This window comes from Streptomyces sp. NPDC006798, from assembly GCF_040635975.1.
GTDB lineage: Bacteria > Actinomycetota > Actinomycetes > Streptomycetales > Streptomycetaceae > Streptomyces.
Genome location: NZ_JBEYIS010000019.1, coordinates 56,462 through 114,132 on the forward strand (window position 1 = coordinate 56,462; position 57,671 = coordinate 114,132).

Sequence of the window (57,671 nt, forward strand, 5' to 3'; positions counted from 1 at the left end):
TGGGCCGGGCCGTACGGAATCGGATCCGTACCGGAGCCGCCCGAGGCGGGCGGGGCTCGTAAGCCCGCCCGAGACACCCGGCGCGGCGCGGCTCGTACGGGGCCGGGCGCGGGCCGTCAGCCGTCGTTGCGGCCGGTGGACCCCGCCTTCTCCATCGCGTCGCGGAACCGTGCGTAACCGGCGAGTTCGGCCACGTCACCGGTGGTCCGGTTGCGTGAGGCCCAGCCTCCCCATATCGCGGCACCGACGGCAGCGAACAGCGGAATCAGCAACCATGCGAGTGCTGCCATCGCGACCTCCCTACCCCATGGACCAGCGCGGCCGGAGACCGTCGCGGCGACTCCGGCTGAGTGATCAACAGATTAATCATCCACCGCTTCAACGCTCGTACCAGGGGCCCGGTTACGCAAATCGGAGTACGCCGCGCCCTCCGGAGAGCCCGGCACCCCGACGCGCCCGGCGGCCTGATGCTGTTCGCGGTCCGCGGCCCGCCTGTGGCTGGTCGCGCGGTTCCCCGCGCCCCCCAATGCTCTCCCCAGCGCCGGCCTGCAGGGATTCCCGGCCTTGGAGGGCCCGCCTTTGGGAAGAGGCGGTCAGGAGGGCGACCGAGGTGGCGCTGGGGGTCCCCCATTGCCTCAGGCATAGGGGGCGGAACCGCGCGGCAAGCCACCCACCGGCGTGCGGTCGCCCGAGAACACCTGCCCGGCCGGGCGCACGGCATGGGCCTCACCCGGAGGGTCAAGGTGCTCAAGGCCCAGGCCGGGGGCTACGCGCCGACCCATTCCTCCGTGCCGTCCGCGAAGGTCTGGTGCTTCCAGATCGGGACCTCGCGCTTGAGGTCGTCGATGAGGCGGCGGCAGGCCGCGAACGCCTCCGCGCGGTGCGGGCAGGCGACGGCGACGACCACCGCGAGGTCGCCGACCACGAGGTCGCCGACCCGGTGGACGGCGGCGAGGGCGCGGACCGGGTAGTCGGCGGCGATCTTCTCGGCGACCCGGCGCAGCTCGGCCTCGGCCGTGGGGTGGCAGGAGTAGCCGAGTGCCCGTACGTCGGTCCCGGCGTCGTGGTCCCGTACGGTTCCGACGAAGAGGGCCGTACCACCGGCCGAGGGGTCGCCGACCGCCGCGAGGACCTCGTCCACGGAGAGCGGGGCGTCGCGGACGGCGAGGAGCCGCAGCGGATCGTGGCCCGCCCGCTCCCCCGGGTGATCGTGCCTGGTCGTCATGGCCTCATCGTGCCGTACGCCGCCGTTTCCGGGCCACCGGCGGCTGCCGACGGGCCGGGGGTCGCGCCGGGGCGCCCGGGGTGCCCCGGGCCGCCCGGCGCGGGCGTCAGATCCGGCGGCGGGCCTTGCGGGCCCGGCGTACCAGCGCGGCCGTACCGAGCAGGGCGACCGTCGCCGCGGCCCCGCCCGCCGCCGCCGCGTCCTTGCGGCCCAGTCTGCGGCCCGCGACGGTGTGGCGGCCCGCGACCTCGTCCAGGAGCGCCGTCAGGACCTCCTCGTTGGTCCAGGCGGGCCGCCATCCGGCGGCATGGAGCCGGCTGACGCTGACCACCCAGGGGTGCATCGTGTAGGCGAGGTCCCCGGCCGGGGAGGGGGTCACGCCGATCCGGTGCAGCCGGGCCGCCGCGCCGAGGGCGACCGCGGACGGCAGCTCCATCCGGCGGATCCCGCTCAGCTCCTCGACCTCCTCCTGTTCCAGCCAGCCCTCGCAGCCGACGGCCAGCTCGCCGTCGACCTTTTCGAGGGCCGCGTACTCCAGGGCGCTGACCAGGTCCTCGACATGGCAGAACTGCCAGGCGGGCCGGGATCCGGCCACGACGAGCAGCCGGGGCGACTCGAAGTAGCGGGTCAGCGCGGTGTCCGTACCGCCGACGAGGACGGCGGGCCGGACGACGGTCACGTTCAGTCCCGGGTGGGCGCGGGGCGCGCGCCGGGCCAGGTGCTCGATCTCCAGGAGATCGCCGACGCCGGTGGCCTCGGCGGTGGCCCGCAGCTCGGCGTCCTCCGACAGCGGGATGTCGTTGTCGGGCAGGGCGCCGTAGACCATGGCCGAGGTGCAGAGCACGGCCCGGCGGACGCCCGCGGCCGCCGCGGCGGTAAGGACCGTCTGCGTACCTCGTACGTTGTACGCGCTGCGGGCGGTGTCGTCGGATTCGAGATCGAGGTCGAGCGCGAGGTGCACCACGACGTCGGCGCCGCGCAGCTTCTCGGCGATCGCCGGGTCGCGGACGTCGAGAACGTGCCAGGTGGCTTCGGGGATCTCCCCCCGGCGCTCGTCGATGGCGACGACCCGTCCCACCTCGTCGGAGGCGGCCAGTCGCCGGGCCAGCAGTTCTCCGACGCCCGTGGCGGCACCGGTGACCGCGACGACGGGTCCGCGACCTGCGGCCCCCTCGCCCGGGGTCGGGGTTGAGCGGTTTCGCGCTCCGCGAACCTGCGGATCTGGGGAACTCACCAGGCGTCTCCAGCGGTTGTCTTCAGTACGTACGGTATGACGCGTACGGACCAGGTGGCGTCCATCCTGCCGCAGGCCACGAGCCGACGGAGCACCGAGCCCGGATGCGGGCCGGGATGTCTACGCTGGGTGGTGTTGTGAGGGCATTCGCCGTCGGCAGGAGCCGGCGGCCCTACGAGCCGAGGAAACCCGTGAGTGACACCCCATTCGGATTCGGCCTTCCGCCGGAGGAGCCGGAGCCCGGCGACGGCAAGAAGAAGGACCCCGCGGGCGGTGGCAGCGGCGCCGGCGGTTCGTCCCCGCAGAATCCCTTCGGATTCGGCGGCGGGCCCGGTGGCGGGGACAATCCTTTCGCCGCCATGTTCGGGGCCATGGGCCCGCAGGACCTGGGCGCCGCCTTCCAGCAGCTCGGCCAGATGCTGAGCTACGAGGGCGGCCCGGTCAACTGGGACATGGCCAAGCAGATCGCCCGCCAGACCGTCTCCCAGGGCACCGCGGACGGCGTCAAGGACGCCTCCGTGAGCCCGGTGGACCGTACGGCGGTGGAGGAGGCGCTGCGGCTGGCGGATCTCTGGCTGGACGGGGTGACGTCCCTGCCGTCGGGCGCGAACACGGCGGTGGCGTGGAGCCGCGCCGAGTGGGTCGAGGCGACCCTCCCGGCGTGGAAGCAGCTGGTCGACCCGGTCGCCGAGCGGGTGGGCACGGCGATGGGCGGGGTGCTGCCGGAGGAGATGCAGGCCATGGCGGGCCCGCTGATCGGCATGATGCGCTCCATGGGCGGTGCCATGTTCGGTCAGCAGATCGGGCAGGCGATGGGCGTCCTGGCCGGTGAGGTCGTGGGCTCCACGGACATCGGTCTGCCGCTCGGCCCGGCCGGGAAGGCCGCGCTCCTGCCGCTGAACGTGGAGGCGCTCGGCAAGGACCTGGGTGTCCCCAAGGAGGAGGTCCGGCTCTATCTGGCCCTGCGCGAGGCCGCTCACCAGCGGCTTTTCGCCCATGTGCCGTGGCTGCGCTCGCATCTCTTCGGGGCCGTCGAGGGCTATGCCCGGGGTATCACGGTCGACACCTCCAAGCTGGAGGACGTCGTGGGGCGGTTCGACCCCTCGCATCCGGAGCAGCTGCAGGAGGCGCTCCAGCAGGGCATGTTCCAGCCGGAGGACACCCCGCAGCAGAAGGCGGCGCTGGCCCGGCTGGAGACGGCGCTGGCGCTGGTGGAGGGCTGGGTGGACGCGGTGGTGCACGCCGCCGCCTCGTCCCGGCTGACGTCGGCCGACGCGCTGCGCGAGACGCTGCGCAGGCGGCGCGCCTCGGGCGGGCCCGCCGAGCAGACCTTCGCCACCCTGATCGGCCTCCAGCTCCGTCCGCGCAGGCTGCGGGACGCCTCGCGGCTCTGGGCGTCGCTGACGGACGCGCGCGGGATGGACGGCCGGGACGCGCTCTGGGAGCACCCTGACATGCTGCCGACCGCCACCGACCTGGACGACCCGGACGGTTTCGTCCACCGCGAGCAGCTGGACTTCTCGGAGCTGGACAAGATGCTCGGCGAGGCGGCGTCGGGTGACGGCAAGGCCGGCGGCGACGGCGACAACAAGGCCGAGGGTGACGACAAGGGCGAGGGCGACGGGACGGAGGGCCCGGGCCGGTGAGTCTGCACGACGACGCCGTCGCCGTACTGAAGGGTCATGACACCGGGGGCGACGCACAGCAGGAAGAGCTGCGGCTGCGCTATCTGGACCATCTCGCGGCCCGTCCGGACGGGATGTGGAAGGCGTGCGGGGAGGGGCATCTGACCGCCAGCGCGCTGATCGTGGATCCGGGTCGGGAGCGGGTGCTGCTGACCCTCCACCGCAAGCTGGGGATGTGGCTCCAGATGGGCGGCCACTGCGAGCCGGGCGATCCGACGCTGGCGGCGGCCGCGCTCCGGGAGGCGACCGAGGAGTCCGGGATTCCGGGGCTGACCCTGGTGGCCGCCCGGGACGGTGTGCCGGGCCCGGTCCGGCTGGACCGCCATCCGATTCCGGCGCCCTGCCACTGGCATCTGGATGTGCAGTACGCGGCGCTGGCCCCGGCCGGCGCGACGGCCCGGATCAGCGACGAGTCGCTGGATGTGCGCTGGTTCGGCTATGCCGAGGTGGCGGAGGTGGCGGACGATTCGGTGGTCCGGCTGCTGGAGCGGGCCAGGGCCGCGCTGTAGCGGCGCCGTCGCGGGGGCGGCGAGCCGGGGCCCGTACCGTACGGGCCCGGTGCCGAGCGCCCGGCGCCCGTACCAGCGGATGCGGTGGTTCCGTACGGGCCCGGCCGCGGCCGGGCGCCCGTATGCGACGGGGCCGGGACGGCGAAGACGAAAGGGGTGCCCGTCCTCCTGCGCGGAGGACGGGCACCCCTTGTCGCTGTGTCGGTACGCGGGTACCGCCCGGGGTCAGCTCCAGGAGTTGCCGCGGTTGCGGCCGTCCGCGCCGAACTGGCCGCGGACGCCCTCGCCGATCTGGGCGTTCTGCGGCGGCATGACCTCACTCGGCTGAACGAGGACGAAACCCTGGCCGAGGAAGCTCAGCTCCCAGCCCTCGCCGGTGTTGCCGCGCCGGGTCCGGACGCTGGTCGACGTCGTCGGGGCCTGCATCTGCACCCGCAGCCCGGTCGACCAGGCGACGATCGCGTCGGAGTCGACGTTCACATACGAGTCGGGGGTCACCCGGAGCATCAGCGGCTGGCCGGAGGTCATCAGGGCGACCTTGCCCGGTCCGGAGATATTGAGCTGGTACCTCCCGGATCCGGAGATTCCGTACTCGCTGTCGACCGCGAGGACCTCGGTCCGCAGATCGGGGTCGAGGGCGAGGACGTACGAGCTGTCGACGGTCAGACCGCCGCTGTCGACGTCCACGAGATGGATGTGCTGGGCGAGGTTGGCGAGGTAGACGGTGCCCTGGCCGGAGCAGCGCATCAGGTCCAGGCCCTCGCCGGTCCGCTCCTGGCTGCGGCGGCTGCTCGCGCTCTGGTACTCGCCGTCGAAGTCGACGAGTCCCTGATAGGCGACCATCGCGCCCTTACGGGCGAGGACGTCGTCGTTCCCCTTCAGGGTGACCCGCAGGAGCTGCGGGTTCTGAACGGCGTAGCGCTCCTGGGTCTGCTGCTCGCCATAGGTGAAAAGTGGGCTCTGCATGGTGTTCTTCCGCTCCCCTCAGCCCCGGATCCGCAGCCGGTCGGTGTTGTCCTCACTGGGCTGGACGACGACGATGCCCTCCCCGGAGAAGGCCATCTGGTACGCCTCCCCGGTGCCGCGGCCGATCAGGGCCCCGGCCTTCATGCTCCGCTTGGCCTTCACCTTCAGATGCGGTGACCAGGCGACGAGGGCGTCGGGGTCCACATAGGTCTCGTCCTGGCCCCGGCCGCAGTCGACCACGATGGGCGTTCCGCGGGAGGTGAGGGCGACCCAGCCGGTGCCCGCGATCTCCACGTTCCACAGGCCGGTTCCGGCGAGTTTGGCCATGCCCTTGACCTTCTGGACGCCCCACTGGAGGTGGGCGTCGAAGGCGAGGACGTTGGAGCCGTTGACGGAGAGGGAGTCGTTGTCGAGGTAGATCACCACGACATCGGCGCCGTAGTCGGCGAGATACAGCACGCCGTCGCCGTGGCAGCGCATGATCGGCGCGCCTTCGCCGGTCGCCCACTGCGACAGCGCCTGCTGCGCGGAGGGCGGATTGGCCTCGTACTGGACGAAGCCCTCGTAGGCGACCATCGAGCCGGTCCTGGCGAACAGGTCCTGGCCGGTGGCCATGGCCACCTTGAGCATGGTGCGGCCGTGGTTCTCCATCCGGGCCGCGACAGGGGTCGGGGCATAGCCCGCGAGTTGCTGGTTCATGTTCTGGGGCTCCCTCAGACCTCGTAGGGCTGGACGACGACGAAGTTGCCGGGCGCGCCCCGGAACTGGAGGTTCACGGTCTCGCCGCTGTGTCCCGGATACGAGTGGCGGCGCAGCCGGACCTGGGAGGCCACGATGACCTGCGACGCGGCGGACCAGGCGACGATGGCGTTGGTGTCGACGAAGGTGCTCGGAGTGACCGGGAGGACGACCGGGATGCCGTGAGTCTTGACGACGACGGTGCCGGTGCCCTGGAACTGGAGGGTGAAGAGCACCCCGCCGGGGATGCCGTGGCCCTCGATCCGGCGGACCTCGACCTGGAGGGACTCGTCGAAGGCGAGGACGTTCTCGGCGGAGACGCAGATCGCGTCGCCCTGCAGTTCGATGGGGTGCAGATAGGCGTTGTTCTCGGCGAGGAAGACCTGTCCCCGGCCGGTACAGCGCATCAGCTGCATCTCCTGGCCGGTGGCCCGGCCGGTGACCCGGCCCGCGACACCGCTGCTCTTGTGGCTGAAATCAATCTTTCCCTGGTACATGACCATACTGCCGCTGCGGGCGAGTACGGCGGTACCGCCCATGGCCACGTCGACCCGCATCAACTGCTGGTTCTGCGGGGTCCAGCGCTGCCCGGTGGGGGTTTCGCGGTACGACTGGAGAGCCGCGTGGAGTCCGGGGCCGGCGGCGGGCATGCCCTGCGGCACACCGGCGGGTGCGCCGGGGACACCGGGCGCGCCGACACCGGGCTGGCCGTATCCGAACGGCGGCGCGGCGGCGGGCGGCGGGGCCATTCCGGGAACCTGGCCGAAGGGCGGCTGCTGGCCCGGCACCTGACCGAACGGCGGCTGCTGACCGGGCACCTGGCCGAACGGCGGGGCGGCGACGGGCGGCGGTACGGGCATGCCCGGCGGCGGTACGGCCGCGGGCGGGGCCGGGGGGACCGCGACCGGCGGCGCCGGGGGCACCGGGGCCTGGCCGAAGGCGGGCGCGGGCTGCGGCGGATACGGCTGTCCGACCGGCGGCGCCGGCGGGACAGGAGCGACGGGCGGGACGGGTGCGGCCGGTGCTGCGGGCGGCGGGGCGCCGAACGCGGGCGGGGCCGCGGGGGCTACGGGTGCCGGGGCCTGCGCGGCGGCCGGCTGGTCCTCGGCGACCTCGCCGCCGAAGTTCCGCAGCAGCGCGTCGAGCCCGCCGTCGAAGCCCTGGCCGACGGCGGCGAACCGCCAGACGTCCTTCAGATAGAAGTCGCCGAGCATCACCGCGCGCTCGGTGGTGAACTCCGCGCCCGTGAAGGGGTAGCGGGCGACTTCCTCGCCTCCGGCGACGATCCGGACGTAACCGGGGCCGACCTGCGACATCTGGCCGGCGCCGTCGATGGTGGCGGTGAAGCTGAGCTTGGTGATGTGCGCCGGTATGCGGTCGAGCGTGACCCGGAACGACTCGGTGTCCCCGGACTGCGCGCCGAGCAGCTGAATGGACTCTTCCGGGGACTTCGGCTGGTTGAAGAAGACGAAGTACCGGTCGTCCGAGAGTTTCTCGGCCGCGTCCAGCCCGAAACAACTGATGTCGAAGGTCAGACCGGGGGCGGCGATCGATACGCCGACATACAGATCCGTACCCGCGGTGAGATCACTGATCTTGGCCTTGTGGCCGCGTTGGAATTCCCTGGCCATGCGTAACGACCGTCCCCCATCCCGAAAAAAACGACGAATGCGTCGCGCCAGGCTAACCGCTGGCCACCACATCCGGCCAAGGGGCCGAGGCGTGCCGGGACAGTATCGGTACACGGAGATCGCCGCACCGGGGTGCGGGCACCGGGCGGATCAGCGGTCGTCGGAGTCCGGGCCCGCCGCGGGGGCGCTGTCGTCCCCTCGGTCCCCGCGGTCTCCGTCGTCTCTACCGTCCCTGTGGTCTCCGTCGCCCGCGCCGTCTCCGTACGGGGGCCGGGGCAGCCGCTCGGCGGCGACGACGCCCTCCAGATAGCCACGGGCGCGCTCGGTCCTCGGATACGCCTCCAGCAGCCGCCAGAAGCGGGGCCCGTGCCCGGGGACCAGCAGATGGGCGAGTTCGTGGACGAGGACGTAGTCCACCACGTACTCGGGCATGCCCTGGAGGCGGTGGGAGAGCCGGATACTGCCCTCGGCCGGGGTGCAGGAGCCCCAGCGGGTGTTCTGATTCGTCACCCATCGCACCGAGGCGGGGCGGGCCCGGCCGTCGAGATACTGCGCGGAGAGCCGCTCGGCGCGCTCGGCCAGCTCGCCGTCGCCGAGGATCCGCTTGCTCTCCTGCGCGGCCAGTTTGTCCAGCATCACACCGACCCAGCGGCGTTCCTCGGCCTCCGACATCCGGGCCGGGATCAGGACGATCGTCCGGTCGCCCTCGCGGTAGGCGGAGACGGTCCGGCTGCGGCGCGCGCTTCTGCGGACCTCGACCGCACTGGTCGCCGCTCCTCTGGAGGCACGGCCGGTGGCACGGCGCCGCGGGCTTTCCCCGCCCCCGGGCGGGGTCCGGCCGGCGACACGGGAGGAAGGGTCGACGGACACGCCATGACGTTACCCGCTGAATGCCGCAGAAGCACCGGCTCCGCGTCGGTTCTCCGCTGAACTCCGCCGTGCGCCACCACACGAACACAGCATTGAAACGATAATCACCCCGCACGCTCACACCTGTGGATAACTTTCCCCCCTCGCGGACCCGGCCGTGCATTCTGATCCCACCGGCGCGATCGGAAGGCGGGCGGCCCGGAAGCCCGGCCGCCTTCATGATCGAAGCCTTCATGATCGATATCCGCGCCGCGCGAGCCGCGGGAACGGAAACGGGGGAACGGCGATGCGTCCGATGGTGAAACCGGCGTTACGGCGCGCCTGGCGCGCCCGGCAGACGGTCCAGTTCGGGGTGACGCCCGCGCACGCGGTGTCGATCGGCCCGGTCGACACCGCGACCGGGGCCCTGCTGGAACGGCTCGACGGGACGCGCGATCTCGATCTGCTGCGCGCCGACGCACGGACGATGGGGCTGCCGGACGGCCTGGCCGAGACCCTGGTCAGACGGCTGACGACGGCCGGTCTGATCGATGACGCGAGCAGCGGCGGGCCCGCCGCCGAAGCCCTGCGGCGGCGCCGGGACGCGCTCGACCGGCTCCGCCCGGACGCGGCCTCGTTGTCGGTGGTCGCCCCGGAGCCGGGTGGCGGCCTGCGCCGGCTCGCGGCCCGGCGGGGCCTGCGGGTCCGGGTCAGGGGCGCGGGCCGGGTCGGGGCCTCCGTGGCGGCGCTGCTGTCGGCGGCCGGGGTCGGCGGGGTCGAGGTCCTCGACGGCGGGTGTACGGAGCCGGGGGACGTGACGCCCGGCGGGCTGCCCGCGGGCGCGGTCGGGGAGCGCCGTGATCTGTCGGCCCGCCGACTGGTCCGCCGGGCCGCTCCCGGGCGGCCGCCCCGCTCCTCCCCCGGCGGGGGCGGGGACCTGCCGGGGGAGCCGGGGCTGGCGCTGGTGGTGGTCTGCCCCCGGGACGGTCTGGGGGCCTATGTCCCGGATCCGCTCCCGGCGGCCGACTGGATCGCGGGCGGGGTGCCGCATCTGTACGCGGGCGTGGTCGAGGCGACGGGGGTGGTGGGCCCGCTGGTCCTGCCCGGCGGTACGGCCTGCGCGAGCTGTATGGAGCTGTCCCGGACGGACCGCGACCCCGGCTGGCCCCGGCTGCTGGCCCAGTGGCGTTCGGGCGGCCGCCGGGTGCCGGTGCCCGCCTGCGAGCTGTCCCTGGCGTCGACGGTCGCGGGGCTGACGGCGGCGCACGCGCTCTCCTTCCTCGACGGCGAGCTGCCGCTGACCGCCGGAGCCCGCTGGGAGACGTCGCTGCCGCTGCTGGACTGGCGCCGGGAGCCGCTGGCCCCGCATCCGCGGTGCGTCTGCGGCGCGTACCGGAAAAGTGAGGGGGATGACACCCCGGGACCGCCCGGGTCTCACGAGAGAATGACGGAGTGACGCGGCACGGGGGCCGAACCGTCGGGCTCACGCGGCATGGCTGTCGGGATTCGGGAGCCGGGATTAGGAGGGGCGTATGTCTGATCTTCCCCGGAAGGCGGTTACTCGGACCGCCAAGCTGGCCGCGCTGCCATTGGGGTTCGCGGGGCGGGCCACTTGGGGTCTTGGCAAGCGGATCGGGGGCAGACCGGCCGAGATCGTCGCCCGCGAGCTGCAACAGCGGACCGCCGAGCAGCTGTTCAAGGTGCTGGGCGAGTTGAAGGGCGGTGCGATGAAGTTCGGGCAGGCGCTCTCCGTCTTCGAGTCCGCCCTGCCGGAGGAGGTCGCCGGTCCCTATCGCGCCGCGCTCACCAAGTTGCAGGACGCGGCTCCCCCGATGCCGACGAGTACGGTGCACCGGGTGCTCGCGGAGCGGCTGGGCGAGGGGTGGCGTGAGCTGTTCCTGGAGTTCGACGACGCCCCGTCGGCGGCGGCCTCGATCGGCCAGGTCCATCGCGCGGTCTGGGCCGACGGGCGGCCGGTCGCGGTGAAGGTGCAGTATCCGGGGGCGGGGGCGGCGCTGTTGTCGGACCTCACCCAGCTGAGCCGGTTCGCCCGGCTGCTGGGCCCGCTGATACCGGGGATGGATGTGAAGCCGCTGATCGCGGAGTTGCGCGACCGGGTGGCGGAGGAGCTGGACTACGCCCTGGAGGCCGAGGCGCAGCACGCGCACGCGGCGGAGTTCGCGGGCGATCCCGATGTGCTGGTCCCCGATGTGGTGCACCAGTCGGAGCAGGTCCTGGTCACGGAGTGGCTGGAGGGGATACCGCTCGCGGAGGTGATCGCCGGGGGTTCGCCGGAGCAGCGTGACCGGGCGGGCCAGCTGCTGGCCAGGTTTCTGTTCTCGGGTCCGGCCAGGACCGGGCTGCTGCACGCGGATCCGCATCCGGGGAATTTCCGGCTGGTCCCCGGGGAGGACGGGGAGGAGTGGCGGCTCGGGGTGCTGGACTTCGGCACGGTCGACCGCCTCCCGGGCGGGCTGCCGCCGCAGATCGGGGAATCCCTGCGGATGACGCTGGAGGGCGAGGCGGACGCGGTCTACGAGACGCTCCGCGAGGAAGGCTTCGTCAAGGAGGAGATCGATCTCGACCCGGACGCGGTCCTGGAGTATCTGCTGCCGATCATCGAACCGGCCGAGGCGGACGAGTTCACCTTCAGCCGGGGCTGGATGCGGTCCCAGGCGGCGCGAATAGCGGATCTCCGCTCCCCCGCGCATCAGCTGGGCAAGCAGCTCAATCTGCCGCCGTCGTATCTGCTGATCCACCGGGTGACGCTCAGCACGATCGGGGTGCTCTGCCAGCTCAACGCGACCGTACGGCTCCGGGACGAACTGGAGGACTGGGTCCCCGGCTTCCTCGGGGAGTACGACGAGGACACGGAGTACGAAGAGACGGAGCACGAAGAGGAGGCCGCAGAGGACGCAGGGGCCGCAGACGCAGCCGACGAGTCGGGGGAGCCCGTCGGCAGCGCCGGGGCGGTCGAGGACGCCGATGGCGGATCGGTGTCCGGGGACGGCGGCGGTCACACCGGGGAGAAGGCGCCGCCTCCCCGCGCCGCCCGCCGCGCCTCCGACGATCCGTACCCGGACGCCGACCAGGCCCCCACCCGGGCCTGACCGGCCGCGCCGACACCCCGGCACGGCCCGGCCCCGCACGGCCGCGAGCACTATCACGAGCACGGCCACAAGCACGATCTACAAGGGGCGGGAGGGGCGGGGGCGGGGAGGGGAGGGCCCCCGGGGGGAGGCGGAGAACCGGTGGAGGGCGCCTCCCCGTGTTCCGCACTCCGGGGCTACCACCGGCTGGAGTCGAGGCGGCCTTCGATGGCGCGGAGGTTTGCGCGGGCGCAGTCGTCGCAGAAGTAGTGGCGGGTGCCGTTCTCCACGGAGCAGGTCCAGGTGAGAGGGGCCGGTCCCGCGGCGTCCCGGCCGCAGCGGGCACATCCGACGCGCTCGGCGCCCGGGTCGTCCGGGCGGGGAGTCTTCTGCTGGTCCACCCGGTGACGATACCTCCGCCCGGGGCGGTGGCCGGGGCAACGCACCGCGGGGGCCGGTCCGTCAGGACCGGCCCCCGCGGGCTGTTGTCGCCGTTCGACGGGCGACCGGGGATCTCCTCGTGGATCAGGCCGGACGAGTACCGGGCCCGCGAGCCCGGCGAGATCCATGAGAGTCCGTCCGGTTCTAGTTCATGACGGCCATGGCGAGCGCCCGGCGGGCGCGCATCGAGGCGCGCTCCGCCCGGCGCTGCATGCGCCGCGCGGCGACCAGGCGCGTGGCCCGGCGTTCCGCGTCGGCTTCGCGCAGGCGGTCGCGCATTTGCGCGCGCGCCATGGCTTCTGGGATGAGTTGCATCGCGTGGGTCCTGTTCTGGCGGGCGTCGGCCGCGCCGGTGGTGGTGAAGTCTGTGGTAGCCGAGCGCGGAAGCTCGTTCACGGCAGTGGGCATGGGGTCCTGCTTCTGGGGGTCGTGCGCGTAGGGGCGGTCGATGGTTCCGATGGCTTTCATGCCGAGACCGGGTTCTTACGCGGGCGACCACGGGGCCGCTTGCGGGCGACGACCACGCCCTGGACGAACAGCTCGCCGCCCCAGACGCCCCACGGCTCGCGGCGCTCCTTGGCGCCCGCGAGGCATGCCTCCATCAGGGGGCAGGTGCGGCAGAGGGACTTGGCGTACTCGACGTCCGCCGGGGACTCGGCGAAGAAGACCTCCGGGTCGTACGAACGGCAGGGGACGGGTACGCCGAGGTTCTCGATGGCGTCGTCGAGCGCGGTGAGCGCGGTGAGCGGGGCGGGGGAGGTCAAGAGGGAGTCCTTCGCGTGGGCGGGCGGGGAGAGCTGCGGGTGCGGCGGTACGGACGGGGCGTGCGCTTCGAGTTGCACGGTCTGTCTTTCCTCGTCTTGTCGGTCCGGCGGTCGGCCGGTTGGTGGTCCCCCGGCGGTGTCGGGGGGCTGGTACCGGGTGGTGCTGTCCCGAGGTTCCTTCGGACCGTTCTCCCCTGTGCCGGGAAAAACAGAAGGGCCGCGGATCCCGAGTGGGTTCCGCGGCCCTGAAGGCGCCGGCCTGATCAGATCAGGCTGGATCACTCCAGGGTTCATGCCCACGGAAGGCCCACTTGGTGGGGTGCTGCTTCGTCTGCTGGGTGTTTTCGGCACTGGCCGCCGCGGGGGCATAGCCCTTGACGGGGGCTCCCGCTGCTGCTGCCACCAGTGCCTTGGTCGGTCGCTCGACCCGCTCCATGCCCCGGACAGGGAGTCCGGCCCGCAGAGCGACGGCAGGGGTGGCGGCGACGGCGCCGGACAGACCGGTGCCATTGCCCAGACCACTGCCATTGACGAGCAGCGACGCGGAGAAGCCGAGCGAGCAGGCGGAGACGACGGCCGAGCGATCGGTCATCGCAGCGGTAGCGGTGCTGACGAAGTTCGCAGCGGTGCCGGTAAAGCCGGTGTTGTCGGTCTTGATGATGATCACTGGGTTCGCCTCCTCTCGGCGTCTCGGGACCGGCCGGGGCCGGTCGCATGTATTCGGATAAGTACATCACGAGGACAGGGCTTCAGTGAAGCGCCCGTTCTCGTGGTTAAGAACCTATGGGGCTCGTCGGGGCATGCGCAAACTATTTTTCCGACGAGTTTTCCTCACTCCTCCTCGGGACCGCTCTCCACGTCCTGGCCTGCGCAAATGGCGAGGACGTCGGCGCCGAAGCGGTCCAGCTTGCGGCCTCCGACTCCGGAGATCGCGCTCAGCTCCCGCTCGTCGCCGGGGACGGCTTCGGCGATGGCCATCAGGGTCTTGTCGGTGAAGACGCAATAGGCGGGCTGGCCGAGCTCCCGGGCCTGTCCCGAGCGCCAGTCGCGGAGGCGTTCGTAGAGCGCCTCGTCCATGTCGGACGGGCAGTCCTCGCAGCGCATCAGCTTCATCTCACCGGCGTCGGTGAGTGTTTTGCCGCAGACCCGGCAGAGCACGGGTCCGCGCCGCTTGCGGCGGCCGGAGCCGCCCGACTCGACTCCGCCGCCGCCTCCGGCGGTGCGGGTGCCGGGGGCGGTGGAGCCGGGCCGCAGCCCGTTGAGGAAGCGGGTGGGGCGGCGGCCCGCCCGGCCGCCGGGGGAGCGGGAGAGCGCCCAGGAGAGGGAGAGGTGGAGCCGGGCGCGGGTGACACCGACGTAGAGGAGCCGGCGCTCCTCCTCGATCTGCTCGTCGGTCTTGGCGTAGGTGATGGGCATGGTGCCCTCGGTGAGGCCGACGAGGAAGACGGCGTCCCATTCGAGGCCCTTGGCGGCGTGCAGTGACGCGAGGGTGACGCCCTGGACGGTGGGGGCGTGCTGGGCGGCGGCCCGTTCGTCGAGTTCGGTGACGAGGTCGGCGAGGCTCGCGCCGGGCTTGGCGCGGGCGAACTCCTCGGCGAGCCGGACGAGGGCGGCGAGGGATTCCCAGCGGTCCCGGACGGCGCCGGATCCGGCGGGGGGCCGGTCCGTCCAGCCCTTGGTCGAGAGCACGGCCCGGACCTGGGCGGGAAGGTCCTCGGCATCGTCGAGGAGGGCGTCGTTGGATCCGGCCCTGGCGGCGCCGCGGAGCGCGATTCCGGCCTCGCGGACCTCCTGGCGTTCGAAGAACCGCTCGGCGCCGCGGAGCTGATAGGGCACTCCGGCGTCGGCGAGCGCCTGCTCGTAGACCTCGGACTGGGCGTTGACCCGGTAGAGGACGGCGATCTCCCCGGCGGGGACTCCGGCGGCGACGAGATCGCGGATCCGGCGGGCGGTGCCCTCGGCCTCGGCGGGTTCGTCGGGGTACTCGGTGTAGGCGGGCTCGGGGCCGGGGTCGCGCTGGGAGACCAGTTCGAGGCGGTGCTGGGCGGCCCGGCCCCTGGCCTGGCCGAGGAGGCCGTTGGCGAGATGGACCACCTGGGGGGTGGAGCGGTAGTCGCGGACGAGCTTCACGACGGTCGCCGAGGGGTGGCGGGTGCGGAAGTCCAGCAGATGGTCGGGGGTGGCGCCGGTGAAGGAGTAGATCGTCTGGCTGGCGTCGCCGACGACGCAGAGGTTGTCCCGGTCGCCGAGCCAGAGGTCGAGGAGGCGCTGCTGGAGGGGGCTGACGTCCTGGTACTCGTCGACGACGAAGTGCTGGTACTGCCTGCGGATCTGGTCGGCGATGTCCTGGCGGTCCTGGAGGATGCCGACGGTCAGCAGCAGTACGTCCTCGAAGTCAATCACCGCGCGATCGCGCTTGAGCTGTTCGTACAGCGCATAGATCTGGCTGATTTCCGATGGGTCGCGCGGGGCGTCCCTGAGTGACTTGGCGACGACGGCGGGGTAGTCGGCGGGGACGGTCTGGGTGACCTTGGCCCACTCGATTTCGCTGGTCACATCGCGCAGCTCGTTGCGGTCGAGCCGGATCCGGCAGCGGGCGGCGGCCTCGGCGACGAGCTGGATCTTGCGTTCCAGCAGACGGGGCAGATCACCACCGACGACTTTCGGCCAAAAGTACTGGAGCTGGCGCAGGGCGGCGGAGTGGAAGGTCCGGGCCTGGACACCCCCGGCGCCCAGATCGCGGAGTCTGCCCCGCATCTCGCCCGCGGCGCGGTTGGTGAAGGTGACGGCCAGCACACTGGCGGGCTGGAGGATCCCGGCCCGGACGCCGTACGCGATGCGGTGGGTGATCGCGCGCGTCTTGCCCGTGCCGGCGCCCGCCAGCACGCACACCGGGCCGTGCAGGGCGGTCGCCACCTCGCGCTGCTCGGGGTCGAGCCCGGCGAGCACCGCGTCGGCCGACTCGGGGACCTGCGGGAAGAGGGAGGAGTGCGTTGCTGCTGTCACCCCGCCATGCTGCCAGGTCCCGCGGGGCGGGTGCGGCCGTTGTCCACAGCGGGGCGCTGTTCGTCGTACCGGGGCCGCGCCCGGCAGGGCGACGGCGTTCCCGTGACGACCCGGGATACGGGAATGGTGGCCGTGTCACGTACGTTCTAGGCGGTGCGGATCGCACCGGACGGGACCGCACCGAGTGGGGGGCCGATGGCCCCGGCAGGACAGAGGAGTCGTAGGACGATGTCGGGCACTGTGACGATGTACAGCACCACGTGGTGCGGATACTGCCGTCGGCTGAAGAGCCAGATGGATCGCGAGGGCATCGCGTACACCGAGATCAACATCGAGCAGGACCCGGACTCCGCGGCCTTCGTCGAGAAGGTCAACGGCGGCAATCAGACGGTGCCCACGGTGCTGGCGATTTCCCCCGGCGGTACCGAGACGGTGATGACCAACCCGAGTCTCGCCCAGGTGAAGCAGGCGCTCGGCGCCTGACGAGGCGGCCGGGCCCGGGCGGGCCCGTCGTCCCCAGCGGCCGTCCGGCCCGTCGTCGTGGTGACGGGGCCGGGCGGCCGTCGGCGTATGTCTGCGGACTCGGCGTATGTCGGCGGGTGGCCGCGGGCCGCTCAGAGGGAGCTGTGGCCGCCGGGCCTGGGGAGCGGCTTGCCGTACCAGATCTCGATCAGCCGGGCCGCGATGGAGATCCCGTACGGGGGCAGCACCTCGCCCGAGTCGAAGGCGGCGGCCAGTTCGTCGCGGGAGAACCAGCGGGCCTCGTGCAGTTCCTCGCCGTCGACCGTTATCCCGGACGTGGTCGCCCGGGCCGTGAAGCCGAGCATCAGGCTGGACGGGAAGGGCCACGGCTGGCTCGCCACGTACGCCACGTCCCCGACGACGACCCCCGCCTCCTCGAACGCCTCCCGGCGGACGGCCTGCTCCAGCGACTCCCCCGGCTCCACGAACCCCGCCAGGGTCGAGAAGCGGCCCTCGGGCCAGTGGAGCTGGCGGCCGAGGAGCGCCCGGTCCTCCTCGTCGGTGATCAGCATGATCACGGCGGGGTCGGTCCGGGGATAGTGTTCGGCGCCGCACGCCTGGCAGCGGCGGATGTGCCCGGCGGCGGCGATCACGGTCCGCTCCCCGCAGCGCGAGCAGAAGCGGTGCAGCCGCTGCCAGTTCTCCAGGGCGACGGCATGGGCGAGGAGGCCCGCGTCCCGGGCGGAGAGCAGCATTCCGGCCTCCCGCAGACCGGCCGGGCGGGCGGACTGGTCCATCCGGCCGGGCAGGGAGTCCTTCTGGAGGGCGAAGTAGCGGACTCCGTCGGGGTCGGTGCCGAGGAAGTAGCGGTGGGTCTCGGTGACGGGCGCCTCGAAGGCGGGGGTCATCAAGAGTTCGGTCCGCCCGTCGGGGGTGTCGTCGACGAGGGCGCGTCCGCCGGAGACCACGAACACCCGGGTCGTCGGGTGGCTCCAGGCCGCCGCCAGCCATGCCTCGTCCAGCCGGTGGTGGGCCGCGCGGTCGATCCCGCTGGGTGCGGTCAGGCTGATGGGCTGGTCGGCGGTGGACTGGCTCTCGGTGCTCAACGTACTTCCAACTCCCCCGGACGGGTTCCAGTTCGGCGGTGGGCGGTTACTGAACGTTCTCGGTGGTGGCGGGATCGGGTGGGCGGGCGTCGGAGGCGGGGGCCGGTGCCGGTACGGGCCCGGAGGCGCGAGCACGGGCGGGGCGCGGGGTCAGCGTGCCGCGTTCCCCAGGTCCTCCCAGAGGTGGGCGGCCGTCTCGACGCCTTTGAGCAGCAGTTCGATCTCGACCTTCTCGTTGGGCGCGTGCCAGCCGTCGGAGGGTACCGAGATGCCCAGGAAGAGGACGGGTGCCTCCAGGACGTCCTGGAGGTCGGCGGCGGGTCCCGAGCCGCCCTCACGGGTGAAGAGGATCTTCTGCCCGTCGAAGGCTCGGCTCATGGCGCGGACGACGGACTGGAGGGCGGGGTGGTCGAGGGGGGTGAGGCAGGGCCGGGTGGAGGCGGCGAAGGAGAGGTCGTAGCCGATGCCGTCGGGGACGCGGTCGGCGACCCAGCGGGCGACGGCGACCTCGACGGCGTCGGGGTCCTGGCCCGCCACCAGCCGGAAGGTGAGCTTCAGCCGGGCGGTGGCGGGGACGATGGTCTTGCCGCCGGGGCCCTGGTAGCCGCCGCCGATGCCGTTGACCTCGGCGGTCGGGCGGGCCCAGATCCGTTCCAGGGTCGTATATCCGGCCTCGCCGAGGGTGCCGGACGACTTGGCGGTGGCCAGCCAGGACGCCTCGTCGAACGGCAGTTCGGCAAAGAGGGCGCGTTCGGCGTCGCTCACGGGGACCACGCCGTCGTAGAAGCCGGGGATCGCGACGCGTTCGCCGTCGTCGTGGAGGGCGCCGGCGAGCCGGGCGGCGACGGTCGCCGGGTTGGGTACGGCGCCGCCGAAGGAGCCGGAGTGGATGTCCTGCGCCGGTCCGTGGAGGGCGATCTCGCAGTCGACGAGCCCCCGCATCCCGGTACAGACGGTGGGGGTGGTCTCGGACCACATCCCGGTATCGGAGACGATCACGGTATCGGCGGCCAGCCGCTCGGCCCGCTCCTCCACCAGGGCCCGGAAGTGGGGCGAACCGGACTCCTCCTCGCCCTCGATCAGCAGCTTCAGATGGACGGCGGGGGCGGTACGGCCGGTGGCGGCGAGATGGGCCCGGACCCCGAGGGTGTGGAAGAAGACCTGGCCCTTGTCGTCGGCGGCGCCCCTGGCGTACATCCTGCCGTCGGCGATCCGGGGCTCGAACGGCTCGGAATCCCAGCCGTCGGCGAGGGCGGCGGGCTGGACGTCGTGGTGTCCGTAGACGAGGACGACGGGGGCGCCGGGCTCGTCGGACGGCCATTCGGCGAAGACGGCGGGGGCGCCCGCCGTGGGCCAGACCTCGGCGACCGGGAAGCCGGTCTCTCGGAGGGCGCCGACCAGCCAGTCGGCGCTGCGCCGGACGTCCTCCGCGTGCTCCGGCCGGGCCGAGACGGAGGGGATCCGCAGCCATTCCGCGAGCTCCGCGAGGAAGGTTTCGCGGTGCTGCCGGATGTACGTACGGACGGCGCTGTCCGAGGTGTCGCTCATGTGTATGAGCCTAACCGGCGTACGGGTCGCCCTCCGCCGCCGTACCCGCCGCGACGGGGTCCCCGGCGGGACCCGGACGGTCGTCGGGGGTGCCCCGGAGGAGCCGTTCCAGCTCGTCCCGGCCGGGCAGCCGGGACGGGCTGACGATCTCGCCGCTGCGGATGAAGACGAAGGACGCGGTCACGTCCTCGGGGGCGAGTCCGTGCTGTTCGGCCCAGGCCAGCCGGTAGACGGCGAGCTGGAGGGGGTCGGCGGTGGCGGATCTGCCGGTCTTCCAGTCCACGATCTCGAACGCGGCGGGTGCCCCGTCGGCGCCCGGGGTCCGGTAGACGGCGTCGATCCGGCCCCGGATCACCCGTCCGGCGAGAGTGATCCGGAACGGGAACTCCATCCGGTACGGCGTCCGCCGGGCGTACGGCGTACGGGCGAACGCCTCCTTGAGTTCGGCGAGATCCCGCTCATCCGTGATGTCGGATTCGTCACCACCGTCACGGATGTCGCCGCCGTCGGTGCCGTACGGATCGCCGGGGAGTTCGTCCGGGCCGTGCAGGGGCAGCGGCAGCGCCTCGAAGCGGGACTCGACCCAGGCGTGGAAGCGGGTACCGCGCCGGGCGGCGGGCTGCGGCGCGCGCGGCATGGGCCGGGCCAGCTCGCGGGCGAAGCCGTCGGGGTCGGCGGCGAGCCGCAGCAGCTGGGACGCGGTGAGCGAGGCGGGCAGCGGGACGTCCCGGACGGCCGCCCCTCTGCGCCGCAGCTCGCCGGAGAGGGCTTCGAGATCGCGGTCCCAGGAGGCGATGGCGCGCAGTTCCTCGGGGGTCAGCCCGCCGTAGTCGTCACCGTCACCGTCCTCGCCGTCGTGTCCGGGGTGGGGCGGGGGGCCGGACGGCTGGTGCGGGAGTACGGCTCCGGAGGCGCCGCCGCGGGCGGGGGTCTCGTGGTCGTCGGGGGCGGGGGTCTCGTCGTACGGCGGGTCGCCGTCGCCGGTCTCGTAGGGGTCGGTGTCGGGTCCGGGATGGGGCGGGTCCCACTCCTCGTCGGGGGCAGGCTCGTCGTCCAGCCCCTCGGGGAAGAGGTCGTCCGCGTACGCGTCCCCGGCGTACGGCTCGTCCGCGCGCAGATGCCTCGTGTACGGATCCCCGGCATCCGGTTGCCCGGTGTCCGGCTCCCCGGGAACGGGGTCCTCCGGGGGCCGGGCCCGGCGCAGATAGGCCCGTACGGTCTCGGCGGCCCGGCGGCGGCGGCGCAGGGACTCCGGGTCCAGCGGCAGCGGCCAGGCGTGCTCGGGCCCGGTCTCCGCGAGCGCCGGGTTCACGGCGTCGTCGGCGGGGGCGTCCGCCCATGCCTCGATCTCCCCGAATCCGGCCGCGCAGTGGTCGTACAGGGCCTCCAGGAACGCGGAGGGTCCCCGGCGGCGCTTCTGGGTGGGCCCCCACCAGTGCCCGGAGCCCAGCAGCAGGGACCGGGGGCGGGTGAAGGTGACGTATCCGAGCCGCAGCTCTTCCGTGTGCTGGTGCTCCTTCATCCCCTCCTTGAACGCCTTCAGTCCCTTGGCGTCCCAGGCCGTGACGTCGGGGAGGGTGGCGGCGTCTCCGCGCAGGGCGTGCGGCAGGACCTGGGGATGCGAGGTCCATGCCTCGCGCCCCCGCTCGTTCGGGAACTGTCCGGTGACGAGCCCCGGTACGGCGACCACGTCCCACTCCAGTCCCTTGGACTTGTGGGCGGTGAGGACCTTGACCGTGTTCTCGCCGCCGGGGAGGGCGTTGTCGAGGCCCTTCTCGTACTGGGCGGCGGTCCGCAGGAAGCCGAGGAAGGCGAGGAGCCCGGCCTCGCCGTCGAGTCCGGCGAAGGAGGCGGCGATGTCGAGGAAGTTGGCGAGGGTCTCCCGGCGGCGGGCGGCGAGGGCGTGCGGGGACGCCGACAGTTCGACATCGAGCCCGGTGGCGCCGAGGACCCGGTGCAGCACGTCCATCAGGGGGTCGCCCAGGGCGCGGCGCAGCTCCCGCAGCTCGGCGGCGAGATGCGCGAAGCGGACCCGGGCCTCGGCGGAGAACGGCAGCCCGTCGTCCCGGCCGTCCGCCGCCCCTCCGGCACCTCCGGCACTTCCGCCGCCGCCGGGTTCGAGGAAGGTGTCGAGGGCGTCGGCGAGGGAGACCACTTCGGCCGGGTCGGTGCCCTCGACGGCGGCGGCGAGCCGTTCGTCGTCGTCGGCCGGCTCGTCGTCACCGTCGCCCCGCCGGTGGACCAGCAGCCGGGCGCGGCGGCCGAGGAGCGCCAGATCACGGGGGCCGATCCGCCACCGGGGGCCGGTGAGCAGCCGGACCAGGGACGCGTTGGCGCCGGGGTCCTGGAGGACTTCGCAGACGGCGACGAGATCGGCGACCTCGGGCAGGTGCAGCAGCCCGGAGAGCCCGACGACCTCGACGGGGACGTCCCGGGCGACCAGGGCGCCCTGGATCTCGGGGAAGTCGGCGGCGGTCCGGCACAGGACGGCGATCTCACCGGGCGCGGTGCCCGTACGGACGAGATGGGCGACGGAGCCGGCCAGCCAGGCGATCTCCTCGGTGTGCGTCGGCAGGAGGGCGATCCGCACACCGCCGTCGTGCTCGGCGCCGGGCGCGGGCCGTAGCGCCTCGACGCCCGCGTGCCGGGCGCGCAGGGGGGCGGCGAGGCCGTTGGCGAGCCGCAGCAGTCTGCCGCCGCTGCGGCGGTTCTCGCTCAGGGCGTAGCGGGTGGCGGGGGTGCCGTCGCGGTGCGGGAAGTGCTCGGGGAAGTCGTCCAGGTTGGCCACGGAGGCGCCGCGCCAGCCGTAGATGGCCTGGCAGGGGTCGCCGACGGCGGTCACGGCGTGGCCGGTGCCCCGGCCGAAGAGTCCGGAGAGCAGGATCCGCTGGGCGACCGAGGTGTCCTGGTACTCGTCGAGGAGGACGACCTTGAACTCGTCCCGCAGGATCCGTCCCGTCTCGGGCCGGGTGAGGGCCAGCTCGGCGGAGAGGGCGATCTGGTCGCCGAAGTCGAGCAGTTCGCGGGAGCGTTTGGCGGCGCGGTAGCGGGCGGTCAGTTCGAGCAGCTCACGGCGGGCGGCGACGGCTTCGGGGACCTTGCGCAGCTCGGCGTTGCCCAGCCGGACGCCGTCCAGGACGCGCTGGAGTCCGGTGTCGTACGCGGCCAGCCGCTCCGGGTCCACCAGGTGCTCCGACAGCTCGGCGTCGAGGGCGAGCAGATCGCCGACGAGGGTGGGGAAGGAGCGGGTGAGCGCCGGATACGGGCCCGGGGCCTCCCGCAGCACCCGGGCCGCGAGCTGGAAACGGGTGGCGTCGGCGAGGAGCCGGGCGGTCGGCTCCAGACCGATCCGCAGACCGTGGTCGGCGAGGAGCTGCCCGGCGAAGGCGTGGTACGTGGAGATCCTGGGCTCGCCCGGGGGATTGTCCGGGTCGATCACGTCGGGATCGGTGACCCCGGCCCGGACGAGAGCGGTCCTGACCCGGTCGGCCAGCTCGCCCGCGGCCTTGTTCGTGAACGTCAGCCCGAGGACTTCCTCGGGGGCGACCTGCCCCGTCCCGACGAGCCAGACGACCCGGGCGGCCATCACCGTCGTCTTCCCGGACCCCGCCCCGGCGACGACGACCTGCGGGGCGGGCGGCGCGGTGATGCACGCCGTCTGCTCCGGGGTGAAGGGGATCCCGAGCAGCTCCTTGAGCTGCTCGGGGTCGTCGATCCGAGCGGGGTTCATGCTTCGAGGCTACGGCCAGGGACTGACAGCCCCCGGCCGGGAGGGGGGTCTCGCCACGAGTGGCCCGCAGCCCGGCTGCGGCTTGTCGCGCGGTTCCGCCGCCCTGTGCCTCGGCCCTCCGGGTTGCCGCCCCGAACTACCCGGGTCGCGCCCGGCGCCCTGATGTTGTCGGCGGCCTGCGGACCGCCTGTGGCTTGTCTCGCAGTTCCCCGAGCCCCTCAATGCTCTCCCCAGCACCGTCCCGGGAAAGAGGCACCGCCTCTTTACGAGGGCGGCGAGAAAGGCAACCAGGGGCGCGGGGAACTGCGCGAGCAGCCACATTACGGCGCGCACTCGCCGTACAACGGCTACCGTCCACGGGGAGAGGGCTCAGGGGCGCTGGGGCCCCCATTGCCGAAGGCATAGGGGGCGGAACCGCGCGGGCGACCCACCACGGTCCACGGTCCGCGGACCGCGGACCGCGAACAAGAATCAGTCGCCGGGCGCCGCCCGGGTATTCGGGGCCGGCGCCCCGGGGGGGCGGTCAGTCGATGACGTGGCGGCCTTCCGGGCGGGCGCTGCAGGAGGACTGGAAGGCGCAGGTCGCGCACTGGGTTCCCGCCGTGGGGGTGAAGCGTTCATCGAGGACGCGGCCCGCCGCCGTCGCGAGGAGTTCGCCGACCCACTCCCCCGCCAGCGGCTCCTGTGCCTGGACGCGGGGCAGTTCCTCGCCGCCTTCCTTGCGCGGTGCGGGCTGCCGCAGCTGGACGAGTTCGGCGCCGCCGGGCACGGGGCGGTCGCCGTCGAAGGTGTCGTCGAGCGCGCCTTCGCGTACCGCGAGCTGGTAGACCGCGAGCTGGGGGTGGCGGGCGACCTCGTCTCCGGTGGGTGCCTGTTTGCCGGTCTTGAAGTCGACGACGTACGCCCGGCCGTCCGCGTCCTTCTCGACCCGGTCCATGGAGCCCCGGATCCGTACCTCGTACTCCCCCGCTTCCAGGACGACGTCGAAATCGTGCTCGGTGGCGGCGGGGGTGCGGCCGCCGCGGTCCATCACATGCCAGCGGAGGAAGCGCTCCAGGGCGATCCTGGCCTGCCGTTTCTCCTGTTCCGACTTCCAGGGCGCGTCGAAGGCGAGGGCGCCCCAGACGGATTCGAGGCGTTCCATCAGTACGGCGAGGTCGGCGGGGGTGCGGCCGGAGGCGACCTCGTCGGCGAGTACGTGGATGACGTTGCCGAACCCCTGGGCGGTGGTGGCGGGGGCGTCGGCCCTGACCTCCCGGCCGAGGAACCACTGGAGGGCGCAGGCGTTGGCGAGCTGGTCGAGGGCGCTGCCCGAGAGGACGACGGGCCGGGCGGCGTCCCGCAGGGGGGCGGTGCTGTGGGTGGGTTCGTACAGCCCCCACCAGCGGTCGGGGTGCGCTGCGGGTACCAGGGGGCCGCCCTCGTCGTCGTGAAGGGCGGCGAGCCGGGCGAGCCGCCGGGCGGCGGCGTCGCGGAGGGCGGGGGCCGCCGACGGGTCGACGGTGGTGGCGCGGAGTTCGGCGACGAGGGCGGAGACGGCGAGGGGCCGCCGGGGGCGGCCCGCGACGGCGACGGGCTCGACACCGAGTTCGGTGAGGAAGCGGGACGGCTGGTCGCCGTCGTCGGCGGGGGCCTTGACGGCGGTGACGACCAGCCGGTCGCGGGCCCGGGTGGCGGCGACGTAGAAGAGCCGGCGTTCCTCGGCGAGGAGCGCGCCGGGGGTGAGCGGTTCGGCCAGGCCGTCGCGGCCGATGCGGTCGGCTTCGAGCAGGGAGCCCCGGCGGCGCAGGTCGGGCCAGAGTCCCTCCTGTACTCCGGCGACGACGACGAGCCCCCATTCCAGGCCCTTGGCGCGGTGGGCCGTCATCAGCCGGACGGCGTCGGGACGGGTCTCCCGGGTGAAGAGGGTGTCCGCGGCGATGTCCTGGGCCTCGATCTCCTCGATGAAGTTGAGCGCGCCGCGGCCTCCGGTGCGCTCCTCGGCGCGGGCGGCGGTGTCGAAGAGGGCGCAGACGGCGTCGAGGTCGCGGTCGGCGTTACGGCCGGCCGCGCCGCCGCGCAGGGCCGCGTTCTCCAGGCGCTGGGGCCAGTACGTCCCGTTCCACAGCTCCCACAGGGCGTCCTCGGCGGTGCCGCCGCCGTCGAGTACGGCCCGGGTCCTGGCCAGCAGGAGGCCGAGTTCACGGGCGCGGCGGGCATAGCCGGGGTCGTGGACGGCGAGCCGTTCCGGTTCGGCCACGGCCCGGGCGACGAGCAGGTCGGAGGGGGGCGGCAGCCGGTTTCCGGCGGCGCGTTCCTCCTCGCGCAGGGCCCGGCCGAGCCTGCGCAGGTCGGCGGCGTCCATTCCGCCGAGAGGTGAGGTGAGCAGGGTGAGGGCGGTCTCGGTGTCGAGCCATCCGGCCCCGTTATCAGCCTCGTGACCGGACTCGTGACCGGCGGCGGTCCCGGCGGCCCCGTCCTCGGCCGCGCCCTCGGTCGTGTCCTCGGTCGTGTCCTGTTCCGAGCCGGACGGCGACCCGGCATCGGCATCGGATCCGCTGTCGGCCTCCGCCCCGGCCGGGGCGGAGGCGAGCGGGGTCGCGATCGCCCGCAGGGCCGTGAGCAGGGGTGCGACGGCCGGTTCATGGCGCAGGGGCACATCCGCGCCGTCGACCTCCAGCGGCACTCCGGCCGAGGTGAGCGCGCGGCGGACCGTCGGTATGGTCCGGCTGCCCGCCCGGACCAGGACGGCCATGTCGTGCCAGGGGACCCCGTCCTCCAGATGGGCCCGGCGCAGGACGTCGGCGATGTTGTCCAGCTCGGCGGAGGAGGTGGGATAGGTGTACACCTCCACCGCGCCGCCCTCGCGGACGGCGGCCAGCTCGCGATGGGCCCGTACCTTGTCGCCGGGCAGCCGGGTGAGGGGCATCCGGCGGGTCAGCAGCCGGGTGGCCGTCAGCGGCACGTCGCCGCTCCGGCGGGAGGTGGTGAGCACGGCGACGCCCGCCGGGGTGCCGTCGGTGTGCGGGAAGGCGGTGGGGAAGTCGAGGATCCCGTTCACATCCGCGCCCCGGAAGGCGTAGATGGACTGGTCGGGGTCGCCGAACGCGACCAGGGTCCGGCCGCCGCCCGCCAGCGCCCGCAGCAGCCGGACCTGGGACGGGTCGGTGTCCTGGTACTCGTCGACGAAGACCGCGTCGTACGGGAAGTCGTTCGGGAAACCGCGCGCGGGCGTGGTGCGCTCGGCGAGCAGGACGGCCCGGTGGACGAGTTCGGCGTAGTCGAGGACGCCCTGCATGTCGAGGACGTCGAGGTACTCGGCGAGGAAGGACGCGGCGGCCCGCCAGTCGCGGCGGCCGGTGCGCTCGGCGAACCGCTTGAGCGCGGCCGGGTCGAGTCCCAGCTCCCGGCTGCGGGCCAGCACGGCCCGGACCTCGTCGGCGAAGCCCCGGGTGGTGAGGCAGGCCCGTAGTTCGTCGGGCCATTCGTCGCGGGCGAGCCCGTCGGCCTCCAGCCCGATCTGGCCCGCGAGGAGTTCGCGTACGGCCACGTCCTGCTCGGGTCCCGAGAGCAGCCGCAGCGGCTCGGCGAAGAGATCGGCGTCCTGGTGCGCCCGGATCAGGGCGTAACAGAAGGAGTGGAATGTCGTCGCCCGGGGCCCGTGGGCGCCGCCGAGCCGGACGGCCATCCGGTCCCGCAGTTCGACCGCGGCCTTCCGGCTGAAGGTCAGGACGAGGATCCGCTCGGGGTCGGTGCCGGCCGCGATCCGGGCGGCGACGGCCTCGACGAGGGTGGTGGTCTTGCCGGTGCCGGGGCCCGCGAGGACGAGCAGGGGGCCGTTGCCGTGGTCAACCACGGCGCGCTGCGCGGCGTCAAGGAGAGGGGGATCCGTCGTTCCGGGCTCGGTACGCACCAGCCGGTACGCACCCGGGTTCCGGCCTCCGCGCCCCTGAGCAGGGCGTGCTGAAGCCCCGTACCGCGCCGATCGCGGGTACGGCGTACGCCCGGTGGTGGAGGAGGAACTCACGTGGATCGCCGGTCCTGGTGGGTGTGGTGGTGCTGATGGAGCGGGCGGGGCCGGAGCCACGCGCTGAAGACGCTACCCCGGGGTCCGGGGCGGTCGGGTCGGCGGGCCCGGCGGGTGCCGGGGCGGCCGGAGCCGGGGCCGTACGCCCCCGGAGGGCCGACGCCGGCGCCCGTAAGACGGCCGGTACGGTTCCGCCCGCGACCGGGCGCCGGGCACCCGGGCCACAACGGTCCCGGCCCGGATCCGCGGGGCACAGGTGCCGTGCCTGCCGTGCGGTACGGGTCATCACGGCCCCGGTCGCCCGGACGGAGGCGGAAACGCGGACGGAAGGGACAGTCCGGCTGGCGGTCGGCGTCGACCGGCCGGCCCGTACGACTCCGCCCGCCGGGCACCGTACGGCCGATGCGCCGGGGCTGTCCGGGGCCTCCCGGCTCTCCCCGGGTCGCCGTCCGCCGGGCTCCCGGCGGCGGTCACCGTCGATCGCGGGCGCCGCCGCTCTCCCCGCCGGGCAGCCGGTCACCGTCACCATCGCCCGCACCGGCATCGCCTCGGCCGCCGCGGTCGCCGCCCGTACCGCCCGTATCGCCGTCCCATCGGGCCCGGCGCATGTCGATCCGGGGTATGTGCCCCTCGGCGCTCGCGGGCGCGATCCGCAGCGGGGTGCCCTCCGCGCGGTAGTGCCCGAGGGCGTCCGGCTCGTGTCCGGGCAGCACGGTGCCGTCCGCGCGCACCACCCGCCACCAGGGCACCGCGCCCCCGAACAGCGCCATCACCCGGCCGACCTGACGCGGGCCGCCCTCGCCGAGCCACTCGGCGATATCGCCGTACGTCATCACCCGGCCGGGCGGGATCCGCTCGGCGACGTCGAGCACCCGCTCCGCGTAGTCCGGGATCTCCACGACCTCTTCCATCCCGCCATCCTGCCCCACCGCACCGACAAGCCGCGGTGCCTGTGGACAACCCCGTGCGCCGGACGGCACCGGCCGTCAGGATGGACGGACCGCGACAGGGTCCGAGGAGCCGCGGAAGATAGTTACGACACGGGGCGAAAAGGGTGACCATGACCGACTCATCGCGAACTATTGCGCAGGTCACGCCGGTACAGGACACCCTGATGGCCGTCCGCGGGGCCCGGTCGTGCCACCATCGTGCGCGGACGGTGACGGGTGATACGTGACCGGGAGGACACCGGAACGGCGGGGAAGGGAGCGGGGTGTGCGGCCTGGCGCAGCGGCTGACGCCTACGGCACCGGGCCTCGCCCGGAGGGTGCCGGGACACCCGCCCCGACGACCGGAGGCGCCCCGTCCGACGGGGTGCCCGACGACAGCAAGGACGATAAGCCGATCGAGGACATGACAGAGGCAGTCGACGGCGCCGGATCCGCCGCGAGCGGTACCGGCGCCGGCCGTCGGCGTGCCCGCGCGCGATCCGGCGGCGGAAGCGGGTCCGACCCGGGCGGCGGAAGCGGGCCCGGCCGCGTACAGCCCTCCGGCGAGCGCAGCCGGGCCGATTCCCGTCCGGCCTCCGGCGAGGAGAACGGACCGGCCGCCGATACGCGTCCGCGTGCCGGTATGCCCGCGGCCTCCGGTCCTGGTTCGGGTTCGGGTCCTGGTTCGGATTCGGGTGCCGACACCGGCCCCGGCCCGGATTCCGGTTCCGGCCCGGATTCCGGTTCCGGTCCGCCCTCCGGTGCCGGTACCGACGGCCGTCCCGGGACGGGAGCCGGAGGCTCCGGTCGGCGCGGCGGCGGTACGGGCGGCCCCGGTGCGGCGGCCGGATCCCGCGCCTCCGACGGCGGTGACGACCGGGACGGCCACCGCGACACGGACGACGCCGCCGGCGCGCCGGGGCCGGGAGCGACCGCGGGGGACGCTCCCGCCCCGGCCCGCCCGGCGGACCAGCCGGACCCGCGCCCCGAGAACGGGCCGACCACCGACCCCGCCGATCCCACCGACCCCGCCGACGAGCCCGCCACGGACTCCGTCGCCGGGGCCGACCGGGTCTCCGGGGACGAGCCGCTGCTCGCCGCCCGGGTGCACCGCCCGTCGGATCTGATGCGTTTCCTCGGCGGCGTCCTCGCGATCGCCGTCCTCCTCGCCATCGCCGCCTTCGCGCAGGGGACGACGACCGGTCTGGAACACGACATCAGCAAGGGGACCGAGCAGGCCCCCGTACTGCTGGTGAAGCTGGCCGGACTGGTCTCCTCGATCGCCGTCCTCCTGGTCCCCATCGCCTTCGCGATCGAACGGCTGATCAAACGGGACGGGCTGCGGATCGCGGACGGGGTCCTGGCCGCGGTCCTGGCCCACGGGGTCACCCTCGCCACCGACCTCTGGGTCGCCCGGATGGCCCCCGACAGCGTCCAGGAGGCCCTCACCCGGGCCCAGGGCGGCGGTCTGACCGACCCCGTCCACGGCTATCTGGCCCCCGTCATCGCCTATATGACGGCCGTCGGCATGGCCCGCAGACCACGGTGGCGGGTGGTGCTCTGGGTGGTCCTGCTGCTGGACGCCTTCGCGATGCTGGTCGCCGGATACACCACCCCGTTCTCGATCGTGCTCACCGTGCTCCTCGGCTGGTCCGTGGCGTACGGCACTCTCTACGCGGTCGGCTCGCCGAACGTCCGGCCCACCGGCCAGACCCTGCTGGCGGGTCTGCGCCATGTCGGTTTCCGCCCGGTCACCGCGATGCGCACGGAGGACGCGCCCGACGGTCCCGACGGCACGGCCGAGGCGGGCGACCGGGGCCGGCGCTATCTGGTGACCCTGGAAGAGGGGCCACCCCTCGACGTCACCGTCGTCGACCGCGAACAGCAGGCTCACGGCTTCTTCTACCGGCTCTGGCGGCGGCTGACGCTCCGGTCCATCACCACCCGCCGCTCGTCCCTCCAGTCGCTGCGGCAGGCGCTGGAGCAAGAGGCGCTGCTGGCGTACGCGGCGATCGCGGCCGGGGCCAACGCGCCCAAGCTGATCGCCACGTCCGAGCTGGGGCCCGACGCGGTGATGCTGGTCTACGAGCACCTCGGCGGCCGGTCCCTGGACGCCATGGCGGACGACGAGATCACCGACGACGTGGTCCGCGGGGCCTGGCGGCAGGTCAAGGCCCTCCAGTCGCGCCGGATCGCCCACCGCAGGCTGACCGGCGACGCGATCCTGGTGGATCGTTCCGGCAAGGTCATCCTGACCGATCTGCGGGGCGGCGAGATCGCGGCGGGCGATCTGGTGCTGCGGATGGACGTGGCCCAGCTGCTGGTCACCCTGGGTCTGCGGGTGGGCGCCGAGCGGGCCGTCTCGGGGGCCCTGGAGGTCCTCGGGCCGGACGCGGTCGCGGACTGTCTGCCGCTGCTCCAGCCGATCGCCCTCAGCCGCTCCACCCGGGCGACCCTGCGGCGGCTGGCCCGGGAGCGGGGCGAGCGGGAGCGCGAGGCCGTACTGGAGGCGTCGGCGGCGGCCCGGCGGGCCCGCGCGGAGGCCGCGGCGGGCCAGGACACCACCGGCGGGGTCACCACGAAGACCTCCACCGACAAGACCACCGAGGCCGCCGAGACCACCGGGGCCGATCGAGCCGACAGGACCGGCAGAGCCGGAAAGGCCGAGCGGGCGGGGAAGGCGGACAAGGCCGACAAGCGGGCCGTCGAAGAGGCGCTGGAAGAGACGCGGGAGGAGGACCTCCTCACCCAGATCCGCCATCAGGTGCTGCTGATCCGGCCGCAGGCGCCGGTGGAGCCGGTCCGCCTGGAGCGGATCCGCCCCCGCACCCTGGTCAGCCTGATCGCGGGCGCGGTGGCCGCGTACTTCCTGCTCTCCCAGATCGCGGGCAACAACCTGGGCGCCGACTTCAGCAGCGCGCACTGGATGTGGGTGGCGGTCGCGGTCGCCTTCTCCGCCCTGAGCTATCTCGCGGCGGCGATGAGCCTGCTGGGCTTCGTCCCCGAACGGGTGCCGTTCCCCAGAACCGTGCTGGCGCAGGTCGCCGGGTCCTTTGTAAAGATCGTCGCCCCGGCCGCGGTCGGCGGTGTCGCGCTGAACACCCGGTTCCTCCAGCGTTCGGGGGTGCGTCCGGGGCTCGCGGTGGCGAGTGTGGGCGCCGCCCAGCTCTTCGGGCTCGGGGCGCACATCCTGCTGCTGCTGACCTTCGGCTATCTCACCGGTACGGAGAAGACGCCGTCGCTCAGCCCGTCCAGAACGGTCATCGCCGGTCTGCTGACGGTCGCGGTCCTGGTCCTGGTGGTGACGGCCATCCCGTTCCTGCGGAAGTTCGTCTCGACCCGCCTGCGGTCGCTCTTCGCCGGAGTCGTCCCGCGGATGCTCGACGTACTCCAGCGGCCGGTGAAACTGCTCACCGGTATCGGCGGCCAGCTGCTGCTGACCTTCGCCTTCGTGATGTGTCTCGACGCGTCGGTCCGGGCGTTCAACGACGGCAGCCAGCCGTTGAGCTACGCCAGCCTCGCGGTGGTCTTCCTGGCGGGCAACGCCCTGGGGTCGGCGGCGCCGACACCGGGCGGTGTCGGCGCGGTCGAGGGCGCGCTGATCCTCGGTCTGATCGCGGCGGGCGTACCGAAGGACGTGGCGACCGCGGCGGTGCTGCTCTACCGGATCCTGACGCTCTGGCTGCCGGTGCTGCCGGGCTGGCTGGCGTTCAGCCATCTCTCCCGCAAGGGCGCCCTCTAGTCACCGCCGGAGGCGCCCCTGCCTCGGGGCGCCTCTATGGATTCGGCCGAGGACGTGGGTCAGGATGGCGGCATGACGACCTGGTTCCGCGCCTACGACGAGGACGAGGATCTGTGGCTGTACTTCGAAGCCGCTGACGACGGCTGGGCGACACGACAGGTCGAGGTCCGGGGGAAGGACTCGCGACCGGTGACCGCGGCCTCTCTCAAGGAGGTGCTGCACGTGCGTGATCACGCCGGTCCGGAAGAGATGCTCCGCTATGAACGGCAGTACGGCGTTCTCGCCGAGGCTCCCCTGGACGGCTGGCAGGGCTGGCCCGAGGCGGCCGGGATCTCCGAGGACGAGTTCGAGCGGCTGTGGACTCAGGCGAGACGGACTCTGGGCGTTCAGCCTGACCTGGCGGATCGGGGCTCGTAGCAGCGCGCCGGGCCCGCAGGAAACCGGGCCCGTACCCGAGCGAGCCCGGCCGGGCGGCCGTACGGCCCGGGGCCGCGCCCCGCACGGAAGCCGCCCCGGGCCCGGGAGCCACGCCGGGCCGGGGGCGCGCGACCACCCGAGTGGACCACCGCGGGGGCGGTCCGTCCGCCCGGCCCGCACGATGGCGGCATGCCGACCTCTGCCACCACCGTGCGTACCGCGGCCGTCGCCGCCTCCCTCTCCGTCCTCCTGGCCGCGGGCTGTTCGGGCGGCGGGGACAAGGAGGGGGAGCCCGCCGCCGGGACCACCAGTACGGCATCGGCGGATGCCTCCCGCACCCCGGAGCGGGCGAGCGCGTCGCGGACCGCGCCCCCGCCCCCGGGCCGTGAGCTGACCGGCCAGAAGCCTCAGTGGAAGGCGTGTCCGGCGCCGTCGCAGGCGGAGGGCGGCGGGGCGGCGCCCGAGCCCCCGCCCGGCGGCTCCGCCTGGGAGTGCGCCACCGTCAAGGCGCCCCTCGACTACGCCGACCCGGACGGCGAGACCATCGATCTGGCGCTCATCCGGGCGAAGGCGACCGACCCGGCGAAACGTATCGGCTCGTTGATCTTCAACTTCGGCGGACCCGGCGGTTCAGGGGTGACGACCCTGCCCGCCGCCGCGACCGACTACGGCGCCCTCAACACCCGCTACGACCTGGTCAGCTTCGACCCGCGCGGGGTCGGCCGGAGCAAGCCCGTGGAGTGCGAGAGCGATGCCGCGCTGGACAAGTTCTACGCCCTCGACGCCACCCCCGACACGGACGCCGAGGTCACCGCGTACAACGACGGCCTGAAGTCGTACGCCGCCGCCTGCGACCGGCGCTCGGGCGCCGCGCTCCCCCATGTCGGGACCGAGAACGCGGCCCGCGACCTCGATCTGATGCGCCAGGTCCTCGGCGACGACAAGCTCTCCTACTTCGGTATCTCCTACGGCACCGAACTGGGCGGGGTCTACGCCCATCTCTTCCCGGAGAAGGTCGGCCGGGCCGTCTTCGACGCGGTCGTGGACCCGACGAAGAACTCCGAACAGAGCTCACTCGGCCAGGCGAAGGGCTTCCAGCTCGCCCTGGACAACTTCGCGAAGGACTGTGTGGACCGGGGCGACCAGTGCCTGATCGCCGGTACCACGGTCGCCGAGGTCGAGGGGCAGATCACGGAGCTGCTGAAGCGTCTCGACCGGCAGCCCGTCCCGGCCGCCGGTGGCCGGGAACTGACTCAGACCCAGGCACTCAACGGCATCGCCCAGTCGCTGTACTCACAGCAGTTCTGGCCGCTGCTGGAGCAGGGTGTGGACGAGGCGGACGGCGGTGACGGATCGCTGCTGCTCGCCCTCTCCGACGCGATGAACGGCCGGAACGAGAACGGCGAGTACGACAATATGGGCGCGGCTTTCACCGCGATCAGCTGTGTCGACACCGAGGACCGCGCCTCGGTGGCCCAGGTCGAGGCGAAGCTGCCCGCGTTCCGCGCGGCGTCGCCGGTCTTCGGCGACTATCTGGGCTGGGGCATGCTGGGCTGCTCCAACTGGCCCGTCCCCGGCACCTGGGAGCACCCCGACGTCTCCGCCCCCGGCGCCCCGCCGATCGTGGTGATCGGCAACACCGGTGACCCGGCGACACCGTACGAGGGCGCACGGGCGATGGTCGGCGCGCTCGGGCCCGGCGTCGGGGTCGAGATCACCTACGAGGGCCAGGGCCACGGCGCGTACAACGCGACCAGCACTTGTGTGAAGGGCGCGGTCGACGCCTATCTGCTGGAGGGGCGGGTCCCGGCGGCGGGCACGGTCTGCCGCTGACGTGCCGGCGGCCGAAAACCGGTACCGGCACGCTGTCAGTGGCGGTACATAGGATGGAACGACTGTCGAAGGATCGGGGCCCCGGGCCGTGAAGGGCCGGGCCCCACGGGGGATTCCAGCATGCGCTACGGATATTTCGGCCCCGGCGTCCGCCGGGCGGCGGCCCTGGCGGTCGCGCTGGTGCTCGCGGGCACCGCCACGGCCTGTACCGAGAGCGGGGCCGAGGGACCGGCATCGCCGTCGACGCCACCGGCGACGGCCGGCGGGACGAAGGCCCCGTCGGATCCGCCCACCCGCGCGGCGGGGGCCTCGCCCGCGCCGACCGGCGCCCTGCCCGCCGCGCTCACCGGGCAGCGGCTCGACTGGTCGGCGTGCGACGCCCCGGTCAAGGCCGACGGGTCGGCCGCGGAGAAGCCCGGCTCCTCCTGGCGGTGCGCGACGATGAAGGCGCCCCTCGACTACACCCGGCCGGACGGCGAGACGATCGGGATCGCCCTGATCCGGTCGAAGGCGAAGGACGAACGGGGCCGCCTCGGCTCCCTGCTCTTCAACTTCGGCGGCCCGGGCGGCTCCGGCGTCGCCGGGCTGCCGGGCGCCGCCGACGGCTTCACCGAGCTGAACCGCCGCTACGACCTGGTCAGCTTCGATCCGCGCGGGGTCGCCGAGAGCTCCGCCGTGGTCTGCCGGGACCACCGGCAGACCGAGGCCGCCCACCGGGTCGACGCGACCCCCGACACCCCGGCCGAACAGCGCGCGTACATGGCGACGGCCGCGGACTTCGGCGAGGGCTGCGCCCGGCGTTCGGGGAAGGTGCTGCCCCATGTGGGGACGGCCAACGCGGCCCGCGACCTGGATCTGATGCGCCAGGTCCTCGGCGACGACAAGCTGAACTATCTGGGCTTCTCGTACGGCACCGAACTGGGCGGGGTCTACGCCCATCTCTTCCCCGGGAACGTGGGGCGGCTGGCGATGGACGGGGTCGTCGATCCCACGGCGGACTTCGCGGGCGGCCCGCGCAATCAGGCCCTCGGCTTCCAGCGGGCCCTGGAGAACTACTACGAGAGCCGGGACATCGGCGCCGACGCGGGGACGGCCCGGACGGTGAAGCTGCTCAAGGGGCTGGACTCCCGGCCCCTGCCCGCAGGGGGCGACCGGCGGCTGACCGAGACGATGGCGCTCACCGGCATCATCCAGGCGCTCTACACCGAGGAGTACTGGCCGTATCTGACGGACGGCCTGGAGGCGGCCGAGCGGGGCGACGGTTCCGTACTGCTGGCCCTCGCCGATATGTACACGGGCCGGGACCAGAAGGGCCGTTACACCACCCAGGACCACGCACAGCGCGCGATATCGTGCGCCGACGCGGCGGCCCGGCCCACGACCGCGGAGGTGACCTCCCGTCATCTCGCCGAGTTCACCGAGGTCTCCCCCGTCTTCGGCCCCTATCTGGCCTGGGACGTGGCGGGCTGGTGCGCCGACTGGCCGGTGGACGGGGCGTGGGAGAAGCCGAAGGTGTCGGCGAAGGGCGCGGCCCCGATCCTGGTCGTCGGCACCACGGGCGACCCGGCGACCCCGGTCGAGGGCGCCGAGCGGATGGCCAGGGGCCTGGGCGCCGGAGTGGGTGTGCTGGTGACCAGCAAGGGCGAGAACCACGGCTCGTACGGCTTCTCGAAGTGCGCGACCCGGCTGGTGGACGACTATCTGCTGACGGGCAAGGTCCCGGCGAACGGGACGGTCTGCTCCTGACGGGCCGGCCCGTGGTGCCGGGCCGTGGTGCCGGGCCGGGGCCGGATGACGCCGGGGCCCACCGCCGTACGCGCCGGGCCCCGGCGGACGCGTCGGGGACGCGGCGCCGGGGCCCGGAAAGCACTTCGCGCGAGGGCTCGGTCAGTAGACCGGCTTGTGCGGCTCGATCTGGTTGACCCAGCCGATGACACCGCCGCCGACATGGACGGCGTCGGAGAAGCCCGCCGACTTCAGGACGGCCAGCACCTCCGCACTGCGGACACCCGTCTTGCAGTGCAGGACGATCTTCTTGTCCTGGGGCAGGCCCTGGAGGGCCGTACCCATCAGGAACTCGTTCTTGGGGATCAGCTTGGCGCCGGGGATCGAGACGATCTCGTACTCGTTGACTTCCCGGACGTCGATGATCTCGATGTTCTCGTTGTCGTCGATCCACTCCTTGAGCTGCTTGGGAGTGATCGTCGAACCGGCCGCCGCCTCCTGGGCCTCCTCCGAGACGACACCGCAGAACGCCTCGTAGTCGATCAGCTCGGTGACGGTCGGGTTCTCACCGCAGACCGCGCAGTTCGGGTCCTTGCGGATCTTGACCTGGCGGTACTGCATCTCCAGGGCGTCGTAGATCATCAGCCGGCCGACCAGCGGCTCGCCGACGCCCGCGAGAAGCTTGATCGCCTCGGTGACCTGGATCGAGCCGACGGAGGCGCAGAGCACTCCGAGCACACCGCCCTCGGCGCAGCTGGGCACCATGCCCGGCGGCGGGGGCTCGGGGTAGAGGCAGCGGTAGCAGGGGCCGTGCTCGGACCAGAAGACGGACGCCTGCCCGTCGAAGCGGTAGATCGAGCCCCAGACGTACGGCTTGTCGAGCAGCACACAGGCGTCGTTCACCAGATAGCGGGTGGCGAAGTTGTCCGTGCCGTCGACGATGAGGTCGTACTGGCCGAAGATGTCGAGCACGTTGTCGGCTTCCAGCCGCTCCTCGTGCAGGACGACATTGACGTACGGGTTGATCCCGAGGACCGAGTCCTTCGCGGACGCGGCCTTGGACCGGCCGATGTCGGACTGGCTGTGGATGATCTGACGCTGCAGATTCGACTCGTCGACCTCGTCGAACTCGACGATGCCGAGGGTTCCGACACCGGCGGCGGCCAGATACATCAGGGCGGGGGACCCGAGTCCGCCCGCGCCCACACACAGCACCTTGGCGTTCTTGAGCCGCTTCTGCCCGTCCATCCCGACGTCCGGGATGATCAGATGGCGGGAGTACCGGCGGACCTCGTCGACGGTGAGCTCAGCGGCTGGCTCGACCAGGGGTGGCAGCGACACGGGGACTCCGATGCGTCGGTAAGTCAGTACGGTTGTTCTCCCGTAACACTGCCACGCGCCTCCTCATTCCGAGACACCTGGTCCGATCTGCGAGACGAAATCGTCCCAGTAGCCGGGCAGGCTCTCGAATGCCCGGGAATGTCCGACCGGCGGTGCGTGCCCCGCACCGCCCGCCGGACCACCCACCGGACCGTCGGCGGACGTCGGCACCGGGCCGGAGACCGGACGGGTGCCCGGGTCGGAGCCGGGGCCGGACGGCGGTCCGGCCGGGCGGTCCGCCCGCCGGTCGGTGAAGAAGACCGTGCCCGCGCCCTGCCAGCGGGCGATCCTGACGGCCTCCTCCAGATGCGTCCGCGGCACCCCGTGGACGAAGTGCGCGAACCGCCCGGCCGGATGGTCGGCGGTCCACTCCGCCACCTGCGACCAGCGGTAGTCGGCCCAGGAGCCGCAGAAGGTGACGAGCTGGTCGGCGATCTCCGCGTAGCCCGGGTACGGCTGCGTGCCGTGGCCCAGGACCAGCCGGACCGCGCCGGACCGGACCGGGCCCCCGCTACCGGAGCCGGAGCTGAAGCCGGAGCCGGGACCAGTACTACTGGTGCCGGTGCCGATGCCCGTTCCGGTGACGCAGCCGACGGTGCCCGCGACCGCGCGCAGGACCGCCGTCGTCCGCCGGACGGCGGCCAGTCCGGCCCGGTCCGAAGGGCAGCGGTCCAGCAGGAACCCGCCGACCCGGTACCAGAGCGCGTACCGCTCCGCGTCGGCCGCCAGCTCGCCGACCGGACGGGCGCCGTGGGCCAGGTCGAGCCGGCCCAGCACCCGTACGCCCGCGTTGACCAGCCGCCCGGCCGCCGCCAGGCAGTCGGGGTCGGGGCGGTCGCCGGGCCCGTTCGCCACGGTGAGGACGACCCAGTCCAGCGGAGTCCCCGGCCGGGTCAGCGCCGTCCACTCGGCGGCGGCGAGCAGCGGATGGGCGTATCCCGGTACGCCGATCCGCAGCCTGCCCCACTCCCCGGCCGCCGCTTCCCGGGACGTCTCGGGGACCGCCTCGGGGACCGCCCCCGGAAGCCGGGCCCGAACAGCCCCGAGGACCGCCGGTTCCGGATACGCCCCGTCGTGCCCGTACGGCACGGAGGGCCCGTACGGCGAAACGGAGGGCGGGTACGGCGCGACCGTCCCCGGCCCCGCCGAGCAGCGCACTCCCCCGCCGCCGGTCAGATCCGGCATGCCGCCTCCATCCAGATATCGGCGAGCGACTCCTCCAGGTTGATCCGGGGCCGCCAGCCGAGCCGGTCCCGGGCGGTCCTGATGTCGGCCTGCTGCCAGTTGCCGCAGCCGTCGGGGTACGGAACGGGGGCCGCGGCGAGCTGTTCGAGTACGGATTCGGCACGCGGCGCCCCGATCCCGGCGCCGCCGAGCGGGTTGTGGCCCGGAACCCCTCCGTGGCCAACGGCGCCGAGGTGTCCCCCGGGACCGCCGTGCCCGCCCGCCGGGCCGCCGATACCCGGGTGGACGGCGTGACCTCCGTGCCCCGCGAGGCCGCCGTGGCCGAGGCCCCCGGGTCCGGAGCGCCCGGGCGGGGTGTCCAGTTCGTGCAGCGCGCCCGCGTACCCCGCGACCCGGGCGAGGACGGCCGCCGCGTCCCGGAGCCGTACGGCCCTCCCGGTACCGATGTTGACCACGCCCTGCGCGGCGGAGAGCGACGCGGCGTGCACCGCCCGGGCCACGTCCCGTACGTCGACGAAGTCGCGCTGCACCCCGAGCCCGCTGAGCTTCAGCTCCCCGTCCCCGGACTGCATCGCCCGCCGCATGGCCTCGGCGAGCCGGCCGAGCGGCGACCCGGCCGGGGTCCCGGGGCCGACCGGCGAGAACACCCGCAGTACGACGGCGTCGAGTCCGGAGCCGAGGACCAGTTCGGTGGCGGCCAGCTTGCTGACCCCGTAGGGGCCGCCGGGCCGGGGGATCGCGTCCTCGGCCGTGGACGACCCCTGCTGGGAGGGGCCGTACTCGGACGAGCACCCCACCTGCACCAGCCGCGCCCCGCAGCCGCTGCGGCGCAGCGCCTCGCAGACGGTGGCGACGGCGACCGTGTTGTGCCGGGTCAGTTCGCGGGCGCCGCCCCGGGTGGCTCCGGCGCAGTTGATCACCACACCCGGGTGGACGGCGGTCAGGAAGCGGGTGAGCGCGCCGGGGCTGCCGCCCGCGAGGTCGAAACGCACATCGGCGTCGTCGCCCCGGCCGAGGGTCGTCAGATGGACGGCGGGGTCGGCGAGCAGCCGGTCGGCGACGAAGCGGCCGAGGAATCCATTGGCACCGAGCAGCAGCACCCTCATCGCGCGCCCCCTTCCTGACGACGGGTCGGGGCTGGGGATTGGCGGGTCATGTCGTGTTTCTCCTTCGGGTGTCGCCGCCGTCGCGGCGACGTCTGATCCGGCGGAAGCCGGTGGTACGGCACAGAGCGGAGGTACGGGCACCGGGCCGCCCGCCGGGGGTGGGACGGGGACGGGAGCGGACGGTGCGGGGGACGGGGAGTACGGGGTCCGGCGGCCCGCGCTCCGGCTGGGGCACCGGAACGCGGGACGGCGGGCGAGGGGACGGCGGCCGCCGCCGGTCGTCAGGTGTGGGCGGAGGCCCGGGACAGTACGGCGGTGGCCCGGACCAGCAGCCCGCCCGCGACCGTGCCGCACACCAGGACCGCGATTCCGCCGGGCCCCCACGCGGCGGTCACCGCGTCGACCGGTCCGGCCGCGGGCCCGAGACCCGGCAGCCGGGCGGCGAGCAGCAGCAGGGTCGCCAGGGTCTGTCCGGCGCAGGCGGCGGCGAGTCCGGTGACCGCCGTCGCCGGGAAGCCGTGGACGGCCAGCAGCCGGGCCGTGAACAGCAGCAGCCCGAGGGCGACCGCCGCGGCCGGGGTGCCGCCGCCGCCGACGGCGGACTCCGTGGCGAGGGCGACGACCGCCGTCGCGGCGGTGAAGGCCGCGGCCGCGCCGAGGACCAGGGGGCGCGTTCCGGCCGCGAAGTCGTCCAGCCTGCGGCTGTCGCCGAGCCTGCGCCGGATCCGTACGGAGAGCGTCCGGGCGCACCAGGCGGCGGGCGCGACGGCGACGGCCAGCGCGATCAGGGGCGCGGGCATGAGCGGGATCCCGCCCGTGGCGCCGCCCGCCGTGCCGTCGGCGGTGCCGCCTGCCGGTCCGCCCGGGCCGAGGAGTTCGGTGAGCCCTTCCCCGTACGCGGCGAAGCCCAGCAGGACGGCGGTCAGTACGGCACCGAGGGCGGCGCCGGGGCGTGCGGTACGGCTCCGGGCGCCGCTACGGGCTCCGAGCGCCCCGGCGCGCAGGGTGTAGAGCACGGCACAGCCGACGGCGGCCGTGCCGAGCGCGCCGACGGCGGTCCGGGCCCCGCCGTCGAGCAGGGTCCGGCCGACGGCGGTGGCGACGGCCGCGGCGCCGGGCAGCAGCGCGCGGGCGGCGCCCCCGGGCAAACGGTCGGCGGGGGGCGCCGCCGCCGGGGGCTCGGCGCCGTTGCCGGGCACCCGGGCGTAGAGCTCCTCGGCGAGGGAGAAGACGTCCCGGTGCCGGAAGCGCCCGGCGATCCGGTCGGTGATCCCGTGGGCTTCGAGCCCGGCGGCGATCTCCAGTGGGTCGACGGCCCGCTCGCACAGCTCCCGGTGGCGGCGGAGCAGGGCCTTCACCGGATCGCCGGACCCGGGGCGGGGGCGCGCCGCGCCGCCGGAGGCCCGGTCCGACGCCCCGGCGGAAGCCCTGGCCGCCTTGGTGTCCGGGTCCGGCTCCCGGGCGGTTTCGGCCCGGGCGGTCGTGACCGTCGTGGCCGTGGTGGCACCGCCGGACGGGGTGGTGTCCGCCGCCGGGGAAGCCCCGGGCCCGGGGACCGCCGGGCGCCCGGTGCCTTCCGGCGCCGTACCGTCCGGGCCCGTACCGCCGCCGAGCAGGGCATGGGACCGGGCGTCCCAGCCCCCCGGGCTGGCGGGGGGACGCGGTTCGTCGCCGGGGGCACCGGTCGCGGCCGGGAAACCGGCCGCTTCCCCTCCGGGAGCGGTACGCGCCGGCGCGGTGGATCCCGGGCGCTCCGCGCCCGCCACCGGTCCGGCGATCCGAGCCGTGGTCATCCGCGCGCCCCTTCCGCCACCGCCGGGACCCCGGCACGGGCCGGGGCCCCGGCGGCCGTCACGGTCCCCGAAGACCCCTGCGCTCCCCCACGCGTCGCCGGTCCCACCGCACCTGACGCGGTCCGTACCGGTGCGACCGGCGTATGCGACGCCCGCCGAACGGTTCCTTCCGCCGTCCGGCCGCCGGTACGAACGACCCCCGCGATCGCCGAGGCCGCGGCCGGGTGTCCCGCGAACGAGACGACGGGCGCGCCCCGTTCCCAGCGCATCGGCGTGAACGCCTCGGCGGGACAACCGAACGGCAGGGGATCGCCGGAGCTGCCCAGCGTCTCCCGGTGGACCGGCGACCGGGCGATGACCTCCAGATAGAGCGCGTGGAAGGCCGCCGTGTTCCGCTCGGTGGTGAAGAGTTCCAGGGCGCGGGCGCGCGCGGCGGCGCCCAGCCGGGCCGCGCGCTCCGGATCGCCGAGCAGGGCGAGGACGGCGTCGGCGAGGGCGCGCGGCCTGCGCGGCGGTACGACCAGTCCGGTACCGCCGATCACCTCCACGACGGCGCCCGCGTCCGTCGACACGGTGGCCCGGCCGCAGAGCATCGCCTCGACCAGGGTGTGCGGAAAGCCCTCGACGGCGCTGGCGGAGACGACCACCGCACCGGCGGCGCAGACCTCGGCGACCGCCGGACCGCCGGGCCCGCCGGAGGCGTCGAGGCGCTCGAAGGTGACGGGGGCGTCGCCCGCGGGGTGGAGGTCGGCCTCCCCGGCGGGGAAGAGCTGGGCGGCGAGCCAGCGGCAGTGGGCGAGATACGCGGTCTCCTCCTCGCCGCGCGCGGGGGCAGCGCAGAGCCGGAGCCGGGCGCGCGGCTCCCCGGCGCGGATCTCGGCGAAGGCGTGCAGCAGTCCGACCAGGTCCTTTCCGGGTTCCGCGGGACCGGCCCAGATCAGGGTGTACGGATCACCGGGCGCCGGGGAGTCGCCGACGGCGGCGTACCGCTCCGCCGGGACCCCGGGGTGGACGGTCCGCAGCTTCGCCGGATCGGCGCCGCACTTCTGCTGCCAGCGGCGGATATCGGCGTCGCCCGGGGTGATCAGCGCCGCCTGGGCGTAGACCTCTGCCGTGAGAGCCCGCCGGAAGGCGGTGAGCAGGGCGCGGACCGGCGCGCTCAGCGGCGTACCGCCGAATCCGGTCGCGCCGGGTGCGCCCGGTGCGCCGGTGGTACGGCCCCGGGCGCTCCCGCCCGCCGGACCGTCGCCGTACTCCCCGGTACGAGGGGTCCCGGCAGCGGTGGCCCCGGGGCCGCGCGCGCCGGCACCGGCACCGGCCGGGAGCCCGTCGGCCCGTACTCCGCCCGCGGCGGCCAGATAGTGGGCGCGCAGTTCGGCCCCGTACTCCGTGACCAGCAGCGGTACTCCGCAGAAGCGTTTGGCCAACAAGCCGGGCAGTGCCGTGGGCCCGCCGGAGACGGCATGGCACAGATCGACCGCGCCCAGACCGTCGTCGCCGTACCAGTCGAAGGAGAGGGGGCGCAGGGCCCGCTCCAACTCCCCCGCGAAGGTGAGGTAGTCGGGGACGGCCGCGGCGTGCACGCTCCGGTGCGCGCCGGGCGCGCGGCAGCCGGACTCGACGATCCGGACGGCGCGTTCGGAGCGGAGCGCGGTGGCGAGTCCGCCGTGTTCCCGGGCGAGTCCGGCGAGTCCGTACAACCCGTCGGCGAAGCCCGCGGCGGCCTCCCGGGCCCCGGCGGGGGCTCCGGCGCCGATCGCGCGGACGGCCGTCACCAGGTCCGTGAAGTGTTCGGTGAACCGTCTGCGGGCGCGGCGGCCGAATGCCGGGCCGCCGCCGTCTCCGCCGGGCGGCCCGGGGGGCGCGGTCCTCAGCCGTCGTACGCGGGGCGCGGGCGCCGGGGCGTGACCCGCGTACGGCGATCCGCCGACGGGCGCCGTGTACGCCCGCTCACCGACGGTCCCGAAGGCCCGGCCGACCCCGGCGGCTCCGGCGTACGCGGTGTGGTCGGCATAGACGTACACATCGAACTCGTGCTGCGTGAGCCCGCGCACGAGCCGGTCGCACCAGTCGGCCGACCCGTTCGACGCATACGGACGGCCGTCGTCCGTGAGCAGTCCGATCCGCATGAGCGCACCCCCGATCTTCCTTGTCGGCGACCGCCGTTGGACTCGGCGGCACGCGGCGGAACGACCGTAAGCCGGGGTCACGGGGGTACGACGGACGGTTGTCCGCCGCGCCACCGGAAGGGGTGAATACCCGTGACTTTCCCCGCGCGGTAGCGTTCTGTCGCGCTATGAGTGCACTCTGTCACCGAAGGTGAAGCATGGGCCATACATTCGAGTCCTCCGGGCCAGGAGAAACCTCCCGCCGACCGGCGGGGAGAGGGACCCGGCCCCCGGGAGGGGGCGCCGCCGCGGAATGACGGCGCGTCAGCCGCCCGGGTGGACCCAGGGGTTGGGCCGGCAGCGGACACCGCTCTCGGCGACCAGGGACTTGGTCTGCTGCATCATCACCGGGGCGAGTTCGCCCTCGGTGTCGCAGTCGACATGGCCGAAGCCGAGCCGGTGTCCGACCTCGTGGTTGATCAACATCTGCCGGTAGGCATACATCTTGTCCGGCCCGAAGGTGTCCGAACCAAGGCCCCACCGATAGGCGTTGATCATCACCCGTTCCGTCAGCGCCGAGTCGCAGCTCACCGTGGAGATGGAGGTGATGAGGTCCGACTTGGCGCACCACACGTCGGTGGTGCCGGGACTGGCGAGGGTGATCACGAAGTCCGGCCGCCCGGTCGAGATCCGTTCGAAGGTGCGGTCGCCGTCGCCCGCCCAGCTCCGGCGGTCGTTGAGGGTCCGCTGGACGGCGGTGGCGAACAGGACGCCGTCCATCTGGAGGCCGTCCTCGATATCCACCCGGTAGCGGACCTTCTTCCCCTTGCCGGGCGCCTTGTCGAAGCCGGGGACCGCCTTGAACGTCCCACCGGCGGTCAGCTTCCGGTCGACCGGGAACTGAGTGGCCATCAACTGGTCGTAGGTGGGGGCCTGGGGTTTGGTGTCCCGGACCGGCGGCGGCTGGCGGCGGTCGACGGAGCGGGAGGCCGCGCCGGAGTCGTCGGCCCGCTCGGTGTCGGAGGTACTGATGCCGGGGCGGCGCTCGTTCTCGGTGGCGACCTGGCCCGCGACGACGACCGCGAGCACGGTCGTCACGGCGGCGGCGGCGATCCCGGTGAGGGTACGTCCCTTGCCGGCAGCGAGCGGAGGGCGCTGCCCGGGCAGGGACGCGTCGGCCTCGGGCTCCGTATCACCCGCGCGGTCACGGGGCGGCTCTCCGTCCGGGCCGCCCGGACCACCGGGGCCGTCCGGAGCCCTGGTGCCGGCACCGGGGCCGCCGAAGGCATCGACGAACTCCCGGCGCGGGCCCGGTATCCGGGACCCGGCCGACGGTCCGGCGGGCGCGCCGCCGGGACCGGGCACACCGCCGGGTCCGGTGGCGCCGCGCCGACCGCGACGGGCGCCCGGAACGGCCTGCTCCGGGGAGGTGTGCGGAGGTACGGCGGTACCGGCGCCGGTGCCCCAGCCGCCGCCCGCCTCGTGCTGCTCGGGATGGCCGCCCCGGGTGGCGGGGGCGGCGCCGTAACCGGAGGCCGTGTGCTCGGGTCCGTAACCGGCCGGGCGGCCGTGTCCACCCGCACCGGCGGCGGGGCCCTGCGGAGCGTGCGGCGCGGAGCCGTGGGGGGCCGGGCCGCCCTGGGGGAACTGCCCCTGCGGGAACGGCCGGGCCGCCGGAGAGCCGGGGCCCGGGCCGGTGCCGGTGCCGTAGGAGGGGTACGCGGGATGGGAGCCGGTGTCCTGAGGCCCCGGCCCGCCGCCGTGCGCGACCGCCGCGCCGCCTCCGTAGTAGCCGTCGCCGCCATGGGAAGCGCTGTGGGAACCGCCGTAGCCGCCGCCGTGTCCGGGGTGCGCGGCGGGTGCCGGGGCCTCCTGATAGCGGGCGTCGCCCCCGTGGACACCGCCTCCGAAGGTGTCGTAGGCGTCACCCCCGGCGTACGGCTCCGGTGAGCCGCCGGGAGTGCGGGCGCCCTCGTCCGGGCGCGCGGCGGGCCCCGCCCCGGGACCTGTGCCCGGCTGCGGGGATCCCTTGGGCGCGGGTCCCTTACGGCTGTGTCGTCCCACGGGCCCCGATCAGCTCCTGCCGCCGTCGTCGTCGTTGATCAATTCCCGGATCGCCTGTGCGACCGCCTCCGGGTACTCCATCATCGCCACATGACCGGCGTCCGGGAGCGTCACCAGCCGTGAGTCCCGGAAGGCGGCGGACGCCCGGCGGGCCATGCGGTACGAGACGAGCCTGTCCCGCCCCCCGTACACCAGCAGCGTCGGCGCGAGCACCCGCTCCGCCTGCCGCCACAGCCCGTGTTGGCCGCCCAATGTGTACGCGTCGACGATACCGCGCGCCGAGCGGGCCAACGCGTCCCAGAAGTACGGCAGCCGCATCCGCCGTTCCATCTCGGCCACCGCGTGACCGAAGGCTTCCTCCGAGACCCGGCCGGGGTCTCCGTAACAGAGCGCGATGACGCCCCTGGTCCGGCGCTCGGCGGGCCAGTCCCGGGAGGCCCGGGCGAAGAGCCCGGAGACACCCGGCAGGGCGAGCATGCCGGTGGGGACCGCGGTCCGCTGGACTCGCAGTTCGGGCAGGGCCGGGGAGATCAGGCCGAGGGTGCGGACCAGATCGGGGCGGACGGCGGCGACCCGGGTGGCGACGGCGCCGCCGAGGGAGTTGCCGATCAGATGGACCGGTCCACGCCCGGCGGCGTCCAGATACCGGATGACGGCACGGGCGTGCCCGGTGAGCGAGTAGTTGCCGTCGTCGGGCGGCGGGGAGTCGCCGAAGCCCGGCAGATCGACCGCCTCGCCGTCCACGGCGTCGGCCAGCAGCGGCATCAGGGACGACCAGTTCTGGGACGAGCCGCCCAGTCCGTGGACGTAGAGCGCCGGGGGGAGTCCGGTGCGCGCCGGGGGCCGGGAGCGGACCGTGAGGCTCAGTCCGGGGAGCGCGACCGTACGCAGCTCCTCACCCTCGGCGACCCGCACGGCGGCGACCTCGGGAACCACGGGCGCGAGGGAGAGCGGGGCGCCGGGCAGCTCGGTCGAAGACATGCGGCAATGTTACGAGAGGATCACACCGCGAAATGTGTGTTCGGCGTCACAGGGGGCACGGGATCGTATAGCGCCCGGGTTCGTCAGCTCCTACGCTCGTAAGAGCAGGGGAGGAACAAAAGAGGAGAGGCACGCGGTACGGCGACCGGTGGGACCGGTCACGGCGGGGGCAGCGGACGGAGCGGACGGAACAGGGCCGGAAGCGCCCCCGGGGATCGCCGGGACGACCGGGATCGCCGGGCGGCGGGAACCGCGGGCGGGCCGGGGATTTCCCGGACGGCCCGAGGAAGACGGCCCGAGGAAGAGGTGTCCCATGGCTGACGTCGACCCCACCGGTCCGGAGCGGGCCGCCGGAGCCCCCGCGTCCGGCGGGTTCGTGCCGCGCTCCGCGTCCGAGACCCCCGACAGCACCGACCCCGACAACGACCCCGACACCGCCGCCGATCCCGCCGCCGATGGTGCCGGGGACGCCTCCGGCGAGACGACGGACCCCAGTACGGCGGTACCGGAGGCCGACGCCGCCGAACAGCACACCGAGGTCCGGCCCCTCCACGACGAGCGGCCCCGGATCGACCGCGACCGGGCGAACGAGGCCGACGCGGTGGAGCAGTCGCGGGTGGTCGCCCTCGACGAGGACGACTACCGGTGACCCGGTGCGAACCCCCGGTGTCCTCGCACGCCCTGCCGGTCCGGCACCCGGCGGACAGTCGCGTGGCTCCCGATCCGGCGACGTGCCCCCTTTTGCCCCCGAATCGGGAGCTACCGCGACTGTCCGGTCCGTGAAATTCTGCGTCCGCGACGCGCACGGCCGGGTTACCCAAAAGTACGATGGCGGGCGCGGCGACGACCGCGCACGGAACGATTTTGGGAGGCGGCCGTGACAGCCATCGAGCAGACAGAGGCGGCTCGCCCGCGGGGCACCCGGCTGCCCCGCCGAGCCCGCAGAAACCAGCTGCTGGGCGCGGCCCAGGAGGTCTTCGTGGCCCAGGGCTACCACGCGGCGGCGATGGACGACATCGCCGAGCGGGCCGGGGTCAGCAAGCCGGTGCTCTACCAGCACTTCCCCGGGAAGCTCGAACTCTATCTGGCCCTGCTGGACCAGCACTGCGACGCGCTGTTGCAGGCGGTCCGCACGGCACTGGCCTCGACCACCGACAACAAGCAGCGGGTCGCGGCCACCATGGACGCCTATGTCGCCTACGTCGAGGACGAGGGCGGGGCCTTCCGGCTGGTCTTCGAGTCCGATCTGACGAACGAGCCCGCCGTGCGCGAGCGGGTGGAGCGGGTGTCGCTGCAGACCGCCGAGGCGATCTCCGATGTGATCGCCGAGGACACCGATCTGTCGAAGGACGAGTCGATGCTGCTGGCCGTGGGCCTGGGCGGCGTCGCCCAGGTGGTCGCCAGGTACTGGCTCTCCCGGGACACCGGTATCCCCCGCGACCGCGCGGTGGGGCTGCTGACGTCCATCGCCTGGCGGGGCATCGCGGGCTTCCCCCTCCAGGGCGCCGAGCCGGGCGAACCGCCGCGCTGATCCGGCGCCGGGCCGGGCGAACCGCTGTCCCGGGCCGGATGCCGCGCGGCCTCCCTCCCGGCGCCGCGCCCGGCCCGGCGGCACCACTCGGCGAAATCGCCCGGCGGCACCGCCCGCCGCGGCCGTCCGCCCGAGCCGGAGCCGTCGCCGCCTCCGGCGTCGTACCGCCCCCGGGAATTCCGTTCCCGTCCCGCCCGGGACGGCCGCCTCCCGGGGCTTCGGCCGGATCCGCCGGCGCGGGTGATCCCGGGCCGTGCCGCCGCCCCGCGCCCCCTGTTCGCTGATGGCGTTCTCCCACGCGGCTGAGCGGGCCCACCACCGGACTAATGTGTCCTGGGTACGGCGCGGTGATCGCGCGACACACTGACCGTTCGGAGGGACATAGCCGTGGAGGTCAAGATCGGCGTGCAGCACGCACCCCGGGAGATCGTTCTGGAGAGCGAACAGACCGCCGACGAGGTCGAGAAGGCCGTGGGCGAGGCGCTGGCGGGCAAGGCGCGGGTGCTCAGCCTCTCGGACGACAAGGGCCGCCGGATCCTGGTGCCGGCCGACCGGATCGCGTACGTCGAGATCGGCGAGCCCGCCACGCGGCGCGTGGGGTTCGGCGCGCTCTGACCGAACGCCCCGTACAGGGCCCCGGCGGATCTTCCGCCGGGGCCCTGGCGCGTGGCGGGAAGCCGGGCCGCGCCGGTACGGAACGCCGCCGCGGAACAAGGGTTGTCCGCCCCGGTCAGGGGGTAGTACGGGCTGTGACCGCACTCCCCCGTCCGTGTTCGTGAGGTGATCCGCAGTGCTGCTGGCGGCCATCGGCTCGGTTCTGCTCGGCTTCGCCCTCTCCTGGGCGGCCGTCCTCCGGCTCGCCGACCGGCTCCCGGAGCGGCGCGCGGTCTTCGTCGCCGGTCCGCTGGGGGCCCTCTTCGGCGCGTATCTGACCCAGGTGACCCTGGGCCCGGGGCACGTCCCGGCGATGCTGACGGGTGCCGCGCTGGTCGGGGCGGTGACCCTCTCCCTGCTGGTACGCCCCACCAGGGCACGGCTGCGCGGCCGCGCCCTGCCGTTCTGACCCGCCCGCCCGTACCCCGGGGCCGGCAGAGCCCGGCCGGGAGGCGGGGCCCGGCCCACCGGATCCGGTTCAACCGGGCCCGGGAGGCGGACCGGGAGGCGGGGCCGCGGTCAGGAGGCCAGGTCGAGCGCCGCCATCCGCTTGGTGTGGGCCTTGGTGATCCGGGAGAACATCTTGCCGACCTCCGCGAGGTCGAAGCCGTCCGCGACCCCGCCGACCAGCATCGTGGAGAGCGCGTCCCGCTCGGCGACCACCCGCTGGGCCTGCGAGAGCGCCTCGCCCATCAGCCGCCGCGCCCAGAGCGCGAGCCGTCCCGCGATCCGCGGATCGGCCTCGATGGCGGCCCGTACCTTCTCGACGGCGAAGTTGCCGTGCCCGGTGTCGTCCAGGACGGCGAGCACCAGGGCCCGGGTGTCGGAGTCGAGGTGGACCGCGACCTCCCGGTAGAAGTCACTGGCGATCGAATCGCCGACATACGCCTTGACCAGGCCCTCCAGCCAGTCCGACGGCGCGGTCTGGTGGTGGAAGTCGTCCAGCGCCCGGGCGAAGGGCTCCATGGCGGCGGTGGAGTCCTCGTCGACCGCCGTCAGCCGGTCCCGCAGCCGCTCGAAGTGGTGGAACTCCGCGGACGCCATCTTCGCCAGCTCCGCCTTGTCCCCGAGCGTCGGCGCCAGCTTGGCGTCGTCGGCGAGCCGCTCGAAGGCGGCCAGCTCGCCGTAGGCCAGCGCGCCCAGCAGATCGACGACGGCCGCGCGGTACTGGGGGTCGGCGGAGGCCGTGGCCCAGTCCTGGGCGGCGATCCCGGTGGGTGCCGCGGGCGTGGTGTCCTCGGTGTCCTCGTCGGCGTGCCGCTCCGCCTCCGCGGACGTGGCGCGCGGGTCGGGTTCAGGGGCGTGATCAGGCGTCTCCATGGACCGCACAATAGCCCGCGCGGCCCCCGGCGGGCCGGGTCCGGACCGGGCCGGGACCCGGGTCGGAACCCGGTCCGGGCCCGGGATCGCGGGCCGTTCCGGCCGCCCGGCGGGGTTCCCGTGACATCCACCGACACACATGCGCGAATCCGGGGTACAGTGGTATGGCGCCTACTGGAGCGTTGTGACAGTCGCGTGTACGACTGACTGACGGTTCGGTGGGCGATCGCAGTGTTTGACTGAGGAATGAAGGTTCCTTTCCCAGACCCTCCGGGCTTTTCCAGGTCCGATGGGGTCCGGTGGCCCTTCGGACCCCATGAGGATGCCCGGTCGGTGGCACGATCGGCTCCGAACCGACCGCCCTCCGCGCGGACCGTACGCCTCTTCGCGTACGACCGCAGACGAGGGGCCCCCTCAGCGGCACGAGCGCTCGAGCGACGGCAGTGGTCCCGCGCCATCGGCCAACCCGCGGCCGGACAGCACCCCGGTGCGACACCCAGGTGCGGTACGACCCCCTTCGCTCGCCTCGCGCCGCGTCTCACAGAAGAGGCAACATCCTGACTACGCAGCAGACGACTTTCCGGGATCTCGGGATCCTGCCGGAAACCGCCGAGGCGCTCGAAGCCGTCGGCATCCTCAATCCTTTCCCCATCCAGGAGATGACGCTCCCGGTGGCCCTCTCGGGCACCGATGTCATCGGCCAGGCCAAGACCGGTACGGGCAAGACCCTCGGCTTCGGTCTGCCGCTGCTGGAGCGGGTCACCGTCCCCGCCGACGTCGAGGCCGGCCGGGCCACGCCCGAGCAGCTCACCGACGCCCCGCAGGCGCTCGTCGTGGTCCCGACCCGCGAGCTGTGCCAGCAGGTCACCAACGACCTGCTGACCGCGGGCAAGGTCCGCAACGTCCGAGTCCTGGCGATCTACGGCGGCCGGGCCTACGAGCCCCAGGTCGAGGCGCTCAGGAAGGGCGTCGACGTGATCGTCGGCACCCCCGGGCGCCTGCTCGACCTGGCCGGGCAGAAGAAGCTCGACCTGTCGAAGGTCCGCGCCCTCGTCCTCGACGAGGCCGACGAGATGCTCGACCTGGGCTTCCTCCCCGATGTCGAGAAGATCATCCAGCTGCTGCCGCCCCGTCGGCAGACCATGCTCTTCTCGGCGACGATGCCGGGCGCCGTCATCGGCCTCGCCCGCCGCTACATGTCGCAGCCCACGCATATCCGCGCCACCGCGCCGGACGACGAGGGCGCGACCGTCGCCAACATCACCCAGCGCGTCTACCGCGCGCACTCCATGGACAAGCCGGAGATGGTCTCCCGGATCCTCCAGGCCAACGGCCGCGGACTGGCGATGATCTTCTGCCGGACCAAGCGGACCGCCGCCGACATCGCCGACCAGCTGGCCCGGCGCGGCTTCGCCTCCGGCGCTGTCCACGGCGACCTCGGCCAGGGCGCCCGCGAGCAGGCGCTGCGGGCCTTCCGCAACGGCAAGGTGGACGTCCTGGTCTGCACCGATGTCGCCGCGCGCGGTATCGACGTCGAGGGCGTCACCCATGTGATCAACTACCAGTCGCCGGAGGAGGAGAAGACCTATCTCCACCGGATCGGCCGGACCGGCCGCGCGGGTGCCTCCGGTACCGCGGTGACCCTGGTGGACTGGGACGACATCCCCCGCTGGCAGCTGATCAACAAGGCGTTGGAGCTCTCCTTCCACGACCCCCTGGAGACCTACTCGACCTCCCCGCACCTCTTCGAGGAGCTGGACATCCCGGCGGGCACCAAGGGCGTACTGCCCCGGGCCGAGCGCACCCGCGCCGGTCTGGCCGCCGAGGAGCTGGAGGACCTGGGCGAGACCGGTGGCCGCGGCCGCCGTCAGCCGCAGCAGTCCGCCGCCCCGGCCGAGCGGCCCGCCCGGACCCGTACGCCGCGCCAGCGCCGCCGTACCCGCGGTGGCTCGGCCGCCGACGGCGCGATCGTGGCGCCCGAGCGGACCACCGGCCCCGACGCCGGTGCGGCCGAGGAGACCCCGGCGGTACGGACGCCGAGGCGCCGTCGTCGTACCCGCTCGGGTTCGTCCGACCGTCCGGCCGTGGTGAACGCGGCGACGGCGGTGGAGCCCGAGGCCCCGGCCGCCCCCGTGGTGCCCGAGCAGGCCCCGGCGCCCGCCGTCGAGGCGGACGAGACCGTGGCGAAGCCCCGGCGCCGCCGGACGCGTTCGGCGAAGCCGGCGGCGGAGGCCGTCGAGGCGACCGTCGCGGTCGGGACGGCCACTGTGCCGGAGCCCGCGGCCGAGGTCGTGGCCGAGCCGGTCGAGCAGGCCGTGAAGCCGCGCCGGACCCGGACCCGTAAGGCCGCCGTGGCCGAGCCGGTCGCCGAGACCGCCGAGGTCGCGGTCGCCGAGCCCGTCGCCGAGCCCGTCGCGGAGCCGGTCGTGGCCGAGAAGCCGAAGCGGACCCGCACGGTCAGGAAGACCACCGCGAACACCGCGACCGAGACGGCGGCGGACACCGTCGCCACCGAGGCCGCGACCAAGCCCGCCCGCAAGCGGGCCGTCAAGAAGACCGCCGCGAGCACCGCCACCGAGACCCCCGAGGTCACGGAGACTGCCGCGACCGAGGTCGCCGAGGCGAAGCCGGTACGGAAGCGGACGGTCCGGAAGACCGCCGCGAGCACCGTCGCCGAGACCCCCGAGGTCGCGGAGGCCGTCGCGGTCGAGAAGCCGAAGCGGACCCGCACGGTCAAGAAGACCACCGCGAGCACCGCGACCGAGACGGCGGCGGACACCGTCGCCACCGAGGCCGCCACCGCGACCAAGCCCGCCCGGAAGCGGGCCGTCAAGAAGGCTGTCGCCACCGAGAGCGGCGAAGCGGTGGCCGAGGCCGAGAAGCCCAAGCGGACCCGGACCGTCAAGAAGGCGACGGCGGAAGCCGGTGCCGAGACGGCCGAGAAGCCGAAGCGCGCCCCCCGGGCCCGTAAGGCCGCGGTCGCCCAGCCCGAGAGCTGACGGCCCCGAGGTCCGGCAGCACCGCTCGCCGACGGCCCGTCCCCACCCGGGGGCGGGCCGTCGGCGTGCTCGCCGCCGACCCCGTAATCTCGGACGCATGAGCCGCCCCCCGACCTTCGAGCCGCCCGGCTGCGCCCGCGCCCGTACCCTGGCCACCGCCCGGGGCGATTTCGCCGTCCTCGACGCCCGCCCCGGTACGTCACCCGGTGCGGCCCCGGAGACGTCCGGCGGCCCGGTCCGGGGCACGGCCGTCCTGGTGCCCGGTTTCACCGGCAGCAAGGAGGACTTCATCGCCCTCCTCCAGCCGCTCGCGGACGCCGGATACCGGGCCGTGGCGATCGACGGACGCGGCCAGTACGAGTCCCCCGGCGGCGACGATCCGGCCGAGTACACCCTGTCCGAGCTGGGCCGGGATCTGCTGGCCCAGACCGCCGCGATCACCGCGGAAGGCGACGGCGGCCCGGTCCATCTGCTGGGCCACTCCCTGGGCGGGCTGATCTCCCGGACGGCGGTACTGACCGACGCGTCCCCGTTCCTGACCCTGACCCTGATGGCGTCGGGACCGGCCCGGGTCGGCCCGGCGCAGCGGGAGCGGATCCGGCTGCTGAGCGACGCCCTGGCGACGATGAGCCCGGCGGAGGTCTGGGAGGCGATGCGGGCACTGGAGCCGCCCGCCGACACCGAACTGGAGGGGGCCGGGCGGGACGCCCATCAGGACCGGCTCCGGGAGCGCTGGCTGCGGACCCGGCCGGGCCAGCTGATCGGCACCGGCCGCGCCCTGACCGGGGAGCCGGACCGGGTCGGCGAGCTGGCCGCCGTACGGCCGCTGCCGAAGCACGTACTGAGCGGGGAGCGGGACGAGACCTGGCCCGTACCGCTGATGGACGAGATGGCGGTACGGCTGGGGGCGGCGCGGACGATCGTCGCCGGGGCCGAGCACTCCCCCAATACGGACCGTCCGGCGGAGACGGCCGCCGCCCTGATCGCCTTCTGGGACCGGCACGGGACCCGGTCCCGGCCGGTGGACGGCGGCACCCCCGGAGACCGGATTCCTTAGGCTGGGAAAAGTTTTCTTTAGCGTAGGGAATATTTGCACGGTCATCGTCTGTTGAGCCCGGTAGAGACCACACAGTTCTCCAGCAGGAGGATCAGACGAAGGGAGAAGCCTTGCGCTTCGAGATCATGCGCCTGGACGACGTCGACGGCACCGCCGTGGACACCACCGTCGTGGACGCCGCCTCCGTCAACCGGATCGTGCAGCAGGCCGCGGCTACCGGCCAGCGCCTCTACATCCGCCCGGCCGACCCGACCGCCTCATAGCGCCGACGGCCCCATCCCACATCACGGTGCCCCCGCGGAGATCCGCGGGGGCACCGTCGTACCCGCGTACCGCCGGTGGCGGTGTCAGGCGCCCTGGATGACCTGGGTGACACCGTTGATGATCTGCTGGACGGCGATCGCGGAGAGCATCATGCCCGCGAGCCGGGTCACCAGCACCACCCCGCCGTCCTTGATCAGCCGGATGACGCCGAGCGAGTAGCGCATGGCCAGCCAGAGGACGGCGTGCATGGCCACGATCGCCGACCAGACGGCGATCTGCTGCGAGGCGTCGTCGGCGTTCTGGACCGCGAGGATCACCGAGACGATGGCGCCGGGCCCGGCGAGCAGCGGCATCCCGAGCGGTACGAGGGCGACGTTCACGTCCTTGGTCTGCTTGGGCTCGTCGGTCTTGCCGGTGAGCAGATCGAGCGCGATCAGCAGCAACAGCAGTCCACCCGCGATCATCAGGGCGGGTACGGAGACATGCAGATAGTCCAGGATCTGCTGTCCCACCAGGCCGAAGACCGTGATCACACCGAAGGCGACGGCCACGGCCTGCCAGGCCATCCGGCGCTGCACCTTGGCGGGGCGGCCGGAGGTCAGGGCGAGGAAGATCGGGGTGACCCCGGGGGGATCCATGATCACGAAGAGGGTCAGGAACAGGGAGCCGAAGACGGCGGCGTCGAACACGGTGGTGCCTTGCGGGGAGGGAAGCGCGGAAAGGGGAGTGGGGGGTACGGGCGCACGGGACCCCGGCCGGACGGCCGTCCGGCGCTCAGGAGGGAACCGGGGTCGTACCCCGTCGCATCAGTCCGGGGCGCGGTACGCGGCCCGGCGGTGATCCGGCCCGGAACGGTGGTGCCCGGTCCGGCGGAGGGAGTACGAAGTTCAGGGCCTAGACGGCGGCCCGTCCCCCGGCGCCCGGCACGGGGAACGCGCCGGTGGCCCGGCGGGTGATCTCGCCGTAGATCTCGGGGTCGGTGGTGAAGTGCCCGAGCGGGACGTCCTTGCGGCTGCCGTGGTAGTCGCTGGAGCCGGTGGTGAGCAGATTCAGCTCGGCGGCGAGGCCCCGCAGCCGGGCGCGGGCGGGCTCGTCGTGGTCGAGGTGGTCGACCTCCATGCCGTCGAGTCCGGCGTCGGCGAGGGCCGCGATGGTCTCGTCGGAGATCGTCCGGCCCCGCTTGACGGCCGCCGGGTGGGCCAGCACCGCGACGCCACCGGCCGCCTTGACCAGGCGTACGGCGGCGGCCGGGTCGAGTTCGTGCTTGTTGATGTGGGCCCGGCCGCCGTCGGCGATCCACTCGGCGGTGAAGGCGTCGGAGACGGTGGCCACGATCCCGTGCTCGACCATGGCGGCGGCGATGTGCGGGCGGCCGACGGAGCCGTCACCGGCGATCCGGGCGACCTGCTCCCAGGTGACCGGGGAGCCCAGTTCCCGGAGCCGGGCGACGATCGCCTGGGCGCGCGGCACCCGGTCGTCGCGGAGCAGTTCCCGCTCGCGGAGCAGCTCGGGCTCGGCCGGGTCGAAGAGATAGGCCAGCAGATGGACCCCGATACCGTCGACGGCGCAGGAGATCTCGGCGCCGGGGACGAGGGTCAGGGGCCGTTCGAGGTCCGCGAGCGCGGCGATCGCGGCGGCGTGGCCGCGGGTGGTGTCGTGGTCGGTGAGCGCGACCACGTCGAGCCCGGCGGCGGCCGCGTTGCGGACCAGTTCGGCGGGGGTGTCCGTACCGTCCGACGCCGTGGAGTGGGTGTGCAGGTCGATACGCACGCGGGACTCCGGGGGTCGGGCGGACAGGGCGTCTCAGTCTATCGGGGTTCCGGCCCCGTCCGACGCGTCGTCGGTCACACCCGCCCGCCGGGCCGCGCCCCTTACCGCCCGGCCCGCCGTATCCGAGCGGCGGACACGCCCTACGCCAGCAACCGTGGCGACAGCGCCCCGCAGGGCACCAGCTCGACCTCGGCGCCCGCGTCCCGGAGGTCGGTGAGGACGAGTTCGTCGTACATCAGCAGCCCCGAGCGGCCGGGCCAGACGATGGCCCAGAGCCAGAGCCCGCGGGCCTCCCCGGCGAAGACGGCCCGGTCGTCGGGGGCGGCGAGGACGTGCCAGAGCGGAGTGGGGCGGCCGGCCGCCAGTATCTTCGCCTGCGGCGCGTGGTCGGTACGGATGTGCGGGCCGGGGTCGGGACCGTCGATCCCGGCGTACCGCGCGCCGAGTCCGACTCCCAACTCCTCCGCGATCAGCAGCAGTTCGCCTATTCCGCCGAGTGGTCCGGGGCCCGTACACGCGACGGCGGTGGCCCGCCCGCCGCTGCGGTCGTCACCCGCGTACGCGACCCCGGTGAAGAGCCAGCCGACGGGGAGCGGCCAGGGCATCCATACCGGTACCCGGGCGCGGTGCACCGCGACGCCGAGGGCTTCGACACTGGGCGGGATCACCGGCTGCAGCGGGTGCACGGCGCCGTGCACATCGCACTGCCAGACGTCGGCGAAGAGACCGGGCGCCCTGACCCGGCCACCGCACTTCGGGCAACTGGGTTCGCCCCTCATAGGGCTCAACGGTCCTACCCGGCCGTCGCCGCGTCAAGGACGATCACTCTTTCCGGCGTGTGCGCTTGCGGACGGTGGTACGCGGGTGTAACCGGGGCGCGGCGGGCGTACGGCCCCGGGCGCGGCCGTGGGCCCGTAAGGCCCGGCGCCCCGGCGCGCGTCAGTCCAGCGCCACCGACGACCGCAGCGGATCGCGCAGGTCGGCGCCCCGGGCCAGCCAGCGTTCCTGGAGCGCCGGGGCGCCGTGGACCCGCTTCCAGGCGGCTTCGTTGGGGGTCATCGGCAGCAGCGGGAGGAAGCGGACGGGGTCCATCGGCTCGTCCAGTTCGAGATCCGCCACCAGACCGCCGGGCTCGCCGACCAGGACGGAGGGGAAGGGGGCGCCCGGCCACAGGGGCTCACCGAGGCCGAGGGACGCGCCCGGCGCCACGACGACCCCTTCGACCTGCGGGGACGCGGCGAGTACGGCGAGCGGCCGGAGTACCCGGTCGGTCTCGGCGAGCCCGGCTCGGACGGTGAGCAGCAGTTCGGCGCGCGGTCCGCGCAGCGGGTCGGCGAGGGGCGCGGTGGGGTCGGCCATGGGGTGCGCGGACATCCCGAGCGTCGCGTACCGTACGACCCTCTCCGCGCCGGGCCCGAAGCCGCCGGGGCCCGTACCGTCCGGCCCGACAGCCCCCGGGCCGCTTCCGCCGGGGGCACTGCCGCCGGGGTCGCCCGGGCCGCTGCCGCCGTCCGGCCCGCCGCCCGCACCCGCCCCGGTGAACCGGAGGACTTCGATCCGGTCCGTGCCCAGGAACGTCACGGAGGCCCTGGCGTCCGGTTCGCCGAACGCCAGCAGCAACCGGGCTTCGACCAGAGCGAGAACATCTGCCATGCGGCGAGCATAAAACGCGTACGGAACGGGCAAGGACATCAGTTGACCGTCGGTCGGCTGATAGTGTTGGCGGCTGGTCGGGACTTCGCCCGGCGGTGCCTCTCGCGCGCCGCCCGCGTCCCGCCCGTCACATTCGCCCCCGGCTTCGCCCGGGGGTACGGATCTCCCCTA

45 protein-coding genes are annotated in these 57,671 nt (G+C 73.9%); 16 read left to right on the top strand and 29 right to left on the bottom strand.

The annotated features are described in order from the left end of the window. Positions 1-116: 116 nt before the first annotated feature. The 3 genes from ABZ714_RS15485 to ABZ714_RS15495 all read right to left on the bottom strand — a co-directional run bounded on the left by ABZ714_RS15485 (position 117) and on the right by ABZ714_RS15495 (position 2,459). Positions 117-290 (bottom strand): hypothetical protein, encoded by a 174-nt coding sequence (locus ABZ714_RS15485; protein ID WP_358825718.1) that lies wholly within the window; start codon positions 288-290, stop codon positions 117-119. A 476-nt stretch (positions 291-766) separates the two neighbouring features. Beyond that, the gene (locus tag ABZ714_RS15490; protein ID WP_358825719.1) at positions 767-1,225 is read right to left on the bottom strand and encodes a molybdenum cofactor biosynthesis protein MoaE; all 459 of its coding nucleotides are present in this window, start codon (positions 1,223-1,225) and stop codon (positions 767-769) included. A 106-nt stretch (positions 1,226-1,331) separates the two neighbouring features. Next, entirely contained in the window at positions 1,332-2,459 is a 1,128-nt protein-coding gene (locus ABZ714_RS15495) for an NAD-dependent epimerase/dehydratase family protein (protein WP_358825720.1), read from the bottom strand. 191 nt (positions 2,460-2,650) lie between these two features. On the opposite strand from ABZ714_RS15495, the gene ABZ714_RS15500 reads away from it, so the two are divergent. Together ABZ714_RS15500 and ABZ714_RS15505 are read left to right on the top strand one after the other, a co-directional pair. After that, the gene (locus ABZ714_RS15500) at positions 2,651-4,105 is read left to right on the top strand and encodes a zinc-dependent metalloprotease (protein WP_358825721.1); all 1,455 of its coding nucleotides are present in this window, start codon (positions 2,651-2,653) and stop codon (positions 4,103-4,105) included. Further along, positions 4,102-4,653 (top strand): NUDIX hydrolase, encoded by a 552-nt coding sequence (locus tag ABZ714_RS15505; RefSeq protein ID WP_358825722.1) that lies wholly within the window; start codon positions 4,102-4,104, stop codon positions 4,651-4,653. The genes ABZ714_RS15500 and ABZ714_RS15505 overlap by 4 nt, the downstream gene beginning before the upstream one ends. A gap of 225 nt (positions 4,654-4,878) precedes the next feature. On the opposite strand, the gene ABZ714_RS15510 is transcribed toward ABZ714_RS15505, so the two are convergent. From ABZ714_RS15510 to ABZ714_RS15525, 4 genes are all read right to left on the bottom strand, one after another. Next, entirely contained in the window at positions 4,879-5,619 is a 741-nt protein-coding gene (locus ABZ714_RS15510; protein WP_358825723.1) for an AIM24 family protein, read from the bottom strand. Between the two features lie 18 nt (positions 5,620-5,637). Further along, complete coding sequence (locus ABZ714_RS15515; protein ID WP_358825724.1) at positions 5,638-6,318, bottom strand: AIM24 family protein; 681 nt, start codon at positions 6,316-6,318, stop codon at positions 5,638-5,640. Between the two features lie 14 nt (positions 6,319-6,332). Further along, the gene (locus ABZ714_RS15520; RefSeq protein ID WP_358825725.1) at positions 6,333-7,988 is read right to left on the bottom strand and encodes a TerD family protein; all 1,656 of its coding nucleotides are present in this window, start codon (positions 7,986-7,988) and stop codon (positions 6,333-6,335) included. Positions 7,989-8,138: 150 nt separating this feature from the next. Then, positions 8,139-8,858 (bottom strand): M48 family metallopeptidase, encoded by a 720-nt coding sequence (locus tag ABZ714_RS15525; RefSeq protein WP_358825726.1) that lies wholly within the window; start codon positions 8,856-8,858, stop codon positions 8,139-8,141. Between the two features lie 286 nt (positions 8,859-9,144). On the opposite strand from ABZ714_RS15525, the gene ABZ714_RS15530 reads away from it, so the two are divergent. Both ABZ714_RS15530 and ABZ714_RS15535 read left to right on the top strand, forming a co-directional pair. Further along, positions 9,145-10,293 (top strand): ThiF family adenylyltransferase, encoded by a 1,149-nt coding sequence (locus tag ABZ714_RS15530; protein ID WP_358825727.1) that lies wholly within the window; start codon positions 9,145-9,147, stop codon positions 10,291-10,293. 76 nt (positions 10,294-10,369) lie between these two features. After that, positions 10,370-11,947, top strand: a complete 1,578-nt coding sequence (locus tag ABZ714_RS15535; protein ID WP_358825728.1) for an AarF/ABC1/UbiB kinase family protein — start codon at positions 10,370-10,372, stop codon at positions 11,945-11,947. A 176-nt stretch (positions 11,948-12,123) separates the two neighbouring features. Here the strand turns inward: ABZ714_RS15535 and ABZ714_RS15540 are convergent, their stop codons facing one another. From ABZ714_RS15540 to ABZ714_RS15560, 5 genes are all read right to left on the bottom strand, one after another. Next, the gene (locus ABZ714_RS15540) at positions 12,124-12,327 is read right to left on the bottom strand and encodes a hypothetical protein (protein WP_358825729.1); all 204 of its coding nucleotides are present in this window, start codon (positions 12,325-12,327) and stop codon (positions 12,124-12,126) included. Between the two features lie 184 nt (positions 12,328-12,511). Beyond that, the gene (locus ABZ714_RS15545) at positions 12,512-12,835 is read right to left on the bottom strand and encodes a hypothetical protein (RefSeq protein WP_358825730.1); all 324 of its coding nucleotides are present in this window, start codon (positions 12,833-12,835) and stop codon (positions 12,512-12,514) included. Continuing rightward, a complete protein-coding gene (locus ABZ714_RS15550; RefSeq protein WP_358825731.1) occupies positions 12,832-13,209 on the bottom strand; it encodes a WhiB family transcriptional regulator in 378 nt (125 codons plus the stop codon). Before ABZ714_RS15550 ends, ABZ714_RS15545 begins: the two co-directional genes overlap by 4 nt. Positions 13,210-13,399: 190 nt before the next feature. Continuing rightward, entirely contained in the window at positions 13,400-13,723 is a 324-nt protein-coding gene (locus tag ABZ714_RS15555; RefSeq protein WP_358825779.1) for a hypothetical protein, read from the bottom strand. 239 nt (positions 13,724-13,962) lie between these two features. Continuing rightward, a complete protein-coding gene (locus tag ABZ714_RS15560; RefSeq protein ID WP_358825732.1) occupies positions 13,963-16,137 on the bottom strand; it encodes an ATP-dependent DNA helicase UvrD2 in 2,175 nt (724 codons plus the stop codon). 228 nt (positions 16,138-16,365) lie between these two features. Here ABZ714_RS15560 and ABZ714_RS15565 point away from each other — a divergent pair, with 228 nt between their 5' ends. After that, positions 16,366-16,620, top strand: a complete 255-nt coding sequence (locus tag ABZ714_RS15565; protein WP_358825733.1) for a mycoredoxin — start codon at positions 16,366-16,368, stop codon at positions 16,618-16,620. Between the two features lie 131 nt (positions 16,621-16,751). Here the strand turns inward: ABZ714_RS15565 and nudC are convergent, their stop codons facing one another. The 5 genes from nudC to ABZ714_RS15590 form a co-directional block, all read right to left on the bottom strand. Next, complete coding sequence (gene nudC, locus ABZ714_RS15570) at positions 16,752-17,705, bottom strand: NAD(+) diphosphatase (RefSeq protein ID WP_358825734.1); 954 nt, start codon at positions 17,703-17,705, stop codon at positions 16,752-16,754. Positions 17,706-17,855: 150 nt separating this feature from the next. Beyond that, a complete protein-coding gene (locus tag ABZ714_RS15575) occupies positions 17,856-19,253 on the bottom strand; it encodes a dipeptidase (RefSeq protein WP_358825735.1) in 1,398 nt (465 codons plus the stop codon). Between the two features lie 10 nt (positions 19,254-19,263). After that, positions 19,264-22,983, bottom strand: a complete 3,720-nt coding sequence (locus ABZ714_RS15580; RefSeq protein ID WP_358825736.1) for an ATP-dependent DNA helicase — start codon at positions 22,981-22,983, stop codon at positions 19,264-19,266. A gap of 523 nt (positions 22,984-23,506) precedes the next feature. After that, positions 23,507-26,989 (bottom strand): ATP-dependent DNA helicase, encoded by a 3,483-nt coding sequence (locus tag ABZ714_RS15585; protein WP_358825737.1) that lies wholly within the window; start codon positions 26,987-26,989, stop codon positions 23,507-23,509. A gap of 470 nt (positions 26,990-27,459) precedes the next feature. After that, positions 27,460-27,900 carry an MGMT family protein gene (locus ABZ714_RS15590; RefSeq protein WP_358825738.1) on the bottom strand — a complete coding sequence of 147 codons (441 nt, stop codon included), beginning with the start codon at positions 27,898-27,900 and terminating at the stop codon, positions 27,460-27,462. 661 nt (positions 27,901-28,561) lie between these two features. Between ABZ714_RS15590 and ABZ714_RS15595 the strand changes: the two genes are divergently transcribed. From ABZ714_RS15595 to ABZ714_RS15610, 4 genes are all read left to right on the top strand, one after another. Continuing rightward, positions 28,562-31,660, top strand: a complete 3,099-nt coding sequence (locus ABZ714_RS15595) for a lysylphosphatidylglycerol synthase domain-containing protein (RefSeq protein WP_358825739.1) — start codon at positions 28,562-28,564, stop codon at positions 31,658-31,660. 72 nt (positions 31,661-31,732) lie between these two features. Then, positions 31,733-32,077, top strand: a complete 345-nt coding sequence (locus ABZ714_RS15600) for a hypothetical protein (RefSeq protein WP_358825740.1) — start codon at positions 31,733-31,735, stop codon at positions 32,075-32,077. A gap of 189 nt (positions 32,078-32,266) precedes the next feature. Beyond that, positions 32,267-33,910 (top strand): alpha/beta fold hydrolase, encoded by a 1,644-nt coding sequence (locus tag ABZ714_RS15605; protein ID WP_358825741.1) that lies wholly within the window; start codon positions 32,267-32,269, stop codon positions 33,908-33,910. Between the two features lie 120 nt (positions 33,911-34,030). After that, entirely contained in the window at positions 34,031-35,656 is a 1,626-nt protein-coding gene (locus tag ABZ714_RS15610) for an alpha/beta hydrolase (protein ID WP_358825742.1), read from the top strand. A 141-nt stretch (positions 35,657-35,797) separates the two neighbouring features. On the opposite strand, the gene moeZ is transcribed toward ABZ714_RS15610, so the two are convergent. The 7 genes from moeZ to ABZ714_RS15645 form a co-directional block, all read right to left on the bottom strand. Further along, a complete protein-coding gene (gene moeZ / locus ABZ714_RS15615) occupies positions 35,798-36,976 on the bottom strand; it encodes an adenylyltransferase/sulfurtransferase MoeZ (RefSeq protein ID WP_358825743.1) in 1,179 nt (392 codons plus the stop codon). Positions 36,977-37,039: 63 nt separating this feature from the next. Then, positions 37,040-37,972, bottom strand: a complete 933-nt coding sequence (locus tag ABZ714_RS15620; RefSeq protein WP_358825780.1) for a spherulation-specific family 4 protein — start codon at positions 37,970-37,972, stop codon at positions 37,040-37,042. Between the two features lie 215 nt (positions 37,973-38,187). After that, the gene (locus tag ABZ714_RS15625) at positions 38,188-39,306 is read right to left on the bottom strand and encodes an NAD-dependent epimerase/dehydratase family protein (RefSeq protein ID WP_358825744.1); all 1,119 of its coding nucleotides are present in this window, start codon (positions 39,304-39,306) and stop codon (positions 38,188-38,190) included. 281 nt (positions 39,307-39,587) lie between these two features. Further along, complete coding sequence (locus ABZ714_RS15630; RefSeq protein WP_358825745.1) at positions 39,588-41,099, bottom strand: hypothetical protein; 1,512 nt, start codon at positions 41,097-41,099, stop codon at positions 39,588-39,590. Next, positions 41,096-43,228 (bottom strand): glycosyltransferase, encoded by a 2,133-nt coding sequence (locus tag ABZ714_RS15635; RefSeq protein WP_358825746.1) that lies wholly within the window; start codon positions 43,226-43,228, stop codon positions 41,096-41,098. Before ABZ714_RS15635 ends, ABZ714_RS15630 begins: the two co-directional genes overlap by 4 nt. 303 nt (positions 43,229-43,531) lie before the next feature. Then, positions 43,532-45,271, bottom strand: coding sequence for a DUF3152 domain-containing protein (locus ABZ714_RS15640; RefSeq protein ID WP_358825747.1), 1,740 nt, complete (start codon positions 45,269-45,271; stop codon positions 43,532-43,534). A gap of 9 nt (positions 45,272-45,280) precedes the next feature. Further along, complete coding sequence (locus ABZ714_RS15645) at positions 45,281-46,252, bottom strand: alpha/beta hydrolase (protein ID WP_358825748.1); 972 nt, start codon at positions 46,250-46,252, stop codon at positions 45,281-45,283. A gap of 376 nt (positions 46,253-46,628) precedes the next feature. Between ABZ714_RS15645 and ABZ714_RS15650 the strand changes: the two genes are divergently transcribed. The 4 genes from ABZ714_RS15650 to ABZ714_RS15665 all read left to right on the top strand — a co-directional run bounded on the left by ABZ714_RS15650 (position 46,629) and on the right by ABZ714_RS15665 (position 48,846). Further along, positions 46,629-46,901 (top strand): hypothetical protein, encoded by a 273-nt coding sequence (locus ABZ714_RS15650; RefSeq protein ID WP_358825781.1) that lies wholly within the window; start codon positions 46,629-46,631, stop codon positions 46,899-46,901. A 228-nt stretch (positions 46,902-47,129) separates the two neighbouring features. Further along, positions 47,130-47,783, top strand: coding sequence for a TetR/AcrR family transcriptional regulator (locus ABZ714_RS15655; RefSeq protein ID WP_358825749.1), 654 nt, complete (start codon positions 47,130-47,132; stop codon positions 47,781-47,783). 387 nt (positions 47,784-48,170) lie between these two features. After that, positions 48,171-48,398, top strand: a complete 228-nt coding sequence (locus tag ABZ714_RS15660; RefSeq protein ID WP_358825750.1) for a DUF3107 domain-containing protein — start codon at positions 48,171-48,173, stop codon at positions 48,396-48,398. Between the two features lie 175 nt (positions 48,399-48,573). Continuing rightward, on the top strand, positions 48,574-48,846 hold the full coding sequence (locus ABZ714_RS15665) for a hypothetical protein (protein ID WP_358825751.1): 273 nt from the start codon (positions 48,574-48,576) through the stop codon (positions 48,844-48,846). A 110-nt stretch (positions 48,847-48,956) separates the two neighbouring features. On the opposite strand, the gene ABZ714_RS15670 is transcribed toward ABZ714_RS15665, so the two are convergent. Then, positions 48,957-49,766, bottom strand: coding sequence for a ferritin-like fold-containing protein (locus tag ABZ714_RS15670; protein ID WP_358825752.1), 810 nt, complete (start codon positions 49,764-49,766; stop codon positions 48,957-48,959). A gap of 650 nt (positions 49,767-50,416) precedes the next feature. Here ABZ714_RS15670 and ABZ714_RS15675 point away from each other — a divergent pair. From ABZ714_RS15675 to ABZ714_RS15685, 3 genes are all read left to right on the top strand, one after another. Beyond that, a complete protein-coding gene (locus ABZ714_RS15675) occupies positions 50,417-52,756 on the top strand; it encodes a DEAD/DEAH box helicase (RefSeq protein ID WP_358825753.1) in 2,340 nt (779 codons plus the stop codon). A 97-nt stretch (positions 52,757-52,853) separates the two neighbouring features. Then, positions 52,854-53,813, top strand: a complete 960-nt coding sequence (locus ABZ714_RS15680; protein ID WP_358825754.1) for an alpha/beta hydrolase — start codon at positions 52,854-52,856, stop codon at positions 53,811-53,813. A 110-nt stretch (positions 53,814-53,923) separates the two neighbouring features. Then, the gene (locus ABZ714_RS15685) at positions 53,924-54,076 is read left to right on the top strand and encodes a hypothetical protein (protein WP_358825755.1); all 153 of its coding nucleotides are present in this window, start codon (positions 53,924-53,926) and stop codon (positions 54,074-54,076) included. Between the two features lie 84 nt (positions 54,077-54,160). Here ABZ714_RS15685 and ABZ714_RS15690 read toward each other — a convergent pair whose 3' ends face one another. The 4 genes from ABZ714_RS15690 to ABZ714_RS15705 all read right to left on the bottom strand — a co-directional run bounded on the left by ABZ714_RS15690 (position 54,161) and on the right by ABZ714_RS15705 (position 57,500). Next, complete coding sequence (locus tag ABZ714_RS15690) at positions 54,161-54,766, bottom strand: MarC family protein (RefSeq protein WP_358825756.1); 606 nt, start codon at positions 54,764-54,766, stop codon at positions 54,161-54,163. A gap of 205 nt (positions 54,767-54,971) precedes the next feature. Further along, entirely contained in the window at positions 54,972-55,847 is an 876-nt protein-coding gene (locus tag ABZ714_RS15695; protein WP_358825757.1) for a PHP domain-containing protein, read from the bottom strand. 140 nt (positions 55,848-55,987) lie between these two features. Beyond that, a complete protein-coding gene (locus ABZ714_RS15700; protein ID WP_358825758.1) occupies positions 55,988-56,626 on the bottom strand; it encodes a DUF6758 family protein in 639 nt (212 codons plus the stop codon). A gap of 160 nt (positions 56,627-56,786) precedes the next feature. Next, positions 56,787-57,500: a suppressor of fused domain protein gene (locus ABZ714_RS15705; protein ID WP_358825759.1), complete on the bottom strand. Its 714-nt coding sequence runs from the start codon at positions 57,498-57,500 to the stop codon at positions 56,787-56,789. Positions 57,501-57,671 lie beyond the last annotated feature (171 nt).

Excerpts from the sequence above, each read along its gene's own strand:
- ABZ714_RS15700 (WP_358825758.1), bottom strand. The coding sequence starts at position 56,626 with ATGAGGGGCGAACCCAGTTGCCCGAAGTGCGGTGGCCGGGTCAGGGCG.
- ABZ714_RS15490 (WP_358825719.1), bottom strand. The coding sequence starts at position 1,225 with ATGACGACCAGGCACGATCACCCGGGGGAGCGGGCGGGCCACGATCCG.
- ABZ714_RS15675 (WP_358825753.1), top strand. The coding sequence starts at position 50,417 with ATGACGCTCCCGGTGGCCCTCTCGGGCACCGATGTCATCGGCCAGGCC.
- ABZ714_RS15625 (WP_358825744.1), bottom strand. The coding sequence starts at position 39,306 with ATGAGGGTGCTGCTGCTCGGTGCCAATGGATTCCTCGGCCGCTTCGTC.
- ABZ714_RS15520 (WP_358825725.1), bottom strand. The coding sequence starts at position 7,988 with ATGGCCAGGGAATTCCAACGCGGCCACAAGGCCAAGATCAGTGATCTC.
- ABZ714_RS15515 (WP_358825724.1), bottom strand. The coding sequence starts at position 6,318 with ATGAACCAGCAACTCGCGGGCTATGCCCCGACCCCTGTCGCGGCCCGG.
- ABZ714_RS15530 (WP_358825727.1), top strand. The coding sequence starts at position 9,145 with ATGCGTCCGATGGTGAAACCGGCGTTACGGCGCGCCTGGCGCGCCCGG.
- ABZ714_RS15565 (WP_358825733.1), top strand. The coding sequence starts at position 16,366 with ATGTCGGGCACTGTGACGATGTACAGCACCACGTGGTGCGGATACTGC.
- ABZ714_RS15680 (WP_358825754.1), top strand. The coding sequence starts at position 52,854 with ATGAGCCGCCCCCCGACCTTCGAGCCGCCCGGCTGCGCCCGCGCCCGT.
- ABZ714_RS15510 (WP_358825723.1), bottom strand. The coding sequence starts at position 5,619 with ATGCAGAGCCCACTTTTCACCTATGGCGAGCAGCAGACCCAGGAGCGC.
- ABZ714_RS15535 (WP_358825728.1), top strand. The coding sequence starts at position 10,370 with ATGTCTGATCTTCCCCGGAAGGCGGTTACTCGGACCGCCAAGCTGGCC.
- ABZ714_RS15545 (WP_358825730.1), bottom strand. The coding sequence starts at position 12,835 with ATGAAAGCCATCGGAACCATCGACCGCCCCTACGCGCACGACCCCCAG.
- ABZ714_RS15645 (WP_358825748.1), bottom strand. The coding sequence starts at position 46,252 with ATGTCTTCGACCGAGCTGCCCGGCGCCCCGCTCTCCCTCGCGCCCGTG.
- ABZ714_RS15485 (WP_358825718.1), bottom strand. The coding sequence starts at position 290 with ATGGCAGCACTCGCATGGTTGCTGATTCCGCTGTTCGCTGCCGTCGGT.
- ABZ714_RS15590 (WP_358825738.1), bottom strand. The coding sequence starts at position 27,900 with ATGGAAGAGGTCGTGGAGATCCCGGACTACGCGGAGCGGGTGCTCGAC.
- ABZ714_RS15635 (WP_358825746.1), bottom strand. The coding sequence starts at position 43,228 with ATGCGGATCGGACTGCTCACGGACGACGGCCGTCCGTATGCGTCGAAC.
- ABZ714_RS15595 (WP_358825739.1), top strand. The coding sequence starts at position 28,562 with ATGCCCGCGGCCTCCGGTCCTGGTTCGGGTTCGGGTCCTGGTTCGGAT.
- ABZ714_RS15580 (WP_358825736.1), bottom strand. The coding sequence starts at position 22,983 with ATGAACCCCGCTCGGATCGACGACCCCGAGCAGCTCAAGGAGCTGCTC.
- ABZ714_RS15630 (WP_358825745.1), bottom strand. The coding sequence starts at position 41,099 with ATGACCACGGCTCGGATCGCCGGACCGGTGGCGGGCGCGGAGCGCCCG.
- ABZ714_RS15610 (WP_358825742.1), top strand. The coding sequence starts at position 34,031 with ATGCGCTACGGATATTTCGGCCCCGGCGTCCGCCGGGCGGCGGCCCTG.
- ABZ714_RS15705 (WP_358825759.1), bottom strand. The coding sequence starts at position 57,500 with ATGGCAGATGTTCTCGCTCTGGTCGAAGCCCGGTTGCTGCTGGCGTTC.
- ABZ714_RS15600 (WP_358825740.1), top strand. The coding sequence starts at position 31,733 with ATGACGACCTGGTTCCGCGCCTACGACGAGGACGAGGATCTGTGGCTG.
- ABZ714_RS15605 (WP_358825741.1), top strand. The coding sequence starts at position 32,267 with ATGCCGACCTCTGCCACCACCGTGCGTACCGCGGCCGTCGCCGCCTCC.
- ABZ714_RS15555 (WP_358825779.1), bottom strand. The coding sequence starts at position 13,723 with ATGACCGATCGCTCGGCCGTCGTCTCCGCCTGCTCGCTCGGCTTCTCC.
- ABZ714_RS15575 (WP_358825735.1), bottom strand. The coding sequence starts at position 19,253 with ATGAGCGACACCTCGGACAGCGCCGTCCGTACGTACATCCGGCAGCAC.